The 57,149-nt window shown below is 70.5% G+C and carries 49 protein-coding genes and 4 pseudogenes (1 of these 53 running past the window's edge); 23 read left to right on the forward strand and 30 right to left on the reverse strand.

What is annotated here, in order from left to right; all coding sequences use genetic code 11:
• Positions 1–71 precede the first annotated feature (71 nt).
• Positions 72–689, forward strand: a complete 618-nt coding sequence (locus tag OG285_RS36345) for a TetR/AcrR family transcriptional regulator (RefSeq protein WP_331760127.1) — start codon at positions 72–74, stop codon at positions 687–689.
• A gap of 563 nt (positions 690–1,252) precedes the next feature.
• Here the strand turns inward: OG285_RS36345 and OG285_RS36350 are convergent.
• A complete protein-coding gene (locus OG285_RS36350; RefSeq protein WP_331760128.1) occupies positions 1,253–1,696 on the reverse strand; it encodes a MarR family transcriptional regulator in 444 nt (147 codons plus the stop codon).
• A 190-nt stretch (positions 1,697–1,886) separates the two neighbouring features.
• Here OG285_RS36350 and OG285_RS36355 point away from each other — a divergent pair, with 190 nt between their 5' ends.
• A complete protein-coding gene (locus OG285_RS36355; RefSeq protein WP_331760129.1) occupies positions 1,887–3,119 on the forward strand; it encodes an MFS transporter in 1,233 nt (410 codons plus the stop codon).
• A 636-nt stretch (positions 3,120–3,755) separates the two neighbouring features.
• Here OG285_RS36355 and OG285_RS36360 read toward each other — a convergent pair.
• From OG285_RS36360 to OG285_RS36380, 5 genes are all read right to left on the reverse strand, one after another.
• Entirely contained in the window at positions 3,756–4,844 is a 1,089-nt protein-coding gene (locus tag OG285_RS36360) for an alpha/beta hydrolase (protein ID WP_371793748.1), read from the reverse strand.
• On the reverse strand, positions 4,759–5,466 hold the full coding sequence (locus OG285_RS36365) for an epoxide hydrolase N-terminal domain-containing protein (RefSeq protein WP_371793749.1): 708 nt from the start codon (positions 5,464–5,466) through the stop codon (positions 4,759–4,761). The genes OG285_RS36360 and OG285_RS36365 overlap by 86 nt, the downstream gene beginning before the upstream one ends.
• Positions 5,467–5,680: 214 nt before the next feature.
• Positions 5,681–7,159: an MFS transporter gene (locus OG285_RS36370; RefSeq protein WP_331760131.1), complete on the reverse strand. Its 1,479-nt coding sequence runs from the start codon at positions 7,157–7,159 to the stop codon at positions 5,681–5,683.
• A gap of 445 nt (positions 7,160–7,604) precedes the next feature.
• Positions 7,605–8,231, reverse strand: a complete 627-nt coding sequence (locus OG285_RS36375) for a hypothetical protein (protein ID WP_331760132.1) — start codon at positions 8,229–8,231, stop codon at positions 7,605–7,607.
• A gap of 160 nt (positions 8,232–8,391) precedes the next feature.
• Positions 8,392–9,246, reverse strand: a complete 855-nt coding sequence (locus OG285_RS36380) for an alpha/beta fold hydrolase (protein ID WP_331760133.1) — start codon at positions 9,244–9,246, stop codon at positions 8,392–8,394.
• Between the two features lie 90 nt (positions 9,247–9,336).
• Between OG285_RS36380 and OG285_RS36385 the strand changes: the two genes are divergently transcribed.
• Positions 9,337–10,263: a LysR family transcriptional regulator gene (locus OG285_RS36385; protein ID WP_331760536.1), complete on the forward strand. Its 927-nt coding sequence runs from the start codon at positions 9,337–9,339 to the stop codon at positions 10,261–10,263.
• A gap of 220 nt (positions 10,264–10,483) precedes the next feature.
• On the opposite strand, the gene OG285_RS36390 is transcribed toward OG285_RS36385, so the two are convergent.
• A complete protein-coding gene (locus OG285_RS36390; protein WP_331760135.1) occupies positions 10,484–11,899 on the reverse strand; it encodes a hydrolase in 1,416 nt (471 codons plus the stop codon).
• A gap of 250 nt (positions 11,900–12,149) precedes the next feature.
• Between OG285_RS36390 and OG285_RS36395 the strand changes: the two genes are divergently transcribed.
• On the forward strand, positions 12,150–12,584 hold the full coding sequence (locus OG285_RS36395) for a carboxylesterase family protein (protein ID WP_331760136.1): 435 nt from the start codon (positions 12,150–12,152) through the stop codon (positions 12,582–12,584).
• A gap of 109 nt (positions 12,585–12,693) precedes the next feature.
• Here OG285_RS36395 and OG285_RS36400 read toward each other — a convergent pair whose 3' ends face one another.
• Positions 12,694–13,542, reverse strand: a complete 849-nt coding sequence (locus OG285_RS36400; RefSeq protein WP_331760137.1) for a helix-turn-helix transcriptional regulator — start codon at positions 13,540–13,542, stop codon at positions 12,694–12,696.
• A gap of 136 nt (positions 13,543–13,678) precedes the next feature.
• Here OG285_RS36400 and OG285_RS36405 point away from each other — a divergent pair, with 136 nt between their 5' ends.
• A complete protein-coding gene (locus OG285_RS36405) occupies positions 13,679–14,422 on the forward strand; it encodes an SDR family oxidoreductase (protein ID WP_331760138.1) in 744 nt (247 codons plus the stop codon).
• 199 nt (positions 14,423–14,621) lie between these two features.
• Here the strand turns inward: OG285_RS36405 and OG285_RS36410 are convergent.
• Positions 14,622–14,726 (reverse strand): annotated as a pseudogene (locus tag OG285_RS36410) (LD-carboxypeptidase); the annotation flags it as partial.
• Between the two features lie 480 nt (positions 14,727–15,206).
• Between OG285_RS36410 and OG285_RS36415 the strand changes: the two are divergent.
• The gene (locus OG285_RS36415; RefSeq protein ID WP_331760139.1) at positions 15,207–16,715 is read left to right on the forward strand and encodes a hypothetical protein; all 1,509 of its coding nucleotides are present in this window, start codon (positions 15,207–15,209) and stop codon (positions 16,713–16,715) included.
• A gap of 242 nt (positions 16,716–16,957) precedes the next feature.
• On the opposite strand, the gene OG285_RS36420 is transcribed toward OG285_RS36415, so the two are convergent.
• Entirely contained in the window at positions 16,958–17,209 is a 252-nt protein-coding gene (locus OG285_RS36420) for a hypothetical protein (protein WP_331760140.1), read from the reverse strand.
• A 453-nt stretch (positions 17,210–17,662) separates the two neighbouring features.
• On the opposite strand from OG285_RS36420, the pseudogene OG285_RS36425 reads away from it, so the two are divergent.
• Positions 17,663–17,821 (forward strand): annotated as a pseudogene (locus OG285_RS36425) (dehydrogenase); the annotation flags it as partial.
• Between the two features lie 71 nt (positions 17,822–17,892).
• Here OG285_RS36425 and OG285_RS36430 read toward each other — a convergent pair.
• The gene (locus OG285_RS36430) at positions 17,893–18,816 is read right to left on the reverse strand and encodes a hypothetical protein (protein ID WP_331760141.1); all 924 of its coding nucleotides are present in this window, start codon (positions 18,814–18,816) and stop codon (positions 17,893–17,895) included.
• On the opposite strand from OG285_RS36430, the gene OG285_RS36435 reads away from it, so the two are divergent.
• Both OG285_RS36435 and OG285_RS36440 read left to right on the forward strand, forming a co-directional pair.
• Complete coding sequence (locus OG285_RS36435) at positions 18,776–19,348, forward strand: hypothetical protein (RefSeq protein WP_331760142.1); 573 nt, start codon at positions 18,776–18,778, stop codon at positions 19,346–19,348. The two genes, OG285_RS36430 and OG285_RS36435, sit on opposite strands and share 41 nt — an antisense overlap.
• A gap of 7 nt (positions 19,349–19,355) precedes the next feature.
• Positions 19,356–19,733: pseudogene (locus tag OG285_RS36440) on the forward strand (LuxR C-terminal-related transcriptional regulator); the annotation flags it as partial.
• A 245-nt stretch (positions 19,734–19,978) separates the two neighbouring features.
• Here the strand turns inward: OG285_RS36440 and OG285_RS36445 are convergent.
• On the reverse strand, positions 19,979–20,263 hold the full coding sequence (locus OG285_RS36445; RefSeq protein WP_331760143.1) for an RDD family protein: 285 nt from the start codon (positions 20,261–20,263) through the stop codon (positions 19,979–19,981).
• A gap of 396 nt (positions 20,264–20,659) precedes the next feature.
• On the opposite strand from OG285_RS36445, the gene uppS reads away from it, so the two are divergent.
• The 6 genes and pseudogenes from uppS to OG285_RS36475 form a co-directional block, all read left to right on the forward strand.
• Positions 20,660–21,349: a polyprenyl diphosphate synthase gene (uppS, locus tag OG285_RS36450; RefSeq protein WP_331760144.1), complete on the forward strand. Its 690-nt coding sequence runs from the start codon at positions 20,660–20,662 to the stop codon at positions 21,347–21,349.
• Positions 21,350–21,492: 143 nt separating this feature from the next.
• On the forward strand, positions 21,493–22,908 hold the full coding sequence (locus tag OG285_RS36455; protein ID WP_331760538.1) for an oxygenase MpaB family protein: 1,416 nt from the start codon (positions 21,493–21,495) through the stop codon (positions 22,906–22,908).
• Positions 22,909–23,515: 607 nt separating this feature from the next.
• Positions 23,516–23,953, forward strand: a complete 438-nt coding sequence (locus OG285_RS36460; protein ID WP_331760145.1) for a cytidine deaminase — start codon at positions 23,516–23,518, stop codon at positions 23,951–23,953.
• A 917-nt stretch (positions 23,954–24,870) separates the two neighbouring features.
• Positions 24,871–27,339: an excinuclease ABC subunit UvrA gene (uvrA, locus tag OG285_RS36465; protein WP_331760146.1), complete on the forward strand. Its 2,469-nt coding sequence runs from the start codon at positions 24,871–24,873 to the stop codon at positions 27,337–27,339.
• Positions 27,340–27,843: 504 nt separating this feature from the next.
• The gene (locus OG285_RS36470; protein WP_331760148.1) at positions 27,844–28,464 is read left to right on the forward strand and encodes a hypothetical protein; all 621 of its coding nucleotides are present in this window, start codon (positions 27,844–27,846) and stop codon (positions 28,462–28,464) included.
• A gap of 258 nt (positions 28,465–28,722) precedes the next feature.
• Positions 28,723–28,943, forward strand: a pseudogene (locus OG285_RS36475) (TetR/AcrR family transcriptional regulator C-terminal domain-containing protein); the annotation flags it as partial.
• A 265-nt stretch (positions 28,944–29,208) separates the two neighbouring features.
• Here the strand turns inward: OG285_RS36475 and OG285_RS36480 are convergent.
• Positions 29,209–30,012 carry a glucose 1-dehydrogenase gene (locus tag OG285_RS36480; protein WP_331760149.1) on the reverse strand — a complete coding sequence of 268 codons (804 nt, stop codon included), beginning with the start codon at positions 30,010–30,012 and terminating at the stop codon, positions 29,209–29,211.
• 87 nt (positions 30,013–30,099) lie between these two features.
• On the opposite strand from OG285_RS36480, the gene OG285_RS36485 reads away from it, so the two are divergent.
• Positions 30,100–30,954, forward strand: a complete 855-nt coding sequence (locus OG285_RS36485; RefSeq protein ID WP_331760150.1) for a helix-turn-helix transcriptional regulator — start codon at positions 30,100–30,102, stop codon at positions 30,952–30,954.
• 167 nt (positions 30,955–31,121) lie between these two features.
• Positions 31,122–31,517 (forward strand): RidA family protein, encoded by a 396-nt coding sequence (locus OG285_RS36490; protein WP_331760151.1) that lies wholly within the window; start codon positions 31,122–31,124, stop codon positions 31,515–31,517.
• Positions 31,518–31,836: 319 nt separating this feature from the next.
• On the opposite strand, the gene OG285_RS36495 is transcribed toward OG285_RS36490, so the two are convergent.
• The 4 genes from OG285_RS36495 to OG285_RS36510 form a co-directional block, all read right to left on the reverse strand.
• Complete coding sequence (locus OG285_RS36495) at positions 31,837–32,628, reverse strand: class I SAM-dependent methyltransferase (protein ID WP_331760152.1); 792 nt, start codon at positions 32,626–32,628, stop codon at positions 31,837–31,839.
• 13 nt (positions 32,629–32,641) lie between these two features.
• Positions 32,642–32,848 carry a hypothetical protein gene (locus OG285_RS36500; protein ID WP_331760582.1) on the reverse strand — a complete coding sequence of 69 codons (207 nt, stop codon included), beginning with the start codon at positions 32,846–32,848 and terminating at the stop codon, positions 32,642–32,644.
• Between the two features lie 75 nt (positions 32,849–32,923).
• Positions 32,924–33,487, reverse strand: coding sequence for a dihydrofolate reductase family protein (locus tag OG285_RS36505; RefSeq protein ID WP_331760153.1), 564 nt, complete (start codon positions 33,485–33,487; stop codon positions 32,924–32,926).
• Positions 33,488–34,615: 1,128 nt separating this feature from the next.
• On the reverse strand, positions 34,616–35,050 hold the full coding sequence (locus OG285_RS36510; protein WP_331760154.1) for a helix-turn-helix domain-containing protein: 435 nt from the start codon (positions 35,048–35,050) through the stop codon (positions 34,616–34,618).
• A gap of 78 nt (positions 35,051–35,128) precedes the next feature.
• Between OG285_RS36510 and OG285_RS36515 the strand changes: the two genes are divergently transcribed.
• Positions 35,129–35,653, forward strand: a complete 525-nt coding sequence (locus OG285_RS36515) for a VOC family protein (RefSeq protein WP_331760155.1) — start codon at positions 35,129–35,131, stop codon at positions 35,651–35,653.
• Between the two features lie 736 nt (positions 35,654–36,389).
• Here OG285_RS36515 and OG285_RS36520 read toward each other — a convergent pair.
• Positions 36,390–37,211, reverse strand: coding sequence for a MerR family transcriptional regulator (locus OG285_RS36520; protein ID WP_331760156.1), 822 nt, complete (start codon positions 37,209–37,211; stop codon positions 36,390–36,392).
• A 138-nt stretch (positions 37,212–37,349) separates the two neighbouring features.
• Here OG285_RS36520 and OG285_RS36525 point away from each other — a divergent pair, with 138 nt between their 5' ends.
• A complete protein-coding gene (locus tag OG285_RS36525; RefSeq protein ID WP_331760157.1) occupies positions 37,350–37,709 on the forward strand; it encodes a nuclear transport factor 2 family protein in 360 nt (119 codons plus the stop codon).
• A 124-nt stretch (positions 37,710–37,833) separates the two neighbouring features.
• On the opposite strand, the gene OG285_RS36530 is transcribed toward OG285_RS36525, so the two are convergent.
• Positions 37,834–38,787: a winged helix-turn-helix transcriptional regulator gene (locus tag OG285_RS36530; protein ID WP_331760158.1), complete on the reverse strand. Its 954-nt coding sequence runs from the start codon at positions 38,785–38,787 to the stop codon at positions 37,834–37,836.
• A 108-nt stretch (positions 38,788–38,895) separates the two neighbouring features.
• Between OG285_RS36530 and OG285_RS36535 the strand changes: the two genes are divergently transcribed.
• A complete protein-coding gene (locus OG285_RS36535) occupies positions 38,896–39,684 on the forward strand; it encodes an inositol monophosphatase family protein (protein WP_331760159.1) in 789 nt (262 codons plus the stop codon).
• 249 nt (positions 39,685–39,933) lie between these two features.
• On the forward strand, positions 39,934–40,161 hold the full coding sequence (locus OG285_RS36540; protein WP_371793710.1) for a hypothetical protein: 228 nt from the start codon (positions 39,934–39,936) through the stop codon (positions 40,159–40,161).
• Between the two features lie 262 nt (positions 40,162–40,423).
• Here OG285_RS36540 and OG285_RS36545 read toward each other — a convergent pair whose 3' ends face one another.
• On the reverse strand, positions 40,424–41,362 hold the full coding sequence (locus OG285_RS36545; RefSeq protein ID WP_331760161.1) for an alpha/beta hydrolase: 939 nt from the start codon (positions 41,360–41,362) through the stop codon (positions 40,424–40,426).
• Positions 41,363–41,578: 216 nt separating this feature from the next.
• Here OG285_RS36545 and OG285_RS36550 point away from each other — a divergent pair, with 216 nt between their 5' ends.
• Entirely contained in the window at positions 41,579–42,163 is a 585-nt protein-coding gene (locus OG285_RS36550) for a TetR/AcrR family transcriptional regulator (protein WP_331760162.1), read from the forward strand.
• A gap of 288 nt (positions 42,164–42,451) precedes the next feature.
• On the opposite strand, the gene OG285_RS36555 is transcribed toward OG285_RS36550, so the two are convergent.
• Genes OG285_RS36555 through OG285_RS36590 form a run of 8 tightly spaced genes read right to left on the reverse strand, consistent with a single transcriptional unit; the run spans position 42,452 to position 54,425 of the window.
• Positions 42,452–44,431 (reverse strand): TOMM precursor leader peptide-binding protein, encoded by a 1,980-nt coding sequence (locus OG285_RS36555; protein WP_331760163.1) that lies wholly within the window; start codon positions 44,429–44,431, stop codon positions 42,452–42,454.
• Entirely contained in the window at positions 44,424–45,833 is a 1,410-nt protein-coding gene (locus OG285_RS36560) for a hypothetical protein (protein ID WP_331760165.1), read from the reverse strand. Before OG285_RS36560 ends, OG285_RS36555 begins: the two co-directional genes overlap by 8 nt.
• Before the next feature lie 49 nt (positions 45,834–45,882).
• A complete protein-coding gene (locus OG285_RS36565; RefSeq protein WP_331760167.1) occupies positions 45,883–47,184 on the reverse strand; it encodes a hypothetical protein in 1,302 nt (433 codons plus the stop codon).
• Complete coding sequence (locus OG285_RS36570; protein ID WP_331760169.1) at positions 47,181–48,386, reverse strand: thiopeptide maturation pyridine synthase; 1,206 nt, start codon at positions 48,384–48,386, stop codon at positions 47,181–47,183. The genes OG285_RS36565 and OG285_RS36570 overlap by 4 nt, the downstream gene beginning before the upstream one ends.
• Positions 48,387–48,443: 57 nt before the next feature.
• Positions 48,444–49,418: a lantibiotic dehydratase C-terminal domain-containing protein gene (locus OG285_RS36575; protein ID WP_331760170.1), complete on the reverse strand. Its 975-nt coding sequence runs from the start codon at positions 49,416–49,418 to the stop codon at positions 48,444–48,446.
• Positions 49,412–52,105, reverse strand: a complete 2,694-nt coding sequence (locus OG285_RS36580) for a lantibiotic dehydratase (RefSeq protein WP_331760171.1) — start codon at positions 52,103–52,105, stop codon at positions 49,412–49,414. Before OG285_RS36580 ends, OG285_RS36575 begins: the two co-directional genes overlap by 7 nt.
• Positions 52,105–53,409: a nitroreductase family protein gene (locus OG285_RS36585; RefSeq protein ID WP_331760172.1), complete on the reverse strand. Its 1,305-nt coding sequence runs from the start codon at positions 53,407–53,409 to the stop codon at positions 52,105–52,107. The genes OG285_RS36580 and OG285_RS36585 overlap by 1 nt, the downstream gene beginning before the upstream one ends.
• A complete protein-coding gene (locus OG285_RS36590) occupies positions 53,406–54,425 on the reverse strand; it encodes a hypothetical protein (RefSeq protein WP_331760174.1) in 1,020 nt (339 codons plus the stop codon). The genes OG285_RS36585 and OG285_RS36590 overlap by 4 nt, the downstream gene beginning before the upstream one ends.
• Before the next feature lie 233 nt (positions 54,426–54,658).
• On the opposite strand from OG285_RS36590, the gene OG285_RS36595 reads away from it, so the two are divergent.
• Complete coding sequence (locus OG285_RS36595) at positions 54,659–54,850, forward strand: thiomuracin/GE37468 family thiazolyl RiPP peptide (protein ID WP_266862289.1); 192 nt, start codon at positions 54,659–54,661, stop codon at positions 54,848–54,850.
• Positions 54,851–55,248: 398 nt separating this feature from the next.
• On the opposite strand, the gene OG285_RS36600 is transcribed toward OG285_RS36595, so the two are convergent.
• Together OG285_RS36600 and OG285_RS36605 are read right to left on the reverse strand one after the other, a co-directional pair.
• Positions 55,249–56,172, reverse strand: a complete 924-nt coding sequence (locus OG285_RS36600) for a CDP-diacylglycerol diphosphatase (protein ID WP_331760175.1) — start codon at positions 56,170–56,172, stop codon at positions 55,249–55,251.
• 459 nt (positions 56,173–56,631) lie between these two features.
• Positions 56,632–57,149: the 3' portion of a helix-turn-helix domain-containing protein gene (locus tag OG285_RS36605; protein WP_331760176.1), read on the reverse strand. Its footprint extends 463 nt past the window's final position; the window shows 518 of its 981 coding nt (coding positions 464–981); its start codon lies beyond the right edge, outside the window — the gene reads right to left on this strand; it ends in the stop codon at positions 56,632–56,634.

Consider the following 57,149-nt stretch of genomic DNA (forward strand, 5'->3'; position numbering starts at 1 on the left):
TCATGGCACTATTATGAGCAATTATTCAGTTCACGCGCTACTCGCTTTGGCGCCGCTTCGAAAGGGGTGTCATGACGTCGGAGAAACGACGACTTCAGCCACGTAAAGAGCCACGCCAGGTGCGCGCGGAGCTCACCCGGCAGCGCATCCTCACCGCGGCTGCTCACGTTTTCGCCGAGCACGGCTACGCCGCGGGCACCACCAACCGGATCGCCGAACAGGCCAGGGTCTCGATCGGTTCGCTGTACCAGTACTACCCGAACAAGGACGCCATCCTGGCCGAACTGGTGACCCGGCACCTCGACGCCGGCGCCGCGGCCATGAGCCGCCGCCGCAGCGGTGCGCTGCCGGAGTCGCTGGAAGCGATCATCCGCCTGTTCGTGCGGACGTCGATCGAGAACCACCTGGAGGATCCGCACCTGCTGCGCGTCATGATGGAACAGCCCCCGCTGTCGGCCGCCCTGCTGGAGAAGATCGCCCGGTTCCAGGAGGCGGACATCGAGTACGTCCGGGAGCTGTTCGAGCGCCATCCGGAGGTCCGGGTGGCCGACACCGCGATGGCGGCACGGCTCGCGGTGTCGGCGATCGAATTCATCGTGCACCCGCTCGTCGCCGAGCCCGACCCTGTCGACACCACCAGGCTGGAGAACGAACTCGTGGCGATGGTGACCCGCTATTTGCGGGGCTGAGCAGGACGACGGCGACCGGTGTCCCACCGTCAGATCCTCGCCTCGCCGAACACTGGCCGACAACCTGGACCCAATTGACCGGTGGCTGCCTCCGGGGGCCTCTCATCGAGCGCGTCGCCTCCCACGGCGAGGACTTCACGATGGCCCCGCACATGCCGCCAGTCTCACAGCGCCGGCGTGGTGACCATCTGAGGCTCCTGCCGGACGGCCCCCTCAAGACCGTTCCCGCACACAGCCGCCGTCCACGATCCGCACCGTTCACGGTCCAGAGTCAAGCAACTTGCCAACTCGCTGGCCATACCGTCTGGTCAGCGCTGGTGCGACCCTTCTGCTGCCAGCAAAGGACAAGTTCCCGACAGGCAGGGTTTAGAAGAACGGCAAGTCCGAGCTCCGCCTGACCACCTGCGGCGGCGAGTTCACCAAGACCGCCACTGGGACTCCGGCGTCATCGTCTTCGCCGACCTCAAGGGCAAGATCAGGGCATGGACACCGGGCGCTGCTCCGCCGTGATCTCTATCAACTCCTCGCGCGGCAGCCCGGCCCTGGGCCCCCGGGTATCTGGCTCAGGCCGGGTCTTCCAGGGCTTGAATGAGGAGATGAGACAGACGGCGGAACTCCTCGGCGTTGGCCCTGTCGAACTTCTCAAGTACCGGAGCCAGCCGGGCCTCAATTTGGATGAAGGCCTCATCCATCACCTTGTGTCCCTTGGCCGTGAGATGGTTGTCCACCACCCGGCCCCGGGCCTGGGAGCGCTCCACCAGCCCCTCCTCCTGCAGGGTCCGGACGAGACGGCTGACGGCCTGCGGCGTATGGACCGCGGCGCGCGCGAGCTCCGAGGCGGAGGCGCCGGGTGTCCGCTTCAGCTCCCGCAGCACCGTCCACTGCCCGAGGGTGAGCCCCAGAGGGTGGATGACCTGCTCGATCCGGTCGGCGAAGTGGTGCCGAATGATCCTGGACAGTGCACCGATTTCGATCCCCTGCGGTAGCGGGTCGCCCGAGTTCTTCATGTTTGACACTGTACTCGTCGCGTTCTATATTGAACCAAAGTTCAATATAGAATCCTGATTCCAACCCAGTCGGCAGCTCACTCGAGCGATCGAGGTGTCCGTATCAGTCCAGGGCACAGGTCCTGGGCCGGCCGCTCCGTGGAGTCGACTCGGCTTCCGCCCTCCCCACATCCGCATCCGGAGACAGACCATGCCCGTGCCCACAGCCGCCCGTGCCACACCGGAGTCAGACGCTCGGCAGAAGACCCTGCCCGGCTGGCTGGTCGTACTCCTGGCCACTTCCTGCGGGCTGACCGTGGCCAACCTCTACTACGCCCAGCCGCTCCTGGAGATGCTGCGCCGGACCTTCCAGCTACAGGACTCGACCGCCGGCCTGCTGATCACCCTGACCCAGCTCGGCTACGCCGCCGGTATGGCGTTCCTGGTCCCCCTCGGCGACCGCATCGAGAACTCCCGTCTGGTCTCCGTCCTGCTCACCGTCACGGCCCTGGCCATGGCCGCCGGCGGCCTCGCCCTCACCTTCGCCGTCCTGCTCGTCGCCGCGCTCGTCGCGGGAGCCACCTCCGTCGTCGCGCAGGTCCTCGTCCCCTACGCCGCCGACCTCGCCCCCGATCACCTGCGCGGCGCCGTGGTGGGCAAGGTCATGAGCGGACTGCTCGCCGGGATACTGCTCTCCCGCACCGTCGGCAGCCTGCTCGCGGACGTCGCAGGCTGGCGCGCCGTCTACCTGGTCTCCGCCGCCCTGATGGCGATCCTGGCCCTTGTCCTGCGCCGCGCGCTGCCCCACCGGGCCCCCACCAGCACCGATTCCTACACCGCGCTGCTGCGTTCCACGGCCCGCCTGATCCGCGTGCACCCGCAGCTGCGCCGCCGGTCCTTCTACCACGCCTGCATGTTCGCGGCCTTCAGTGCGTTCTGGACGACCATCTCCTACGTCCTGACCACCGCGCCGTACAACTACTCCCAGCTCCAGGTCGGCCTGTTCGCCATCGTCGGCGCCGCCGGCGCGCTCGTCGCCCCTCTCGCGGGCCGCCTCGCCGACCGAGGGCTCGCCCACCGACTCACCCCCGTGACCTGCCTGCTCGCCTCCGCCACCCTCATCTGGGCCGGCCTGGCCGCCCACCAGATCCTCGTCCTCGCCGCCGCCGCCGTCCTCCTGGACTGCGCCGTGCAGTGCTCCCTGATCTTCGGACAGCACACCATCTACCAACTCGACGCAGACGCCCGCGCCCGGATCACCAGCGTCTACATCGCCACCTTCTTCATCGGCGGCGCCATCGGCTCCCAACTTGGCACCCTCACCTACCACTTGGGTAGCTGGCATGCGGTCACCCTCACCGCGGCAGCCTTCCCCGTCATCGCCGCGCTCGCCTGGACCACCGACCGCACCAGCAGGAAGCGCCGGGCAGCGGGCACCACGTGAAGCCTGCTCCGCCTGCCCTTGCCCTCCCTGCCATCCACCAGGGAGAGTCCCCTTCCGGCACGACCGCCCGCAGAGGCAGACCCGACGTTGCCCACGTGACCTACGCATGACCAACAGCGGCCAGGAACAAGCAGAAACACCTGGATTCAGGCTGGCTCAGACAATAAGCGAAACCCCCAGCTCAGACTATAAAACACCTGGTCAGGTGCCTTTTGTGGTTCAGTCGGGCCAGGGGTGGCGGCCCCGGTCGTTTTCGCGCCGTCTCCCAGTCCGACCTGGGTCGTGGACACGGATCGTGCCCGGCTGCGAGCCGGCGGTTGTGGTGCGACCGCAGGTGTGGGTGGTGGACGACCCCGGCTTCCCGAAAAACAGAGCCCAGGCTGTGGACCGCCGGGCCCGCTTCCGGATCCCGATATGAAACAGCACCGGCCGAAGTGGCAGCTCGCGCTGGACATGCCCGGTGAACTGGCCGCTGTCGGTACGGCGTGCTCGGCGCTGGTCGACGAAGTCGGCTACGGCTCGAACGCCGCCTTCCGTCACCTTCCGCTACACCTTCTTCAGGGCGGTGGCGGCGACGAATTCGGTGAAGGCGATGATCCCGGCCGAGTTGGTCAACTCGGCCGATCCGGAAGGGAGTCAGTGCTGGCGCCTCGGGTGCCGCAGCGGCGGCACCGGGCTGCCCGTGGGCCGTACCGCCGCGGCGGCACCGTTCCCGCCGTCGTCCCGCAGCCCGCCCCGGATGTCCTGGACGCCGCTGAGCCGGCCGGACAGCCAGCGGAAGACCTCGGGCAGGAGCGGCTTCCACACCACGTTCAGATGGCCGCCGTAGGTCTGCTGCACCCACACCTTGGTGGGCGGCTTTGCGGCCTTGCGGAGCGCGAGCCCGTCCTCATAGCCGTCGCCGTGCTGCCCGGTGAGGAAGAGCGAGGTGCGCGGCGGGTGCTTGGCGTGGGTGAGGATCCACAGCGGGTTGGTCTCGCGGCGCAGCACCGGGTCATTCGCCGTGATCGAATCGGATTCGGCGGCCGGGTCGTTGTAGCCGGAGAGCGCGACCCCGGCGCGGTAGCGGTCGGTGTGCTCGATGGCGAGTTTGGCGGCACAGTGGGCGCCCGCCGATATCCCGGCGACGCCCCAGCCATGGGCGCCGGCCTCGGCCCGGAAGTTGTCGCTGACCATCTTGCGTACGTCCACGCTGAGCCAGGTGTCGGCGTCGACGACGCCGGGCACATTGGCGCAGCCGGTGTCCTCCCCGCCCAGCAGCGAGGTGCGCGGCGCCACCAGGATGAACGGCTTGACCTCGCCCTTCGCCATCAGCGGCTTGAGCTGGCGGTTCACATCGAGGTTGGTGAACCAGTCCTTGGCCGAGCCCGGGTAGCCGGGCAGTATCTCCACGACGGGGAAGTCCTTGGCCTTGAACGCCGGGTCGGAGTACTGCGGCGGCAACCAGACGTACACCTCGCCGTCCGCCCCGGACACCCGGCCCTTCAGATGCGTGACCCGTACGCCCGGCCCCATCCTGGAGTCGTCGACCGGCGTAAACGCCTGCTTGACCCGCGGCTCCCCGGACATGCTCCGCCCGCCGATACCGTCGGCGCCAAGGTCGGGGGCCGCGCCGACATGGCTGGCGGTACCGAGCAGGTCACCCCAATTGTCGTAGAGCCCGTTCGCGTTGTTGACGGCTACGAACACGACGACCACCGCCGCCGCCTGCGCGATGAGCACCATGCCGAACCTCACGGCCCCGCGCACCACGAGGGGCCCGTCGACCTTGTGCCAGAGAAACAGCGGCACCGTAACGGCGAGTGCAGCCGCCACGATCGCTGTCACGAAGAAGGGGGTACCGGTCAGGCTCATCACGGCGGGCAAGAGTGACACGAGAGTCTCTTGGTTGCCCCTTTTGCCATGGATTTACGCAGGTAAAGCGATGGCGGGCCGTCGACGGGAGCCGTTCGGTCGCTGCTCGATCCATCGGGGTGAACCGCTCGGCGGCCTCCCAGAGCTCCCCTTCGCGCTGCGGGTCGTATGGGTAGGGGGCGGGGCCTGTTCCGCGTTGGTGGCTGAAGTGGATTCCGACCCCGTCCAGTTCCGCGACGAACTGCGGAAAGGCATTCAGCCTGGCTTCCTGTGCCCGCCAGTCGAATTCGGTCCGCCAGTACTCCGTCAAGCGCCGGAGGAAGGTGAGGTCGGTTCCGTCTTCCCCGTACATGTCCGGCATGGCGTCGGGCCGGCGGGTGTGCCGCAACCGGCGGTCCAGGTCTTCCATCTGGTCGTCGTCGATGGAAATCGTAAATGGCTTCTTCTGCGGCCGTCGAAGGCGCCCGCAGATCGAGCGCGCGGAGAACCCCAGCGCAGGACATCGGGTCGGCCCTTCTCGCCATCCTTACCTCTGCGACGAAATAAGGGAGTTCAGCAGGAATGGCCGACTGGCGGCCCGGGCCTGGCACGCGCCTCTTCCTCAGCCTCTATGCCCCCGAGGACGGCGAGGACGGCGAGGACGGCGAGGACGAGGAAGGCTGAGGGCCCAGATCCCGGCCGACGTCGTGGCCGGGACCTGGGGGGGCTCAGTCGGCCTGGTTGTTCGCCTGTTCGGGCAGGCAGAACATCAGCGCCCACATCAGGGCGAGGAGGCTACCGACCCACCACAACACGGTGATGAACGCATCGCGGTTGAGTCCGGCGTCGGGTGAGCCGCCGGTGGTGGCGAAGAACACCAGGGCGGTCAGCGCGGTACCGAGGGCAATGCCCAGGTGCATGACGGTATTGAACAGGCCCGAGGCCGACCCGGCGTCCTCGTGCGGGACCCGGGCCAGCGACATGTCGGCGAGCGGGCCGCCGACCATGCCGAGGCCGAAGCCGATCAGTACCACCGGAGCGGTCGTCTCCAGCAGGGTCAGGTGCGCCTGACCTGCGTCGGCCTGAATCCCGTAAGCGGCCATCGAGGCGAGCGTGATGAGGGCTCCGGTCTGCGGCAACCGGCGTGCGAAGCGCCCGCCGCTCTTCGCCGTGACCGTCGCGCCGGCCAGCTCTCCGAGGGAGAGCAACACGAAGACCAGGGCCGCGTGGAAGGGGCTCATGCCCAGTCCGAGCTGGAGGTAGAGCGTCCAGGTCATGAAGAACAGCCCGCACAGAAGGCCGTGCATCAGCTGCGCGGCCATGCCGCCGGAGAACTGCCGGATCCGGAAGAGGGACAGGGGCACGAGCGGGGCGTTGTCCTGTTTGCGCCGCTGGTGGCCCAGGAATACGCCGAGCGCGAGCAGGCCGGCGGCGAGCAGGGCGAAGCACCACAGCGGCCAGTGACGGAGGTGTCCCTCGGTGAGCGGGAAGACGATCAGGACGATGGCCAGTGTGGACAGCAGCATGCCGGTGAGGTCGAGCCGGTGGGCCTTCTTCACGGCCGACTCGGGGATGAACCTGCGTCCCAGGAGGATCACGGCGACGCCGACGGGCACGTTGACCAGGAAGATCGGCCGCCACGACTGCCCGAACAGGTCGGACTCGGTCAGCAGACCGCCCATCACCGGGCCCAGGACATTGGCGAGCGACATGACGGCCCCGTACAGACCGAACACTTTGCTGCGGTTCTGCCCTTCGAAGGTGATGTGGAGGGTGGCCAGGATCTGCGGGATCATCAGGGCCGCTCCCACGCCCTGGACCCCGCGGGCACCGATCAGCACGCCCGGGCCGGTGGCGAATCCGCACAGCAGCGAGGCCGTGGTGAACACGACGGTGCCGATGAGCAGGATTCTGCGCCGGCCGTAGAGGTCGCCGAGGCGTCCGCCGGTGATCAGCCCGACGGCGATGGGCAGTGAATAGCCGGTGGTCAGCCACTGCACCGCGTCGGGTCCGGCGCCGGTCGACTCCTGGATCGCGGGCAGGGCGGTCAGGACGACCGACTGGTCAATCATGTCCATCAGTTCGGCGCCCAGCAGCACCAAGAGGGCGATCCAGGCAGTCAGGCCCATCTTCGACAGGCCAGGTGTGGGGTGGGTTGGGGGCTGGGTGGTGTGCTGTGGCTCGTTGTCGAGCGCGGAGGAAGACACGACGGGAAGCTCCTGATCCAAAGGAATCGGGGAGCCCTGCCGACAGCCGCACCCGGGCCGGAAAACACGAGACCCGGGGGCAGACGGCAGAGCTGCACCCGGGAAAGAACTGCGGGAAGGGGTGACGCAACTCAGGCCAGCGCGGCGTCCGCTCCCGGACACGTGCGACAACTCAGCACGCGGGGAACACGGACGACTACATGGCCTGGTTAATAGGACGTCACCTCAAGATCGACACAGAAGGAACAGGAAATCCGGTCACTGCCACCGGCAATTCGGCACAGCGGCCCGTTCACGGTACTCCACCCCGGGCCCCCGCCGCACACCGGATACCGGATACCGACGGATTCCCCCCGCCCCCCCGCCCCCCGCCAGGTCCGCATCCGGCGGGGGGATGACCCGTTCATCCCGACGCGAACTGAGGCAGGGGTTCAGAGGCAGGGGTTCAAGGGAGCCGTGACCGGGATTGCTCCGGACCCGGACCGGTCCGTCGCAGCCGCAGGGCGATCAACGCCGTGAGCACGAAGACCGTGGCCTCGTAGACCATGGCGTGGCCGAACGCCGCTCCCCCGGCTGCCAGTACAGGCAGGGCGGCCCGGCGCCCGGGCCCGGTGCCGACGAGCGGCGCGAGGGCCAGGGCGGTACCCGCCAGGACGAGCGCCGCGGCCGTCAGCACGGCCGGGCCCAGGAGACGGGAGAGGGCCGGGGCGGCACGGCTGCCCAGGACGGCCGCGGCGGCGAACGGGGCAGACATCAGCGCGGCGGACAGCGCCGGATATCCCAGGGCGGACTGCAGGTGCAGGAACAGCAGATACGTGAACGACGGCACTCCGGCTTTGAAGACGAACACCAGCAACACGCCCCACCGGGCGGTCTCATCCCGCAGGACCGACGGGTGGATCAGAGGGTCCGGCCGGCGTCGGAAGGTGAGGGTGAAGCCCGTGAGGGCCGCTGCGGCCAGCGCGAAGGAGGCCCACGTCCACCAGGGCCGGCCCGCGTCCCTGCCCAGCGCGCAGGGCAGGACCAGCGCACCGAAGCCGATCCCAGCCGGGCGGCGGTGACGAGCAGGCACGCGTACGCCAGGGTGTACCCGGCCAGCATGAGCTGCACCGCGCCGGGGCCCGCGCCCAGGCCGGACTGGATGGCCGGAGCGGCGATCTGCGCGATCGTGACATTGAGCAGCTGCACGAAGGTCGCACTCAGCACCACCGGCAGCAGGAACCGACCGCCGGTCACCGGACCAGGGCCTCGGCGAGTTCCCGCGGCCGGGCGGCGAACGGGCTGTGGCTGCTCGGCAGGGTGTGGACGGTGAACGGCTCGCCCGGCATGGCCCGGTCGGCCTCCGCGATCATCAGGTCCTGTGCGGCCGGCGCCAGCGCCCGGTCCTGCGCGCAGCGCAGGAAGGTGCGTGGAATGCGGCCCCACCGCCCCGCGGTCAGGGTGACCGGGGTTGTCGGGATGGCCAGTGGCAGGTCGGGGCTGAGCGCGGAGCGCCAGCGGTCGAAGCGGTCGACGGGCGTGTCGTGGTAGTGGGTCTGCCGTAGCTCCTCGACGTAAGCGGGGTCCGGCGAGAGCGGGTTGATGCGTACGGCGCCCAGTGCCCCGGGATCACCGAGGTTGAGGCTCTGTCCCCGTGCGGTGGCGTTCTCGGGGGCGCTGAGGTAGTCGAAGAACCGGGGGCGGCCGGCGGGGACGAACGCGGAGAGGTAGACGATGCGGTCGACCAGCTCGGGGGCGCGCTCCGCGGCCAGCGACGCGGGTCCGCCGCCCGCGCTGTGGGAGACGAGCACGACACGGCCGTAGCGGCGGACCCGGCGCAGCGCGTCCAGGACGGCATCGGCGCAGTCGTCCATCGTCACGGCGGCGAGCTGCGACTTCTCGGTCAGCAGATCGGGCTGACCAGGCAGCAGGTACCCGCTGGGCAGGGGGACATCGAAGCCGTGCCCGGGCATGTCGACAGCCAGGCTCGCGGCGCCGAGACCGGTGAGTGCGCGCTGCGTCGCCGCCCACTGCCACGAGCCCTGCCAGGCGCCGTGGACCAGGACGAGGACGGTGTCGTTCACATCGGTGTTCGGGGAGATCGTCATGGCTGCCATCCCAGTCGGCGACGGCCGCGTCATCCAGCAGAAGATATGGCACGCTGGGTAGCGATACTTTTTGGGTATGAAGGGGTGGTCATGGAGGCGCGGCATCTGCGGTACGCGCTCACCCTCGCCGAGCACGGACACTTCGGCCGGGCGGCCCACGCGCTGGGCATCGCGCAGCCCCCGCTCTCGAAACAGATCGCCGACCTGGAGCGCGAAATGGGAGCCCGGCTGTTCGACCGCACGCGCCAGGGTGTGTTCCCGACTGCAGCCGGCCAGGCGTTCCTCGCCCGGGCGCGGCGGGCGCTGGAGGAAATGACGGCGGCCACAGTGGACGCCGGCCGGGCGGCACGCGGCGAAACGGGGCGGCTGCGCCTGGGGTTCATCGCCTCCGCGTTGCTCAACCCGCTGCCGGACGTCCTGAGCCGGTTCGGCCGCGAACGTCCCGATGTAAGGCTGGAGTTGCACGAGATGTCGTCCAGCCGCAGCGCGGCCACCCTCATCTCGGGCGAACTGGATGTGGCCGTCACCCTCGGACCGCCACGGGGCGCCGGGGCCGAGCACCTGGTGTCCGTCCCGGTCGGGCACGACCACCTGATCGCCGTCGTCAGCAGCACGCACCCCTACGCAGGTCAGACGTCGGTGAGCGTGGACCAGGTGCGGCGGCAACCGCTGATCGTGGCCGCCGGGGAGGACGAGCCCGCGGTGACCGCCGGGCTGCGCACCCTGCTGGGCGACGACGCGGTGGACGGTGCGTCCGTCGCCAGGGACGTGCACACGATCATCGGCCTGGCCGCCTGCGGGGTCGGCGTGGGCCTCGGGCCCTCCCGCATGCTGTCGGCCCCGCGCCCGGGCACCCGGTTCTGCGAGGTGACCCCGCGCACGGCACTGCCCGAACTGATCCTGTCCTTCCACGGCCAGGACCGCTCCCCCGTGCTGGGCGCCTTCCTCGACACCGTCCGCCGGAACTGCCCAGACGTCGGTGCCGCGCTCGACCGGCGGTTGGGCCGCGCATGGTGATCGGGTTCGGTTCCGTCAGCCGCCCCGCCCCCTGACGGTTCGTAGTCATACAGACCGACGCATCATGGCTTCCACGGGTCCGGCGGTGGTTGGCCCATCGTCGTCCACGGACCGGATCGGCCGGCATCAACGGCTCGATCCGGTCCCACATCGCATCGGTGATCACTCACCGCACGCACCGGACGCCGCTCCTTGACGGGCAACGGTGCCTGCCGCAGCACTAGTTGTCCACGCCGTCCATGTTGTCCATCTTGAGCTGGAAGGCTTCGAGGTGGAGTGTCTTACCCGTGACCCCGACACTGATCCAATTACCCGGGCCACCCGGGTCGTCACACTGCTTTCCCAGCCACTGGTCCCTCTCGATGAAGGCGTTGCCGCAGATGACGCCGTCACTGAGGCTCATGGTGAACTGGTCCATCTGAAGGGCCTTGCCGGGGGTTCCTACCGTCAGGTCCTTCTTCTCCGCGGCGGAGCTCCATGAAGGCGGGAAACCGACCGTCTCCATGAACGCGTTGCCCGATGTGGCTCTGCTGCCGGACACGGCGATGTTGACGGCCTCGATGGAGCGGCCCTCGTTCTGCGTGCCGGCTATGCCGCCGTCGCACACCGAGTGCTGCCAGCCGATGTCGGCCACGTAGGCCCGGTAACAGACGTGCCGGCCTGGGTCCCTCTCGTTCAGCTTGGTGACAGCGACCGACGCGGTGTCCGGCTTGGGCTTCGCCTTCGGCTTGGGCTTTGCCTTCGGCTCGGCCGGCGCTCCACCACCGCCTCCGGCCTCGGCCTGCGTCTCGGTCGGTGACGGGGACGGCGTATCGCTGGGTGTCGGGGGCGCTGAGGTGGGCGGCGGAGGGAGGGCGGTGACGGCGGGCTGCGAGGCCTGCGGGGTGGCCCGGCTGGTGACCGCGGCTGCCTTGGTGAACCAGAGGACAAGGAAGATGACGGCGAGAGTGATCAGCAGGGTGAGAAGCGTGGCGAGCCAGCGGGGGAGGAATCCGCGCTGGATGTACGTGCCGTCGATGTCGAGGGGCGTGGTGCCGGAACGGCGTACGGCCAGGCGGTAGGGCCGCTGCTGTTTGTGGCCGAACCAGATGAGCCGGCGGGGTCTGAGCGTCGCGTTGACGAAGGCGGCGCGCCCCGGCTCGATCTGGACGTTGGCGGGGTGGACGTCGTACGAGAGTTCGTCGCCGTTGTCGTTCCCCGTGATGGAGGCGGTGAGCGTGGTGTTGCCGACGTTGTCGATGGCGAGCTTGGGCCGTCCCCGGAAACGTCCTTTGACGGTGTGCGGGACGAGTTCGGCCCGTATCTCGGTGAACGGCGTGATGGTGAGGTTGCCCTCGGGGACCGTGGTCGCCTCGGGGTGCTCCGTCGGAATGATCTGCACGGCGTACGGGTTGGGCCCGGCGGTGGCGTCCGGGGTACGCGGCGGCGCGAAGGTGAGTTGGACGGTTCCGGTGGTGCCCGGGTAGAGCCGGAGGATCGGCGGCTCCACAGTGACGTAGGGCGCGATCTCGCCGACGGGGACGAAGCGGTATTCGTCAACCACGTCGCCGGTGTTGCGAAGCCGTAGTTGTACGGTGGCTGCACTGCCCGCGTCTACGGTGGTTGACGCCGGCTCAAGGGAAGTCCATAGGCTCACTGTACGAGACTACCGGCAGAGCAGGTGTCCGGTCAGCCGGCCAGGGGACACGGTCCGAGTCCCGGCAGACCTGCCCGGCTGTCCTCAAGGCGCGGCAGCACTGCCCTTCTCCCTTCCGGCAGGCCCGTTGATCAGAACATCGCTGCCTTCGGGGGCGACCCGACCCACGTGACCGTCTTCGGCCAGTCGGCCCGCGCGGTCGCCGCTCGAACGCCCCGGCCCGGCATACACCCCCGAGACCCTCGCCGTCGTGGCGGCAGTCCTTGCCCCCACCCGCGGCGACGACGTCCTGGACCACTTCCGCGGCCGGAGCCACACCCCCTACGAGGCGCTCGCAGACCTGACCACCGCCGCCGTGTTCCACGAACCGGCCCTCGCGACCTACCGGAGCCTCGCCGCACCGGACAGCACCGCCTACGCCTACAGCTTCGCCCGCGTCTCCCCCGGAAACCAGCGCTCGGGCATGCTCGCCCACCACATGGCCGAACTGCCCTACCTGTTCGGCCCGATCACGCCCGGCGACGAATACGACCCCACCTACGCCACCATCAGCGACGCCATCCAGCACGCGTGGACCGAGTTCGCCCGCACCGGCACCCCACGCACCCCCGACGGCACACCCTGGCCGCCGTGCCAACACACCGACCATGCCACCGAAGGGAGGCGCCCCGCGGAGCTCCCCTGACAACCAACTCGGTGGCAGCAGGTCAGCGCGCAGCGACCGGCTGACTTCGCTGTCAACGGACAACTGTCCTCCGACGTCCGATCGAGGCGTTTGACAGCGGACCACGTGGCTACTGGCGAAGGCCTGGGGTGTGCCGGTCATCCAGGGGCGGTGGGAGGCAGAGCAGCGCGAGGCGGGCGGCGTCCGTGCTGCCGGGCTCCGCGGTGCCGACGAGCAGGCTCTGGCCCGGTGCGTCCTGCACCTCGAACGTCTGGTACGAGAGCGTCATCCGGCCCGCCGCGGGATGCTGGAAGGTCTTGAACCGGCTGCCCAGCCGACCGACCTCCTGGCGCGCCCACAGTTCCGTGAACTCTTCGCTCCCGATGAGGAGTTCGTCGATCAGAGCCGCGGTCCGCGGATCGTGACGCTCATGGCCGTAGGCGAGCCGCAGCCCGGCGACGGTGTCGCGTGCCACGTCGTCCCAGTCCACGAACAGAGTGCGTGCGGCAGGGTCGCAGAAGAGGGAGCGGACCATGTGTCGCGGGTCCGCCAGCGGTGACAACAGCGCGGCGGCCGGCGCGTTCGACGCGAGAACGTCCAGGCGGCGGTTGACGACATAGGCGACCGCTGCGGGGAACGCGTCCATCAGCCGCCGCAGCTGGGGAGCCACCTGCTCCCCGACGATGTCGAGGACTTCGTTCCTCGGCACCAGGCCGGCCAGGCGGTAGGCGTGCCAGCAGGCGTCGGAGTCCAGGCTCAGGGCCCGTGCCAGTGCGTCGATGACCTGGCCGGAGGGGTGCCGTTCGCGGCCCTGTTCCAGACGGGCGTAGTAGTCGGCGCTGACCCCGGCCAGCACGGCGACCTCCTCGCGCCGCAGCCCGCTGACGCGGCGGCCCGTGGAGTGGGGAAGTCCCACATCATGCGGACTGACCCGGGAACGGCGTGCCAGCAGGAATTCGCCCAGTTCGTTGCCGCTCATACCGAAAGCCTACGCGGCACTTCCCAGGAGTACGGCACCCAGGAAGCCACCTCCTGCCACCCGCACAGGGTCGGGTCCATGCTGGCGGAACCGGAAGGTCCGCCGTAGAGGCCGCCGGACTGACGAAGGAACGAACATGACGCGCACGCCCACCACGGCCGCCCCGAAAGTTGTCCTGATCACCGGGGCCAGCAGTGGCATCGGCGAGGCCACCGCCCGACGACTCGCCGCAGCCGGCCATCACGTGGTTCTGGGCGCCCGCCGCGCTGAGCGCTTGGCCGCCCTCGCCAAGGAAATCGAAGCCGGTGGCGGCAACGCCCTGGCGCACACGCTGGACGTGACCGACCCGCTCAGCACGCGGTCCTTCGTCGACGCCGCCCACAACCGGTACGGCCGCGTCGACGTCCTGGTCAACAACGCCGGAGTCATGCCCCTCTCGCGCCTGGACGCGCTGCGGACCGAGGAATGGGACCGCATGATCGACGTCAACCTGCGCGGAGTCCTGCACGGCATCGCCGCCGTCCTGCCGATCATGACTGCCCAGGGCGCAGGCCACATCGTGAACATCGCCTCCGTGTCAGGGCTGCGGGTCGACCCGACCGCCGCCGTCTACAGCGCCACCAAACACGCGGTCCGCGCCCTGTCGGAGGGACTGCGCCAGGAAAGCCAGGACCTGCGGGTCACCGTGATCAGCCCCGGCCTGACCCGAAGCGAACTGACCGACACCATCGGCCACCAGGACACCAAGGACGCTGTCACGGGCCAGATGTCCATCGCGATCCCCGCCGCCGCGATCGGCGAAGCGATCCACTACGCCATCACCCAGCCCGCGGAAGTGGACGTGAACGAACTCGTCATCCGCCCCACGGCCCAAGGATGAGCAGGCTTCCAGGTACAGAAAGGCTGCCCTCATGGTGTACGAGGACCAGGTGCACACCTGGGTCGAGGGGTATCCGCGGGCGTGGACCGGCAACAGCAAGAAGGCCCACGACTGGATCGGATGGCGGAGGACAACCGACCCGGGAGGCCGGAGGTCCTCACGGCCGCTATCAACACTTCGTGATCGAGACCTTGGGGCATCACTCCAGTGTCTGAGTCAATTCGCTGCGAGTTGAGGTGTGTACGACCCGGCCGCGTGCTCCGTTGACGAGGGGTGGGTACGGCGGGGCGTGGCCGCACTCGACATGTGAGCGCTCTGCGTCTTTGGCGGTGAAGCCGGGCCACCCTAACGGGGTAATGCCCGACAGATCACGGGACAGTACATTAGGAATGGCAACGAAGAAGACAAGTGACTGAGCTTCAGGTATTCCGATGTCCGAGCGCCCGACGCGGTTTGTCCAGTACCAGTAACAGAATCGCGAAGAGGGGCCGACACGGCCGCTTCTGTTTCCCGACATGCCCGGCTGCGGAAACACGTAGCTGGATGACGATCGGCGTCGTGTCGGCCACGACCCGGCGAGCGGTCCGCCAGACGTTCTTCTTCCGCTCCCCACGTGCGCGGCCGACTTCAGGTCCGCCGGTATCCCTCGACGCGCCCGCTCTCTCGACTTTCATCCGTTTCGGCCGACGAGCCGGCGCACCACCCCCTCGTGCCCCAACCGCGCCAAAGCGGCACGGGGCACACCGCCACTGCCACCACTCCACCTCACCAAAGGAGTTGACCCATGAGTGCATGCGGCTGCGGGCAGTCCCCCATCACCATCGGCGGCTGTCAGCCCTCCAAGCCGGCCTGTCCCCCGGTTGCTTGTCCCGGCTCCAAGCCGTGCGAGCACTGCGAGACGACCCCACTGCGCGACTCCGCGCCGTACCGGGTCGCAGCGACCGCGAGCAGCACCGACCCGGCGCCGTACTACACCATCGCCAACACCCACGCCGCACTCGACCCTGTCGTCGCCCAGACCATCCTGAACAGCGGCACGGGCACGTTCCCGGCCGACGACGGGACGCACAACGGCCAGCACACCTGGCTCGCCGGCGTCGTGCACATCGACCCCACGTCACTGCGCGGCAACCCCACCAGTGTCACGATCAGCGCCTCGGTCCATGTCCACAACGACGGCAGGAACACGGCCTGCCGGCTCTACGGCCGCTTCGCCCTGTGGAACGGCACGACCCCGATCCGCACCGATCTCCTGGGCCCACCCGATCTGCCGGCGGGTGGTGACGACAACGGCGTCATCCCACCGACCACCGTGGCCCTCGCGGACGTCCTCGCGGGAAAGATCGTCGTCGAGCTCAACCTGGAAACAGGCAACGACGACACCTGCCGAGTCGGCCCCAAGCAGTGGACCGTCGACAGCTTCGTCCTCACCGTCCAGGCGTCCGCACCGGGCTGCGGCAGGCCGTTCCTCCGTACGACCTGCCGCAACTGCGACGGCGCGGTCACCTGCACGACCGACACCCTCGACGGCTCGACCCCCTACGCCGCGGTCCCGCCGGTCATCCCTGTCTCCTCCTGCCAGGATGAATGCGGCACCGCCCGCCCGCCGTGCATCTCCACGGACCGGGGCAACGCCATCACTCGGGGCAGCGACGGGTGTCTGTACGCGCCCGACACGCCTGCTCTGGATCCGTCCCCGTGCAATGCCGCACGGAACACGACCGGTGGGCTGCTCGTGCCGCGGATCGACCTGACGGGTATCGCTCCTGGCGGCAACAGCAGCACCGAACGGTCGGTGGACATCGACGTCACCGGGACGCCCGGCTGCCCCGAAAGGTGGGAGATCGGCGCCCGCCTCACGCCGGTGAGCTCGTTCCTCAACGCCGAGGGGCAGCACGCCAACCTCCTGGCCCAGACAGGTACCGACGTGCCGATCCCCGAGTCCGACATCGTGCTCCCGGAAGCCGGGGTGTACCACATCGACAGCGATGTACGGTACGCGCTCGGTTCCGCCACCGGCGGCAGCGGCTACATCATCGGCTGGCTCAGGGACGAGACCACGGACACCCTCCTGACGAGCTTCACCCAGATCGCGGCGATCAACGCAGCGAGGCAGGAGCAGCAAGGCGGAACCACACACATCATGACCGAGTACGCGGTCACCTCCGGCCCCCGGACGGTCCGCCTGCACCTGATGTTCGTCCTCACCGGCGGCAAGATCTCCGACGCCGAGGCCGGCGGCACCGACAGCAATGGCGCAACCCGGATGCGCTTCCTCAAGGTCAGGGATTAGACGTCGCTTCGTTCGGTGAGTGGCCGTCAGAAGGGTGCTTCCAGCTCATCCCCCTCAGTCTCGCCGAGATCAGACGCCTGATCAGCCGCTCACCCAACGCCGGGCTCCATCGATCGACCACGTCGTGCACTGTTCGGTCCGGCGGCGCAGACGACAACGACAAGCCCGCCTCAGCCACCACGAACGACGCGGACACAGCCCATGACACCTGGCCACCAGTCACGCCGAACAGCGTTGCAGTACTAGTCGCGTTCGCGGCGCCGGGCCAGGAGTGTCGTGCCGGCAATGACGCACCCGATGGCCACGACCTTGCCAGCCCCGTAATACAGCGCCCAGTCATCAGCGGCATTACTCCCGGCCCAAACCAGCAACAGCAGGAGCCCCACCCCGCTCACGACAAGGATCACTCCACCCATCAGGCCGAGACCGGCCCACCAGGGACCGCCTCCGGTCGGCCGGATCCCGGTGTTCCGGCCGGGTTCGCGCTTCTTCACCTTGTCTTCTCTCCTTCGATCATGATCTTCTGCGGAAAGACGCAGCTCACCACTGAAGAGTTCCAGATGCGGCGGAACGGTTCACCTGGCTTGGCGGTTCTGCATCCGCCGAGCCGGGTCTTCACAGGGTGGTGACCCGAGCAAGGTCCTGTCCGGTGGTGCGGCAGGCCGGCTTCCAGTCTTCTTCACGTTCAGGCCACTTGGCTGCCCCTCATTCGGCTCCCCTGCTCAGTGGCTTCCTCCGTGAACGCCAGTGAGGCGGCAGGTAGCTCCAGGTTCCTGGCAGCGGGCTGCTGTCGGGGCATACGTGATGGTTCTCGGGCTGTCTCACGCCGGGGCCGGGCGCTCCTTTCGCAGGACGGCGTACCGCTGGATGTGACCGCCGATGCGAGCGCGACCGCCGCCGCACGGCTGACCGAGGAGCAGGCCGGGCGCCTCGACGTGCTCGTCAACAACGCCGACTGCCCCGGCTACGTCGCGACCGACCTCAACGGCTTCCGCGGTGTGCGTACCCCCGACCAGGGTGCCGCGATCGCCGTCAAACTCGCGACCCTGCCCAATGACGGCCCGACCGGCAAGTTCTTCGAGGACGCCGGCGAAGTGCCCTGGTGATGTGAAAGGCGACCATCAGCCACCGGATGAGACGGCTCCGCCCGCGCGTATCGGACAGGTCTACTGCCTCTTCAGCGACTTGGATGTGACGGCAACCCCCGCGACCAGCGCCGCCACCAGGGTGACGATGATCGCGGCAGCGACGACACCCGAGTTTCAGGTGCAGGCCCACGTCCGACGAGGTGGCTTCGGAGAGACCGGCCGCCATGCCGGCCAGCGGGGGCAGGGTCACCAGCACACCGAGGGCGGCGCCGATGACGACGACCAGAGCGGTCTCGCCGGCCGAAGTGAACAGGAGCTGGCGGACGGTGGCGCCGGCCGTGGGCGGCCATGGCCATGGAGTTGGCGACGGCGATCACGCTGTAGCCGACGGCGATGACGATCAGCATCATGGCGAGCGACTCGGTGAGCTTGGCGTCGGTGGTGTAGTCGGCCAGGGCATACCCGGCGGCGTCGTGCAGCGCGACTCCGGGGGCCACGGCCGAGGCCCTGGCGTCGCCCGGGACGAAGATGTCGTCGGTGAGCGCTGCCGGGTCGTGGGCGCGGACCAGGCCACGGGCGACCACAAAGTCACCGCGGGCCGGGTCGTCGGGCAGCACCTGGGAGACGCGGAGAGTGACGGTGGCGCCGTCCGCGAAACGGACCGGGACCTCCTGGCCCCGCTTCAGCCCCAGGGCGCCGGCCGTCTTCTCGCCGAGGACCGCCTCGCCCTGCTTGTCCCACCTCGCGTCTCGGCTGCCCAGGACGTCCAGAACGGTGGACGCCGTGGGCTGCTCGCTGTTGTTGCCGCTCTTCGTCTCCACGAAGGCCCGGGTTGGCAGCGCCGCCTTGCCCACGGGGTTGTCGGCGACGACCTCATCGGTGTTGCCGGGCGTGCCGTCCGGCGTGACGATCGTCTGGCCCGCGACCTTCAACGCCTCACCGGCCGGGTAGGCGACCCGCATGGTCGACACCATGCCGCTGAGCAGTACCGCGAAGCCGACAGCGGCGATCACCGGGGCCACCAGCGAAGCGGCACGGCGCGGGTGGGCGACCAACTCGGCGCGGATGAGGAGCGGGGCCGAGCCGCTCGTCTCCGGCCTGGCGAAGATCCCCGGCGCCACGGTCCATCAGGCGTTGCGGGCTCTGATCCGGGGTCTGAACCCACCGGTGCTCGCCGACCACGGGCTCGTCGCGGCGATCGAGGACTACGCGGGCCGGTTCCTGATCCCCGTGACGGTGGATCTGAAACTGCCCGAGCGGCTGCCCAGGAAGCTCGAAACGACGATGTACTACCTGATAAACGAGGCCATGACGAACATCGCCAAACACAGCGGTGCCGAGACCGCCGCGGTGCACGGTCGTTACCATTCCGATCTGTTGGTCCTCGACATCAAGGACGACGGCCGGGGCGGGCTGGATCCCGCGGGCAGCGGCGTGACAGGGCTCGCGGACCGGGTCACCGCTCTCGACGGCCGGATGCGGGTGTCGAGTCCGTCCGGTGGTCCCACCCTGTTGCACGTGGAGGTTCCGTGTCGCTTCGCCTGATCGTGGCCGAGGGTACGCCCTGCGCCTGCTGGACTCGGGCGGCGGTGCCGGGGTGGGCTATCTGCTCAAGGAGCGGGTGAGCGCGGTGGCGGACTTCACGGCCGCGATCGAGCGGGTCGCCGTCGGAACGGTGGTGGACCCCGAGGTCATCCACCAGCTGGTCCGGCTGCGCCAGGACCCGTTGGAGCGGCTCAGCCCCCGGGAGCGCGAGGTCCTCTCGCTGATCGCGGAGGGACGCACCAACGCGAGCCTGGCCAAGCAGCTGTTCATCAGCGAGGCGGCCGTGAACAAGCACATCGGCAACATCTTCGCCAAGCTGGACCTTCCGGTGGCCACGGAGGGCCACCGCCGGGTGCTCGCGGTGCTGGCGTACCTGCGGGCCTGACACCGCGCCGCGGGCCCGGCCCGGGGCTCACGAGCGCAAACCCCGAGCGGCCTCTCGCCGGAGGCGTGCGGGTTTCGCGTACGGGGACGGCCCGCTGGGTTTCTGAGGGGGCCATGCCTTTGATGGGCGGGGAATGTGGTGACGCCGACGGTGAGTTCGCGGCGACGAACACCGCGCAGGGTGCGGATGCCCGCTGCGGGGCCGGCGGTCCGCGCCCCGGCGGTCTCGCCGGTGGGCGACCGTCCTCAGCGGGTCTTGATGACCACGGTGCTGACGATGGAGTCCGCCCAGGTCTGGTGCGCCGGGTTCCACAGTGGCCGGAGGAAGCCGATGCAGACGATGGTGTCGAGCACGTGCAGCACCCGCCGGCCGAGGGACAGCCCGAAACCGATGGGCTGCGGTGACTGCGTGCGGACCAGCCGGATGCCGACGGCGCGCTTCCCGACGGTCTGGCCGGAGCGCCCCTCCATCACGCACATGGTCACGGCGCCGGCCACCATGAGCAGGAGACCGAACAGCAAGAGGGCCACGCCGGCCCCGCCTCCTCCGCCTCCGCTGACTGCGGAGTTGGGGGGCCATGGCCACCGGCAACCGCAGGGAGAAGCCCACCCAGTACAGGACGGTGCCGAGGAGTGCGAGCCCGGTATGCCGGTTGCCGTCCCTGATTCGTACCGACTTGCCAGGGGTGAATGTGCGCGGATCGGGACGTGCCCCAATCCCGGGGCGGGCAGCCTGTCAGAGGCTCCACCGTCGGGGTGCGGCCGTCGGACAAGCGGCCGCCGCGGCAGGGAATGGCGGGACGGCAGTGGGGGCGCGTGACGGTGGAAGCGAATGGATGTTCCGTGCCGGTGCCTGCTGGCCCGCATCCTTCTCCCGGACCCGGCGGGGATCGCCGGTGCGCGGTGCCGCACCATGTCGCGTGCGTGATGGACGGGAACGGCCGGTGGGCGGCACACCGTTCCCTGCCGCGTACGTCGGGGCACCTGGCGGCGGAGACCACCGTGATCGACATCATCGAGGCGGCGCGGACGACAGGGGTGGGCTGGCTGAGCCTGTACGCGTTCTCCACCGAGAACTGGCAACGCCCGGGCGACGAGGTGGACTTCCTCATGCGGCTGGTGCGGCGCGTCGTACGCAAACACGCGCTGTTCCTGCACGCACGCGGCATCCGCTGCCGGTTCCTCGGTGTGACGGATCCCCGGATCCCCGCCCCGCTGGCCCGGGACTTCGCCGATCTGATGACACTGACGGAGGGCAACCGGGGGATGACGCTGACCGTGGCCTTCGACCACGGCGGCCGCCGCGACATCGTCGAGGCGGCCCGTTCCCTCATACACAGCGGAGTACCGGCCGAAGCTGTCGACGAGCAGCACTTCGCCGCCCATCTGCCCTTTCCCGACACGCCCGACGTGGACCTGGTCATCCGGACCTCCGGCGAACAGCGCATCTCCAACTTCATGCTCTGGCAGGTGGCCTACGCCGAGTGGATCTTCCCGCCGGTGCTCTGGCCCGACTTCCGCGCCCCGCACTTCGTGGAGTGCCTGCACACCTACCAGCGACGCGACCGCCGCTTCGGCGGCGTGAAGCCCCACGCGATCGGAGAGACCCACCTGTGACGGATCCAGCCGGCAGCCGCTCCTGGCGCACGCGTGACACCACCCCCGGTCATGTCGGTACCCCGGCATCCGGCCCCGATCCCGGTTCAGGCCCAGGCAGCGACCGCGCTCCGGGGCCGGCCACCGGGGACCGGGACGAGTCCCTGTTCGGTCGCGGTTCGCAGTTCCACCGGTTCTTCAACGATCCGCGCTGGGCGCTGGCCATGGTCAGGGCCACGGTCCTGGAAGCCGCCCACCCGCAGGTCGGCGCCGCTCTGCTGGACAACTCCACCTTCGTGGCGCACCCGTGGCGCCGGCTGCACAACACCCTCGTGAGCCTGCAGCGCATGTTCGGGGACGACGACGACACGCGGCAGCGGGAAGCGGCGCGGCTCAACCGGCTGCACGCCCGGCTGAACGGTACCGACGCGCGGAACCGGCCGTACGACGCGATGGATCCCCAGGTCCGCGCCTGGGTTGTGGCCACGCTGTTCGAGAGCTCTGTCACCATGTGCCGGCTGAGCGGGCAGCCACTCGACCAGGCCACGATGGAGCGCCTGTACTCCGAATTCCGCGCCTTCTACGCGGTGCTGGGCGACGACGCCGACCATCTGCCGCCCACCGTGCGCGAGTTCTGGCCGTACTACGACCGCACTGTCGAGGAGGAGCTGGAGAACACCGAGGCGCTGCGCATCATCCTCTACAGGCTTTTCGATCATCTGCCGGCGCCGCCTCTGCTGGACAAGCTGCCCACGACGTGGGCGGCGGGCCGCGCGCTCGCCGGGCCGGTCATCGGAATGATCACCGTGGCGTCCCTGCCCGAGCCGTTCCGCCGGCGGGCAGGCCTGCCCGAGATCCCCGGCGCGCAGACCGTGATGCAGGGTGCCTACACGACCGCGGGCCTGGCCCGCTTCCTTCCCGACGGCTGGTTCAGTACCGAAGGCGTCGTCGGCCTGCTCTTCCAGACCCCGGACCGTTCCGGCTCCGACGACCCGCGAGCCGCGGCACTCACTGCGCTTCAAGGCCGGGTGAAACAGGCGGGCGCCCTGATCCGGCTGCTCGCACCCTGGCCCCATCAGGGCGACGGCGAGGAAACCGCGCCGGAGCGCAGCGCCGACGAGTTCTTCACCGCGGTGCTGGACCAGACCGGCGACGGCTACCTGGACTGGCCCGATCTCGCCGCCATGGCACGAGAGCTGTCCTCCCGCCTCGACCTGGACGAACCGGAGGAGACCCGGCTCTACAACGCGTACGCCGCATGGTGGCGGGAACTCCAGGCGGCTCTTGACATCGACGGAGACGGCCGTATCAGCAGGGACGAGTACGCAGGCGCTGTCCCCTCCCTCGCCGGGCCTGCGCTGATCCGCGTGGCCGAGGTCCTCTTCGACGCCACCGACACCGATGGCGACCAGTTCATCGACGCGAGGGAGTACCGGGCACTGTTCCGCGAAGGGTTCAAACGCACCATGGCCGGCGCCGACACGCGATACTCCCGCAGCGCCTTCGTAGCGGACTTCCTCTCGTTCATGTCAGGGCGCCGCCGCTCGACCGCCTACGACCCGCTGCTCGCCCAGGCGTGACTCCCGGCCGCCTCCCGGTCCCTGGCTCCTGGACCTGGAGGCGGCGGCGAAGTCGCCGGGTCGTTCATCGGCTGGGAATTCCCGGACCCGAAACGGCGGTACCCGCCATCGGAGGGCGCCCCGTGGCGGTGATGACCTCTTCTTCGAGCTGGCGGCTGCTGAACGGCTCGGAGCGGATCGAGGAGAGCGCAGTGTGCGGCGAAGGCCTGGCTGGCCAGGCCACGGTGCTCGCCGAACGGGCGTTCCCGGTCGGTCCAGCTTGTTCCACGCAACGGTACGGCGGGCATCAGTGTGACGGCGACGTCCAGCGACCGCGCGGCCAGGTCGTACTGACCGCAGGCGTTGGCGAGGGTCCCCAGGTTCCGTCCGGGCAGCGCCCGTGCGCTCGGCGAGGTGCCGCGCGCCGACCCCATGCCTGCCGCAGATCCTTGATCGCGCGGTGGAGTTCGCCGCTTCCCCGATCGGTCAGGTAGCGGCGTAACCGGGCGCCGCCGCGAATGGACAGCCGGATCGGCAGGGCCGGCGGAACAAGCACCAAGCCGATATTCGCTTGTGCGCCATCGTCACGCGGGTCAGCATCGCCTGACACCTCACGAAGGCCGAGAAGATGACCACGCAGACCCATCACGTCGACCACGAACTCATCCAGGCCGCGGGCCACGTCGCACGCACTGGCTGCCGGGGCGATAACCACACCATGGCGGCCGCGGCCCGTGCCAAGGACGGCCGGATCCTCACCGCAGTGAACGTCTACCACTTCACCGGCGGGCCCTGCGCCGAGCTGGTTCTCCTCGGCACGGCGGCCGCCCAGGGCGCCTACGAGTTGGACACGATCGTCGCCGTGGGCGACCGTGATCGGGGGATCGTTCCCCCGTGCGGACGGTGCCGCCAGGTCCTCCTCGACTACTTCCCGGCCCTGCAAGTCATCGTCGGGGCAGGCGAGCGGCTCCGGACGGTCTCCATCACCGATCTGCTTCCCGAAAGCTACGTATGGGCCGACCACCAGCTCGAAACCGACGAGGCCGAGCCACTCGGCACGAGCTGACACCGCCAGACATCAACAGGGCGGACGTTGCCCGATGCGGCATTGGTCTGCCAGAGAAGGCCGACCAAGCGGCCAACCGGAACAAGAACGGCGCGGAGGGCGGGCGTCCGGTCTCGCACGACGGCGAGTTGTACGAGGAGCGCAAAACCAACGCCAACGACTGCACTCATTTCGAGCAAGTGAGGGGCTCGATCAGCGTGCCCAGAGTCGGGCCCGGGCGACCGCGGACCCGACCCGGCCAGGTCGTTGCCGACAAGGGCTGCAGTTCTCGAAAGATCCGCGCCTAGCTGCGACGACACGGTATCCCGCACACGATCCCCACTCTCCGACCAGATCCTCGGTCGATTGAACCGAGGTACGCGCCGCGGCAGAGCGCCCGGCTTCGACCGATGCATCTACCGCCGCCGCAATGTCGTCGAGCGCTGCTTCAGTCGTCTCAAGCAATGGCGCGGGACGGCCACTCGCTACGACAAGACCCGTGAGTCCTACCAAGCCACCGTCACCATCGCCTCGATCCTGCTCTGGATCTGCCCCTTGAAGACGGTCTCTGGGCCGCCAGCCGGGGCGGAAGTGCGCGTCGGAGACGGTGTAGGGGCTCACGCGGCGGCCTCGCGGGTGCAGGTCTGCCACCCGTGCAGCACCCGTGTGCCGCCCGGCCCATGCACATGCTGCGCTGCACCCGCGACACCTCCGTCGTCCGCACCGTCCGCACCGCCCCGCCTCCGCCGATCCGCCGATCCGCCGACGGCCTGGCGGACTGTCGCGCGCACCGGGGGTCATAGGGGCCTGGAGGCCGTTGTGGGCGAGCGAGGCGAGGTGAGATGGATCCGGGACACTCCTGACGCTCGCTCGTATGAGCGAGGACCGGTGACGGCCTCTGTCGCGCGGTTCCCAGCGCGATCAGGTAATCAGGAACGGTGGACAAGGACGCGACCGACCCCTTCGTGCATGTCCGGGGCGCCAGTGAGAACAACCTGCGGAACATCGATGTCGATGTTCCGCGGGACGTGATGGTCGCCTTCACCGGCGTCTCCGGTTCGGGCAAGTCCTCACTCGCGTTCGGCACGCTCTACGCCGAGGCCCAGCGGCGCTACTTCGAGTCCGTAGCACCGTACGCCCGAAGGCTGTTGCAACAGGTCGGCGCACCGCACGTGCAGGAGATCACCGGACTGCCACCGGCCGTGGCCCTGCAGCAGCGACGCGGGTCGCCCAGCTCGCGTTCGACGGTCGGCACCATCACCACGCTGTCCAATCTGCTGCGCATGCTGTACTCCCGCGCCGGCACCTATCCGCCCCGGGCCGCACGGCTGGAAGCCGAGTCGTTCTCACCCAATACCGCGGCCGGCGCATGCCCGGAGTGCCACGGGCTGGGCGTCGTGCACGACGTCGCCGAGGACCTGCTCGTCCCGGACCCCTCGCTGAGTATCCGCGAGGGAGCGATCGCCGCCTGGCCGGGTGCCTGGCAGGGCGCCAACCTGCGCAGTGTCGTGAGCGGACTGGGGATCGACATCGACCGACCGTGGCGCAGGCTCAGGAAGAAGGACCGGGACTGGCTGCTGTACACGGACGAGCAGCCCTCCGTGTACATCGAGCCGGAGGAGGACCGCGTCGACTACGGCTACCAGGGCAAGTTCTGGAGCGCCCGCAAGCACGTCATGCACGTCCTCGCCGACTCCAGGAGCGAGAAGATGCGCGAACGGGCGCTGCGGTTCGTCAGGAGTGTGCCCTGCCCGGAGTGTCACGGCAGCGGACTGCGGCCCGAGGCGCTCGCCGTGACCTTCGTCGGACGTTCCATCGCCGAAATCAACGCGATGCCGCTCACCGAGGTCGCGGCGCTGCTGCGGCCCGTCGCGGGGCGGTCGGGGGCCGACGCCACCACGTCGACCGCCCGATCCGGGGAGACGACCGAGGTCGCGGTCCGGATCTGCGGCGATCTGGTCGCGCGGGTCGAGGTACTGCTCGACCTGGGCCTCGGATATCTCAGCCTCGGGCGCCGCTCGACGACCCTGTCGCCGGGCGAGGCGCAGCGCCTGCGGGTCGCCACCCAGTTGCGCTCGGGACTGTTCGGCGTCGTCTACGTCCTCGACGAACCCTCCGCGGGCCTGCACCCGGCTGACGCGGAACCACTGCTGGACGTGCTGGACCGCCTCAAGGCGGCGGGCAACTCACTGTTCGTCGTGGAGCACGACATGGACGTCGTACGGCGGGCGGACTGGGTGGTCGACATCGGCCCCGGCGCGGGCGAGGGCGGCGGGCGCGTGCTGTACAGCGGCCCGGTCGCCGGTCTTGAGCGGGTGAGGGAGTCGGCCACGAGCCAGTACCTGTTCGGGCGCGCCAGGCCGCTCGATCACCGCCCGCGCACACCGCACGGCTGGCTGCACCTGAGCGGCGTCTCCCGCCACAATCTGCACGACGTGTCCGTCGACGTACCCCTCTGCGTACTGACGGCGGTGACGGGCGTGTCCGGTTCCGGAAAGTCGACGCTGGTGACGCAGGTGCTCGCCGAGGTCGTCCGCGGCCACCTCGGACTCGTACCCGGGGAGCCCGACGAGGCGCAGCTGGAGGTCGACGTCCGGGACGCGTCGGGGGTCGAGTCGTTCGACCGGCTGGTCCGGGTCGACCAACGGCCCATCGGCCGAACTCCCCGGTCCAACCTGGCCACGTACACGGGAATGTTCGACGCGGTGCGCAAGCTGTACGCGGCGACGGACGAGGCCAGGGCGCGCGGCTACTCGGCCGGGCGGTTCTCCTTCAACGTGCCCGAAGGGCGGTGCGAGACCTGCCAGGGCGAAGGATTCGTCGCGGTGGAACTGCTCTTCCTGCCTGGCACCTACGCGCCGTGCCCGACCTGCCAGGGCGCCCGGTACAACGCCGAAACGCTGGAAGTCACCTACCGCGGCAAGAACATCGCGGACGTGCTGGGGCTGTCCGTCGACGCCGCCGCCGAGTTCCTGTCCGCCGTCCCGGCCGCCTCCCGCAGTCTGGAGACGTTGCGCGAGGTGGGACTGGGGTACCTGCGGCTGGGGCAGCCCGCGACGGAGCTCAGCGGTGGTGAGGCGCAACGCATCAAACTGGCCACCGAACTGCAGCGGGCCCGCCGCGGCCACGCGCTCTACCTGCTCGACGAGCCGACGGCGGGGCTGCACCCCTCGGACGTCGCGCTGCTGCTGCGACAGCTGCACCGACTCGTCGACGCCGGCAACACGGTCGTCCTCGTCGAGCACGACCTGGACACGATCGCCACCGCCGACTGGGTCATCGACCTCGGGCCGGGCGGCGGTGACGCGGGCGGGCGGGTGGTCGCGGCGGGCCCGCCGGCCAAGGTGGCGAGGGCCCGCCGCAGCGCCACCGCGCCCTATCTCGCGGCCCGGCTCGCGCGCTCCTGACGACGGCGCGAGAGGCTGAGCACCGGTCAGCCGGGCTCGGGGCGCAGGGTCGCGCGCGTTGCCCTGCTGCGTTCCAGATTGTGGCGGACATCCATGGCCACCAACGAGGGCTCTCATGGCGGCTCCGGCGGTCGGCTGCACGCCAATTCGGCTCAACGTTGAGGAACACCGGTCATCGGAGTCCGTATCGCCCGCAAGGGCATCGCCTCCAGCGAACGGTCGGAACGTAGGAGGTGGGTCATCGAACGCACCATGGCGGCCACAGCGTTGCGCGGTTGCGCCGTTCATCCGCCTGGCGTTGCCGGCCCGGGGCGCGCTCGGCAGCCGCTGCTTGAGGATGCAGCAGCACCAGAGAAAAATATACTTAAAGCCATTCTTTGGGCATCTAGTCCATTTAAGGCCATTGGATCATTTCATGGAGCGCTGCGCGGCCCGTTCCGGCCTACGTTGACTGTGTGCCGGCCGGAGAACATCTCCGGCCGCACAAATCGAGAGGTCGCCCTCATGCGCTCCACGCGTACTCCTGCTGTCCCCCGGATCCTCCTGGTTGCCGCGATCGCCGTCCTCAGCCTCACGGCACCCACCCTCGCGTCCGCGGCCCCCCGTGCCGACGCGCACAGTATCCGGACCCAGACCAGCTTCGGCATCCTCGGCTTCCCCGGCGCGAACGGCATCAACGGAGCAGGGACCAACGGCGGCACCGGCGGCCTGGGCGGCACCGGCGGCGCTGCCGGAGCCAACGGCAACGGCGGCACCGGGGGCAACGGGGGCAACGCCACCCTCGGTAGCACCGGCGGCAAGGGCGGCACTGGCGGTGCCGGGGGCGCCAATGGCAACGGCGGCGCGGGGGGCACGGGCGGTAACGCCACCCTCGGCGGCACCGGCGGCAAGGGCGGCGTGGGCGGTGTAGGCAACGCCGGGCTCGGCATCGCCGGCGGTAAGGGCGGCAACGGCGGCGCCTCCACGGCCGGCGGCAGCCACACGGGTGGCACCGGCGGCGCCGGCGGCGCCGCCAGCCCGGTATGCCCCGGCAAGCCCGGCGGTGACGGCACCAACGCCACATCCACCGCAGACGGCATCGCCGGCGCCACCGGCGCTGCCGGCAAGACCACCCTCCCCTGCTGAACGGAATACGGCTCTCTGCCCGGGGGCGCACATTCGACCAACCGGACCCTGAGCGGCCGGCGAGACCGCTGGACGGCACCGCAGCACCCCGGGCAGAAAGCCGTACGACGTCACGCACCGAAGCGACCCCCGGAACCTTCCCGGCCGGGGGTCGCTTCGGTGTCCATGGCGACTGTTGCCGGGCGAATCCGGCCGGGTCGATCGCGGCACAGCCAGCACATCCAGAGCAAGGCCCATACCCGGCACGCCCAGAGGCCGACGGACGAAGTCCAGACCGCGATTCTCCCGAGGAACAGCCCGGTGACTGGCGGGAGGCGCTGCGTGTCCTCGCCCATCGCACCAGGCAGGCCGCTCTCCGTCACGAATGGCTGGCCGACCTGCTCGGCGGCCGCCCGACCCTGGGTCCGAACGGCCTCGCCGTGACCGAGGCCACGCTGGCCGCCCTCGACGGGCTCGCCGACGTCGACACCGTCATGCGCATCAACATGCTCGAACGCCAGATGTCCGGCCGCGCCGGTTTCCAACTCCTGCGTAAGCGAGTACTCCTCGCTTCATGACAGCAGCGGCGGTCGCGGCGGCCAGAGTGCTCGACGGTGCCCACGGGTGCCGCTGATTCCCCGAGCGCCGGAGTACCACCGATCACTTGTGGTGGCCGTGTCCCACAACCTGAGCCAGAGCCCGGGAACGGGAGGCGGTCGTGGGGGTTGAGGAGCATCAACACGAGGATCTGTGCCCGGCCCTGGCTCATGCCGCCTGCATGCCGCCGTCGACAGGGAGGACCGTTCCGGTCACGTAGGAGGCTCGGTCGCTGAGGAGCCAGGCGGCGGCCTGGGCGATCTCGTCGGGCTCGGCCGCGCGACGCAGCGGTGTGTGCGCGTTGAGCTGGTCGATGATGCCGGGTGAGCGATCGTTCCATGTGCGCACCATTTCGGTCAGTGTGGTGCCGGGAGCGATGGCGTTGACGCGGATGCCTTCCGGGCCGTAAGTGACGGCCGCCGACTCGGTGAGGCTGTTGACCGCTCGCTTCATCGCACCGTAGGCGGACAGTTCGGGGTTGCCCCTCAGGCTGCCGACGGAGGAGTTGTTGACGATGGCTCCCGTGCCGACGGTGGCCCGGATGGCGGCGACCTCGGCGGACATGGCCAGCCACGGACCCTTGAGGTTCACGGCGTAGACGCGGTCGAAATCCGTCTCAGGCACGTGGTCCATCGGGGCCGGTGGCATGCTCGTCGCTGCGTTGTTGAAGGCGATGTCGAGCTGGCCGTACAGGCCCACGGCGCGGTCGACGGCGGCACGGACGCTAGCCCCGTCGGCCAGGTCACACACCGTGTACTCGGCGGTGCCGCCGGCTGCCCGGATCTCCTCGGTCACCGCCTTGAGCTGGTCCTCCGTGCGGGCTGCGAGCAGCACCCGGGCGCCCTCCCGGGCGAACAGCCGCGCTGCGGCGGCGCCGATGCCGCGCCCGGCACCGGTGATGAAGGCGACCTTGCCGGCCAGCAGGCCCACGGCGGCGGGGATGGAGGTGTCGGTGATCTGTGCATTGTTCATGGCAGCAAGCGTGTGTCCGGGCGTGGAGCCGATCCAGGCACCAGCGGTACCTGGATCGGCTCCTTGGCAGCCACGCACACTGGAGGTATGGATAGACGAGAGCTGGCCGGCTTCCTGCGCAGCAGGCGCGAGGGCATAACCCCTGCCGACGTGGGGCTGCCCGCCGGGCCGCGCCGCCGCACCCCGGGGCTGCGCCGCGAGGAGGTGGCACAGCTGGCGTACATCTCCACCGAGTACTACACGCGGCTGGAGCAGGCCCGCGGCCCGCGCCCCTCGCGCGAGGTACTCGCCGGCCTGGCCCGGGCCCTGCGCCTGTCGGACCCCGAGCGCGACCACCTGCACCACCTCGCCGGCGCCCCGCCCGGCTCGCCGAGCGGGCCCTCACGTGAAGTGCCGCGGAGCATCCTCGACCTACTGCGGCGGCTGCCGCACACCGCGGCGATCGTGCTCTCCGCGACCTACGAGGTGATCGCCTGGAACGACCTGGCAGCCGCCCTCCTGGAGGACTTCTCCCCGCTTTCCCGGCCCGAGCGCAACCTCGTGCGCCGTGCCTACCTCGCACCACAATCGCGGGAGCGGCGGCTGCTGTACGACCCGTTCGACGCGGAGGCGTTCGCCCGTACCGCGGCCCGGCGCCTGCGCGCCGCTGCCGCCCGCTACCCGGACGACCCCGAGGTGGCCACGCTGGTGAGTGAACTTCTCGCCGGCAGCGCGGAATTCGCCCGGCTGTGGGCTGCCCACGACGTACGCGCCGAGCCCGCCCTGCGCAAGACCATCAACCACCCGCTCATCGGCCGCATCACCGTCAACTGCGACGTCCTGGACGTCACCGACCGGGACCAACAGGTCGTGATCTACACGGCCGAGCCCGGCTCCCCGGCAGAAGAGGCACTGCGGCTGCTGTCGGTGATCGGTACGCAGCGCATGGACGTGCCCGGCTGATTGAAGCCCTCCAACACCGGCGCCCCACCGGCCCGCTCAGCAGAACCGGCGGTTCCTCGGCACCGGTCTTCGTTGCGATGTTCCCCACCGCACAGTCCCACCGCGGACAGTCCCACCGCTAGTGAGGTACCCGGCACCAACGTGACCGACCGTGGCATGATCGTGTCATGGAGCACTTCATACGTCCCCAAGGTTCACCGCCTGTCAACGGATACAGCCATGCGGTCGCCTTCACCGGAGCGATGGTCGCCGTCTCGGGTCAAGTTCCCGTGGACGGCAACGGTGATCCGGTCGGCAAAGGGGACCCTGAGGCGCAGGTCCGGCGGGTCTATGCGAATCTGATCGCTGCTCTGGAGGCAGCGGGTTCCGACCTGGAACACGTGGTCAAGCTAACGGTCTATCTGACTGATCTGAACGATCTGGGCGTGTTCCGCAAGGTACGAGACGAGTACCAGGACGCAACGAGCCCTCCCGCTTGTTCCTTGGTGAGGGTCGCCGGGCTGGTTCACCCGGACTTCCGGGTCGAGATCGACGCATTGGCTGTGGTGCCCAGTGCCGGGTAACGACAAGGCACTGTCCGGCGGGTCACGGTCGGAGCCATAAGCGGATTGCTGCTGCGGTGACCGAAACCCCCGCCAAGGGGGCGGGCCGGGAGAGCCCCGGTTCCGGAGGTCCGGCCCGAGCGTGGCTCACGGCCGGTGACGCCGACTGGGGCCTGTGCCTGTACGTCCCGGTGCACCGGGACCCGGGTGACCGGCGTCGTCCCTCCGCTTCCCGGTGTAGTCAGTCAGGATCGGCCCGGGTTCCAGCAGCTCATCTGCCAGGCCGACGACGAACTGGGCTGGCTGGTCCTGGGGTCAGCGGGTCGGCGCCGCGGCTGGGTCAGCCTGGCTTGACCGCCAGCGTCGCAAAATAGTTCGACATATATGGGGCGGATGCGTTGGATTGGTCCGGTGCTTCTGCGAAGCCGGTGAGGACGAACCCCGCGGCGAGTTGCCCGCCGATCTGGCCGGTGAGGGTGTGGCTGTATTCAAGAGGGGCATCCGCGCCGAACTTCGCGGCGCGTTCCTCGGCGGAGTACTGCGTGACATCGCTGTAGGGCAGCTTGTGCACGACGACCAGCTCGCCGCGCTCGTCGAGGGCCTCGTGGTCGAACAAGTACGCATCAGGGTTGAGGAAGCCCGCGAGCAGAGTTCCGCCCGGTCGCAGGACACGGAAGCACTCACGCCACACCGGTGCCAAGTCGGGTACAAACAGGTTCGAGACCGGGTGGAACACAACATCGAAAGCTGCGTCGCCCAAGGCGCTGAGGTCGCGCATGTCACCCAGGACGGTGCGCAGTTCAAGTCCGTCACGCGCCGCCACCATCTGGTCCTGGCCGAGCTGGCGGGGCGAGTTGTCGAACACGGTGACCCGCGCCCCTGCGGCGGCGAGGATCGGACCCTGCTGGCCACCGCCGGAGGCCAGGCACAACACGTCCTTGCCGGCCAGGTCCGTCGGCAGCCAGGAGCGGTCGACCGGCTCACGCCCGATGAGAACAATCGACCAGTCGCCCCTGCGGGCGCGCTCGACATCCTCAGCACTCACCGGCCTCGACCACTCGTTGCCCTCCTGGACATACTTGTCCCAGGCTGCCCGGTTATGGGCACCGGGGTCGACGACAAAATCCTGCACGTTTAACTCCCTGCTACAGCCAAGCGGACACCGGCGGTACCGACAGTTCGGCGCCGCCAGCCAACACGATCACAGGTGCGGGCTCAACGAAATGAGCGCGGTTGGTGCCTTCGGAGCCGGCACTGGTGATCCCGGTGTGCAGGAACGCCAGGATCTCTGGCCACCACGTCTCGACGGTTGTGGCCAGGCGCTGCAGTCGCACCAGGTGGAAGTGGTCCACAACCAGGGCCGCCTGCGGCAGGACCCGGCGGATCTCGTCGATACCGAGCAGGTCCCGTGACCCCCGGACGGGCGCTCAGCGCCTCGTCTCGTACCTGGTCAGGATCACGCCACCGGGAAGCGTCCGCGTCTCCACCAGGTTCAGGTTCACCCAGCTGTCCAGCGCGGTGAAGAACGGCGTGCCGCCGCCCACCAGGACCGGCGCGGTGGCCAGCACGTACTCGTCAATCAGCCCGGCCCGCATGGCCGCCCCGGCGAGCGTCGCGCCGCCGATGTCCATCGGACCGCCGTCCTCGGCCTTGAGCCGGGTGATCTCGGCGACCGCGTCGCCGGTGACCAGGCGGGTGTTCCAGTCGACCTCGTCGGTCGTCGAGGAGAACACCACCTTCGACATGTCCCGCCAGCGGCGCGCGAACTCGATCTCCGCCGGGGTGGCGTTGGGCTGCTGGTCGCCGGTCGGCCAGTAGGAACTCATCGTCTGCCACAGCTTGCGCCCGTACAGCGACAGGTCGGTCGCCTGCAACTGGTCGGACCAGAACTGGAACAGCTCGTCGCTCGGCCCGCTCCAGCCGATGTCGTCGCCGGGCGCGGCGATGTAGCCGTCCAGGGTCAGGTTCATGCCGTAGATCAATTTCCGCATGGCGCCAGCCTTCCGTGAGTCGGTCTCACGCGTACAGACCGGCCCGTCGCGGGAAACTCATCGGCGGCGAGTCCCTGCACCAGCGTACGAACGATCGCGGGAGCAGGCATCCGGGCGCTCCCGCGTGACCTGGGGCGTCCGTTTGGCCGCTTTCCGTCACAGCGGGCGCGGACCGGGGCCGGTGCGGGGCCTGTGAGCGGGTGGGGGCGAGTTCTTCCCTGGCGGTGCTGACCAGGGTGGAGCGAACCCATCCGGTGATTTCGCTCTTCTCCATGGTGATACGGGCCCAGCGCACGGCACGGTCGTCCCGCACGAGGGTCTCTCCCGGCGAATCCAGCTGCCGTGGTCTTCGGAGCGGGCGGGCGGTAGCCACTGCGACCTGCGGAGCACGGCGTTGATCCATGCGAAGGACAGGTAGCACTGCTGCTGGCGGCTCGGACACAGGCAACGGCAGGTGGCCCATTCCGTCCTGGACCTTACGACCCGTACGCACTGCGACACAGGGCCGCTACCTCGGGAGACGTGGCCTGGGACGCCTTCCTGCACAACGGGCGCATGGTGTAGCTGGGATGGGATCGCGGCCTGGGCTTCCGCGCTCGGTGCGGTGAGCTGGGATGGCGGAGGTGTTTCCTCGCCGGGGCGGGCGGTGTCTGGGCCCGGTGGATGCGAGGCACCGCAGCCGGTGCGTACGCCGTTGTCCGGGGGCGGCGAGTTGGGGCGGGCGCCCGGTGGGCCCGTCGGTGGATGCGTCGCTGGACCGTCTTCGCCTTGCGCTTCCCGCCTCTTGCCTGTTTCCCGTCATCCTCGATGCGTTCCAGGGCCGAACGGCCGCGTGGCTGCTGAACATTGGGCAGAACCCGCGCGGACATCAGTGCGTCTGCGGCAGGGGATCGAGTGGCCGGATCTGGACCCGGAACACCGGCCGGGACCGAGACACAGCCTGATGTTGCGAGCAGCACGGCCAGGACGAGGAGCAAGGGGCGGCGAGGCATCATCTGCCCACCGTGGCGTACTCGCCGCCAGCGCGGCAGGTGACGCGCGCGGCCGCCACCGTCCCGGGTGATGTTCGGGTCCCGGAGCTGGAGCGGCTGCGTACCCCGCCGGTGAAGGCGAGCTGGGGCACGAGTGTCATCCAGCGTCGTAGCGGTGGCGCGCGCTATCGATCTCTTCATGGTGGTCCGTGACCCACTGGGCGAGCGCGTGGACGATGGTGCGCAGACTCTCGCCCAGAGGCGTCAGTTGGTACTCGACGCGCGGGGGCACCTCGGCGTAGACGGTGCGGGAGACGACCCCGTCGCGTTCCAGGTGGCGCAGGGTGAGGGTGAGCATGCGCTGGGAGACGCCTGGAACCTGCTGGTGCAGGGCGCCGAACCGCAGGGTACCGCGGCTGAGGATGCCGATGACCAGGACCGACCACTTGTCGCCGATCCGGTCGAGGGTCTCCCGGAACCTTCGGCCGTTGTCCGGCCAGCTCTCGCACGGGTGGGGGACATCGGCAGGCCAGGCGTCGCCCGGGTGCGGGGCGGCGGCACGATCAGGGTCAGTGGTGTGCTCTGCGTACATCAATGTGCCTTTTGTGAGGTCCTCGTTGCATCCCTATGGTGGGGCTACGTACTCATCGTAACCAAGCGAAGGAGCGACATGCCGGTCCAGCGTCTCAACCACGCCGTGCTCTACGTCCGCGACGTCGAACGCAGCGTCGCCTTCTACACCGACTTACTGAACTTCCGCACCGTCTTCCGCGTCCACGCCGACGGCGACAAGGTGCTTGAGGGCGCGTTCCTGCAGGCCGAGGAGTCGACCAACGACCACGACTTGGCCTTCCTCCAGGTCGAGGACCCGGCTTCCCCGCAGGGCCCGGGCCGACGCCCCGGGCTCGCGCACCTGGCGTGGGAGGTGGACACCCTGGCCGAGTTCCAGCAGATCCGCGGCAAGCTGGTGCAGGCAGGTGCGCTGGCCTACGAGACCGACCACGGCACGACCAAGTCGCTGTACGCCAGCGACCCGGACGGCCTGGAGTTCGAAGTGTGCTGGCTGGTGCCCGCCGACAGGATCAACGAGGTGGAGCCCGTAGCCTTCGCACCGCTCGACCTGGACGCGGTCATCGCACAATTCGGCGCCGACCTGCCGGGCGGGACCGGCATCTCCGCTCCGGCCCGCAACTGAACCAGCAAACGCCGTCGTTCCCCGGCGGGCCGTCATGCCCGGCCCGCCGGGGCCCCTCTCCGGGCCCACCCGGCCCGCTGAAGGCCAGTCACCATGCAGTCCACAGAGCATCCGCCAACTTGAAGACGCAGGTCGAGGGGGTGTGTGACGGTCATCCGGGGTGCTTACGCTGGTCATGGGCGGCAGTCCACGGAGTAGATCGTCCGTCAGCGGCTGACTCGCGGGGTGCTGCCCGAAGTGACCGGGTGACCCCAGCCGGTCACAGACTGGGCTGCCGACTTCACAGTCAAGTCGCCGCCCCTCGTCGACAGATCCAGGCGGTACTTCCGGACGGATCATTCTTGAACGCCACGCTCTTGTCGCCGTTGGAGTCGTTCGCCGAGGTCTGGTACTTGGCAGGCGGTGTCGTGACCGTGAGATCGCCGCTGGTCGTGCGGGCCTTGATGTGCTGCGGGGTGTCCGTCTGGATCGTCGCCCGGTACCGGCGTCCGCGACCAGCACCGTGGGCCGACCGTGGCCAGTCCGTCGAGGATGTCCAGCGTGAGCTGCCACTTCGGCCGGTGCCGTTCCGTGTCAGGGATCCGGCAGCGGTGCAGCGGGCCCGGCGGTCGGCAACCTGTTCCCCGTCCCAGCTGTTCGGCAGGAACGACGAATAGGTCAGTTCGCCGCCTCGGCGGAGACGGCGAACTGACCTACCCGGGGGGGCTTTGCCAGAGGGCACGGTCACGTAGCGCGTTCACTGGTCGTGTTCTGCCCGGAAGATGGGCCAGCCGATCTCGGTGGTCCACTGGGAGGGGTCGGGGCTGTGGCGTGCGTCGCGCAGGTAGTACTCACGCAGCGGGCCGGCGACGCTGATCTCGTGCCGTGTCGTGTAGGCGCCCAGTTCGCCGTAGGTGAGATCGACGTCGGCCAGCGGGCCGTGGTGGGTGATGACCGCCAGCTCGGCGGCCGGGACGAGGAACGGCTCGACCCGGCCGATGGGGCGCACGCTTCCCTGCACCGGGACGAAGACCGTGGCCCGGCCGTGTTCGTCCTGGAAGATCTCGCTTGCGTACAGGCCGCCACTGGGCCCGGTCGGGTCCAGACCCTGGGCCTGGACGGCGGCGTGCAGTTCTCCCAGGGCGCCCTGCCACCACACCAGCAGGTCGGCGCGGTCCACGGCTGCGGTGATGCCCATAGCCGGGAGGGGCGGCACCGTGATGTGCTCGATCTGGGCCGCCGCTGGGCGCCGCAGCAGGTTGCGCAGGGATTCGATCGCTGAGCGAGTCTGGGCCAGCTCGGTTTCCAGACGGTCCAGATGGGTGGCGATCACCTCGCCTCGCGCTGTCGCGTCCGAGGCGGCCAGGACCGCTTTGACGTCGGCGATGGGCATGTCCAGGTCTCGCAGCCGGCGGATCACCTGCGCGGTGGGGACCTGGTCGGGCGTGTAGTAGCGGTAGCCGGTGTCGGGATCGACCTGGTCGGGGTCCAGCAGGCCGATCTGGTGGTAGTGCCGCAGTGTCTTGACGCTCAGGTGCGTCACGCGGGAGAAGTCCCCGACCGTCAGTGCCTGCTTCATGGGCCCAGTATCAGCCCTCCCCCTGCTGGAGGGTCGACGCGCGGAACCGGTGTTGACCCTCCAACCACCGGAGCGTCGAACGTAGTGAGCAGGCCGCCGAAGCGGCGGCCTTACACCTGTATCGGGGAGGTCCTTCTCATGTCTGACACCGTACTGATTCCGGTGCTGGCCGAACATGTCCGCGCCGTGAACGCCTTCGACGAGGACGCCGTCGTGGCCACCTTCGCGAGGGATGCCTTCGTCAATGATGTGCGCCGCGAGTTCCGGGGTGCTGCGGCCATCCGCCGCTGGGTGGCCAAGGAGATCGTCGGCGACAAGGTCACCCTGGAGGTGACCGAGGTCGTGGACCACTACGGCGACCAGATCGTGCGCGCCCGCTACGACGGCCAGTACGACAAGACCAACCTGCACGGAGACCTGATCATGACCAACTACTTCACCGTCTGCGACGGCAAGATCACCTCGCTGATCATCGTCCGTAACGAACCCGCTTACTGAGCGCGGACGCCTCTGCCCGTAGCCGTACCTGTGCGCGGATGCGGACGAACGGCCGGCACGCCGCACCGACGGTCCTGGCCCTGCTTCCCCGGGCCCCGCAGCGGGGCGCGGCGGAATCGTGTGGTCAGTTGCCGACCGGGATACGGCCCGGTCGTTTCACAGCGTGGCCCACCAGCACGGTGTCGACGCTTGTGATGGACAGGGACGCGAGGTCCCGGGTGATGAAGCTGTGGAGGTCTTCGAGGTCGCGCAGCCATACGGCGGCGCTCAGGTTGGCCGGCCCGGTCAGAGCGAGGACGCCGTGCACAGCCGGGTGGGCCGCCAGGGCGCGTCCGGCCGCGTCCAGGTGCGCGGGCGGGACCTGGAGGTAGAGGTTGGCGTCGACGTGCAGTCCGAGCCGGCGCGGGTCCACGATCACTTGGGTGACCAGAGCACGGTCGCGCAGCAGCGAGCCCAGGTGCCGTCTGACGGTGGACTCCGGGTGCCCGGTACGCGCGGCCAGGGCGGCGGCGGTGACCCGTGCGTCGTCAAGGAGGGCGTCCGCCAAATCCCGGTCCAGTGGGCCCAGTTCGGCCGGCGGTCCGCTCGTCGGCGGTGCCGGGGTGAGCCCGGTGCGCTCGGCCTCGGTCAGGGCGTCCAGGCGCCAGTCGGTGGCGTCCGCGTAGACGTGCAGGACGGTCTGGGCGCTGACGGAGGTGATGGCCTTGGTGGCGGGCAGTTGCCGGAACACCAGTCGGCTGCGCGGTCCGTCGGCCAGCAGGACGGCGGTGATCTCGTCCCCGCCCGCGGACATGTCGATGAACGGGATGTCGGGCCGGGCCGCCAGCGCAGCGGTGATGGTGTCGAGCTTGCCGCGCAGCACCCTGATGCGCAGCAGCATCGCGGTGGACCCGCTGCCGTGCGGCGGCACGGCGATGACCCGGACCGTTCCGCTGCCCAGCAGCGCCGCCAAGCGCCGATGGACCACGCGGGCGTTCAGTCCCAGGACGCGTGCCGCGCGCTCCGTGGTCAGCCGACCGTCGCACTGCAGGGCGGCGATCAGCCGTAGGTCGGACTGATCCAGGGGCTGTTGCGCCATTGTCGGCTTCATATCTGCAAGTTTCGCTCATCAGAGTGCCTGGATCAGCCGATCGTGCGCCCGCATTCGCCATGGTGGGGACATCAGCACTCGCGTTCGGAGAACCCCATGACCCATGCCGCACTTCTGCCCCCGATGATCCAGGCCGCCCGCGCAGTCGGGAGCTGGCTGGCCGACCGGGAACGCCCGCAGCCGGCCCGCAACATGGCCCGGTTCAAAGCCGTCTTCGACGCCGTCGACACCCCGGCGGCAGCCCTGCTTCACGAGCACCTCGACCCGCTGCGGCCCGGCGTCGCCTGGGCGGAGAGCCTGTACTCCCATCCGCTGCCCGCCGGCGAAGTGTGGGTGGTGGACGTCATGGACGGAGCGGTGCAGTACCTGCAGGGACTGCCGCACTGGTGCGTCAGCCTCACTTTGGTGCAAGAGCGGGAACCGGTGGCCGCCGTGCTGCACAACCCCGGACTGGACGAGACCTACACGGCAGCACGCGGCAACGGCGCGCACCGCAACGGGGCACCGATCTCCCCCTCGGGCAAGCAGGACCTGGCCCTGACCCTGCTTGCCACCAGCCAGCCGCCGTTCGCCGCCACCCAGCCCCAGGCGGCCAAGGCCGCCGGACGCTCCCTGAGCGCGCTCCTGCCGCTGGTCGGCGCGGTCCGCAATCTGGGCCCCACCTCGTGGCAGATCGCCGATTCGGCAGCCGGGCGCATCGACGCGTTCTGGCAGTACGGCCGCGACGACGAGAATCTGCTCGGCGCCGCGCTGATCGCCTCCGAAGCCGGCGCCCAGGTCACCGACGCCGCCGGCCGGCCGTGGCAGGCCGGGTCGGACAGTTTCCTGGCCGGCCCGGCGGTCCTGCACCAGCAGCTACTCGCCCTGCTCGCCGAGCACCGCTGAGTCCCGGTCAGCCCATACCGCCCAGTCCGACGGCTCTCTCCGTCGTCCGGGCTCACCTGGTACGAGCCGCCTTCGTCCACCGCCGTTCCCGGGGCGGTCGACGCACTCGGCCTGCAGCTGACGGACGAGGAAGTGGCCGCTCTCGAAGAGCCCTGCACCAACGCCGGGCCATCCTGGTTCTGAATCCTGTGGACTCCGTCGAAGACGGCGGCCAGGGCGAGGCTCTCGATGGCGCGGAGGCGATCAGCCATGCTGGGTGCGCTCCTCATCCCGGTGTTCGGGGTGGGGAAGGGCGGCTCGTCCCATGCCGGGACGGGCAGGAGCCGGATGCGGAGCTCGCGCCGGTCGGACCAGCAGCCGCATGCCTCCATCTCGGGGAAGGCGCCGCCGATCCACCAGCCGCTCTCGCCGTGGCAGCGCGGGCAGCCCGTGCGGGGCAGGGCGGTGATCTCGCTGCGGTGCCGGTCGGCAGCTTGAGGTGGCCGGCCTTGAGCACGGCGGCCGGCGGCGGCGTGGTCGTTGGCCTTCGGCCGGATAGGGACTGACGTGACAACCTCGTTGAAGGCCGGCCCTTGTCAGTGGCCACCTGTTTTCTTGGGGCACATGAACGACAAGATGAGTCACAGCAATTGCCCGGCGGCGTCTCCAGCCAGAGACGCTCCGCCGACCACAACCTCTGCTCCGGCCTCTCCTTCGGGTAGCCCTCTCGCGGGGGCAGTGCGGGTAGGTTCGACGGCTGTCAGTCGGCGTCGGCGATGAAGTCCGCTATCGCGGCAGCGACAGCTTCGGGCTGCTCGTCCGGGATGAAGTGTCCAGCGTCGGGCACGACGATTCCGGTGGTGTTGTCGGCCCATGGGCTGATGGAGGCGGCCATGTCCGGAACGGAGCCGTGGCTGCTGGAGATTCCGAGGACCGGCACAGTCAGGTGCCGCCCCTTGAGCGCCTCGCGGTTCTTACGCGCTGACTCCGCGGCGTCTCGGTAGTACGCGAGGGAAGCGCGCAGGCCGCCGTCGGCGGCGACGGCCGCCGCGTAGTGGTCGAGCTCGGCGTCGTCGAACGTGTCGGGAGACAGTGCCTTCACCTTCAGGAACCAGCCCACGTAGTCGCGTTCGCGGCCGGCAAGCAGCGTCTCGGGCAGGTCGGGCACGATGTGGAACGCGAAATGCCAGGTTTTCCACGCTCGATCCGGGTCGGTGGGAATCGCCTCCGGGAGAGTGATACCGGGAATTCCCGCGTCGAGCAGAGCGACCCCGCGCAGGTGGCTCTCGAAGTTGAGGGCGAGGGAGAAAGCGACCCAGGCGCCGATGTCGTGGGCGACCAGGGAGTACGTCGACACTCCGAGTGCCTTCACGGCGGCGTGGACGTGCGCGGCGACCGCGTGCGTGTCGTAGCCGCGCTCCGGACGCTCGGAGTGGCCCTGACCCGGCAGGTCGATCGCGATGACGTGGAACCGCTGGGTGAGGCGGGGCATCACCTTGCGCCAGGCCCACCAGGTTTGCGGGAATCCGGCGAGCAGGACGACGGTCGGGCCGCTCGGCCGTCCGCCGTCGACGGCATGGAGGCGGACGCCGTCCGCGTCGACCCAGCGGTGAGTGAATCCGGCCAGATGCTGCAGGGACAGCTCACGGACGGGGTTGCTTTCGGAGACCTGCGGAGTGCTGGTTGCCGGGCCGGTCACGGGGATCCCCTATCGGTTTCAAGCGTGCGGTTGGGACGGTGCAGCTGACGGCGGTGGCTGGGACCACGTGGTGTGTTTCTCGCGCGGTCGCGGAGTGCGCGGTATGCCCGGCCATGACCACGCTCGAAAGCTAACACATCTTGAACTACTTAGTTCAAGATTAGAATGGCGCGCACCACAGTCCGGACCATCGACGCATCGGCGAGGAAGTGCCGCGTGGCAGGCAAGAAGCAGTTCGACATGGACACGGCGCTCGACGCCGCGATGATCCAGTTCTGGCGCGACGGCTACGCCGACACCTCATTGGACGATTTGTCCCGGGCAACCGGCCTGAACCGCAGTTCCATCTACTCCTCCCTCGGCGACAAGGACACCCTCTTCCTGCGCTGCCTGGATCTCTACGCCGCGCGCTATGGCAAGAAGTACGACGCCGCCCTGTCGTGTGCAGCCTCGGAACCCGTTGCCGCTGTTCGTGCGTTCTTCGACGTCACCCTTGAGCGCATCGCCGATCCCGAACTGCCTGATGGATGCCTGATTGCCCAGTCAGCCATGGCAATCCCAGTGCTGAGTCAGAGCGTCGCAGCGCACGCCAGGCAGGCGCTCGGCTTCCAGCGGCTTCGCCTGCGCGGCGCGCTGAAGGCCGGCCGAATGACCGACCAGGGCGCCGAGGCCTTCGCTGTACACGCGGCGGCTGTGAACCAGTCGCTCGCCGTCATGAGCAGGGCCGGGGCGAGCCCCGTGCAGCTCCTGGCCATCGTGGGCGTGACCGTTGACGCGTTGTCGCAGGCGTTGCGCGCGTAACGAATCCGATACGGCCGTCGGACTCGCTGCCTGGTTCGCACAGTCATTTCATGGGTTCGCGAAGGCGGCATCGCCTCGCCCATCACGACCAACCGCGGGCTCGCCGCCCGCCTGCGGCGTCGACCGTGTCGTTCCAGACGGAACACGCACGGAACGCTCACTGACGTTCGGGCCGGCGGTACCTGCTGTGACAGAACCTGGGCCGGCGGTCGCCGAGCGCACTCGGGATATACACGTCTGAGGGGTGTCCCGTAACGGTGAGCCCTCTCCACTGTCCCGGGGCCCCGGTCAGGGAAACGGGTGCGGGTACGGGTTGACCTCCTCCGGGCGGAGCGGCCGGGCGGAGCGGCCGAGGTGGTGCGAGACGGTCAGCACCCGGTCGAGTCCGGTGATGCGGCGCAGATGGTGTCCGAAGGTCATCGGGAGCAGGCCGGGGACGAGGACCTTGACGCAGGAGAGACCGGATGCGGTGTGGACCGGGGTGGTCTGGTCGACGACGATCGCTTCGAGGCCGGTCGCGGCGAAACGGCCCACCAACTCGTCGAGATCCGCACGCAGGTCGGTGTGGCGCGGCCAGGCGTAACGCTCCGCGAGTTCGCGCAGGTTCCGGCGTTCTTGTGGCGGTCGGCCGCCGGGGGCGAGCAGGAAGTCGAGGCGCCGGGCGGCGACCGGGTCGCAGTACAGCAGCGCGTGGTCGTCCATCAGGCGGACGTGCCCGGGGTCCTCGCGCATCCGGGCGGCGTCCTCCGCGCGCTGCGGGTAGATCAGCCGGTACGCCTCGATGGCGGTGACCAGTTCATGCAGTGCGCCGAAGACGCCCCGTTCCGGGTCGAGCCCGGAGCCGCCGGCGCACAGCACGCCGGGGCGGGGCGCCGCGGGCTCCGTGCCGGGAGCGGAGCGCGGCTGTACGTCCACGGCGGCGGCCCAGAAACAGGGGATGCCCTCGGCGCCGGTCACGTCGAAGACTTCGACGCGGTAGCCGGTGCGCTCCTGGATCCGGTCGGCGAGCAGGCCGATCCGCCGGTCGCGCGCGGTGTGCAGGTCGAGCGCGGGCGCCGGCATCCTGGCGTACCAGGTGAGCAGGAACGCGTCGCGCTCCGCGAGTTCCAGCAGGCCGTACAGGGCGGCCTCCTCGACACAGCCGCCGAGCGCGCAGCCGTTGGAGATCTCGGAGACGAACGGCCGGGCGGCCCGCGGTTGGTGACGGCCGAGCCGGTAGTACGCCAGGCTCTCCGGAACCAGGACCGGCTGTTCGCGGGTGAGGGAGTAGCCCCAGACCCACGGCAGGACGAGGCCGGGGTGGTAGGGCTGGAAGGGGAAGCCGGCTTCCTGGTAGCGGTGGGGTTCGTGGCTGCCGGTGGTCGCCGGGTCCAGTACACCGCCGGGGTACCGGGCGGCGAGTTCGCGGTGACTGCCGCGCACCACGGTGCGCCGCCCTCCTGGGCGGCCTCCGCCGAGCCGCTCCAGCGCCTCCGCTATCGCGGTGACCCTCGCGGTACGGAAGTCGAGCGCGCGGCCGTAACCGCCGTCGACCGACTCGGGCGGGCCGGCCTTGGCCTCCGCGAACGGCAGGGTGTGCAGTCCGCGGGTCCGCAGTCCCTTGAGCACGCCGGTCTCGTCGTCGGCGTAGCGGGCTTCCAGCGCGGCCCGCTCGGTGCGCAGGTCCCGGACCCGCAGGACCTCGGGGTCCGGCTTGGGCCGGGGGACGCGTGGGATCGCCGCGCGGGCCGGGGAGTCGTCGGGCAGGCTGCCGCAGTCGCGGCAGTGGGGGTCGGGCAGAAAGAGGTGCCGGGTGATCTCCAGGTCGGCGAGGCGGACCATGGTGACGGCCTGTCCGGTGGCCGCCGCCGCGCCGAGCCGGCTCAGCGCGAGGTGCGCGGCGAGGTCGGCTGCGATCGGGGTGAGCAGCGGCGAGACCGTGCCGGTGAGGCGGCTGCCGTAGGCGGTGCGCAGGGCCGCCTCCTCCGCCGCGTCCGCGCGTGCTCCGGCGCGGCGCGCGGCGAGGCAGCGGTGACAGCCCGGGGCGCCGGGGCGGACCAGCGGGCCGATGACCACGCGATCCAGTTCCGCGGCGACGAGCAGGAACGAGTGCCCGCCGGCCACCAGCTCACGCGCACCTTCTGACGCCGCGTCGGGTGTGTCGGCCGCCAGGATCCTGATCCCGGTCCGCGGCGGTGGCAGGGCGCCGGAACGGCGGACGAGGGCCTGGCCGAGCAAGCCGCCGTCGTGGTGCACCCGGGCGGCGGCCGGCAGGAGGTCATCAGTCATCGCAGCGCACCGCTCTCAACAGGTGGGGCAGGATCCCGGTGGCGGCCGGATCATGGTCGAGCGGCACGATCAGTGTGCCGTGCGAGGGGCCGCGCCGGTCGCGGAGCGCCGCCGTCACCGCCTCTTCGAAGGTGGCGCCCGAGCCGAGACCCCGGGGCGCGTGCGGGCCCCGCGCGGTGACGGAGGCCGCCGGAACCAGGTGGGCCGTGCCGTGCTCCGGAGACCAGGCCCACAGCGAGGGCCCGCCGGGGGCCGGGACGAACCGCCGGGGGTCGACGGCGAGCAGTGCGTAGAGCGCCAGAGCGCGTCGCGCGGTGCGAAGGCGCGCCGTGGTGAAGTCGCGGCCGGTGGCGTGGACCCGGTGCGCTGCCCGGCCGGTGCGCGGGTCACGGACCAGGGCCCTGGAGGCGTGCCGGGGGAACTGCGGCAGAGCTCCCTCCTCCAGTTCGGCGAGCAGCCCGGCGCGCGGGTCGATGCAGCCCGCGGCGCGCCGGGAGAATTCCCCGGGGCCGACGGTCCGCCCGTCGCGCAGGGCGGCGATCCCGGCGAGGAACCGCGCCGCGGACTCCGGCGCCGCGGGCAGTGCGGCCGGGTGCGGCCGGTAGGGGTGGCGGGTGGTGGTCAGGGTCGCGGTGTCCAGCCGGACCAGCGGTTCCGGCTCACTCGCCGCGCCGGCGGCGGGACCGAGAAAGGCCTGCTGGAAACGGTGCGCCAGCAGGGTGGCGGCGAACTCGGCTGCTTCGTAGGGGTATTGAGGTGTACGAGGGGCGGCCTGCGTGCCGTGCACGCGCAGCCAGCCACCGAGCCAGCCGCCCTCGGTGCGTTCCGGGCCGGGGCCCAGCCACCAGGACTCCGCGTCACGGACAGCCGCGGCGAACCGCAGGCCGTGTGCGCGGCACTCCTCGTCGAGCCGGGCGACGGACTGCGGATCGTCGCCCGCCGCGAGCAGCAGCAGTGCGTCGTGGCCGCCGGCCGCCACCGCGGTCCGGGCCGCCGCGTGGTCGGTCACCGGCGTGATGGCGGAGAGCCCGGTCAGCCGCAGCGCGTCCGTCAGTGCGCCCACCGTGGGAGGAGCGCAGAGGACCAGCACCCGCAGCCGCGGGTAGGAGGCGGTGTGCCGGTCCGGGCCGGGAGCGGCCCGGTCCGCCAGCAGGCCGTGGCGGTCGATGAGCTGGAGGATCCGCAGCACCACGGTGCGGCGGTCTCCGTCGAGGCCGTCGAGCAGCTGGTCCACGGTGCGGGTGCCGTCCAGGAACGGGGCGAGCCGGTCCAGCCAGCCGGCGATACCGGGCGCGGCGATCAGGTCGGTGCCGCGGCTGGACCGCACATAGACGGTGCCGCTGCCGCTCGGCGTCAGGAAGACGTCGGGGCGCAGGAGAGGTGCGGAGTCGGAGGTGATCACTGTGTCCTCGGCCGGGAAGGGGGCGGTGCGGCCGGGAGGTCCGGGACGATCACAACGGGCCTTCCTGGCCGAGCAGATGACAGGCCGGTGTCCCGCTGCCGCGTTCCCGGCCCAGCAGCACGGCGAGCAGCGTGGTGCGGTCGGGGTGGGTGCGCAGGACGGCGTCGGCGGCCGCGGTGTCCACGTCGCAGCGGAGTCCGGCGCCGAGCCCGGCGCGCGCGGCGGCCAGGCCGATCCGCTGACCGATGACGCCCGCCCGCAGGTTGAGCATCCGGTACCAGCGGTCTCCGTGGGCGGGATAGCCCGCCTCGTAGTCGCCGGTCACGAGTACGGCGCAGGCAGCCTCGAAACCCGCCAGCTCCCCCGGTCCGCCGGGCGGGAACAGGTCCCGTGGCGTGACCTCCCCGGTGACCGGTACGAGCCGGCCTGTGCTCGGGTCGTGCCGGTGGCAGCCCGCTTCCAGCCCGGTGACGCGCTGGGCGACCACGTACAGGTCGCAGTCGGCCGGGGCGGCGTGGTCCAGGGGGACCGGGCAGGCGGCCTCCGCCAGGACCTCGCCCAGGGCGGCCGACGGAACAGGGACCGGCTCGAAGCCGGAGCGGGCCGTACGGCGGCGCAGCAGAGGCGCGTCGGGCGTGATCGCGCCCGGAGTCCGGGCGGTGACGACCGCGTGGACGCGCTCCGCCGCGGGGTCGAGGCCGAGCAGGCGGCCCAGTTCCTCCTCCGCGAAGCGCGCGTGCGCCGTCGGCGCGGCACCGGCCGACTCCAGCAGGGTGAGAGCCTGCCCGGTCAGCACGCCGGTGTCGAGTGCTTGCAGACGGTGGCCGAAGAGCCCGTAGCGGGCCAGATTCGCGTCCAGCCGACTGGTGATCAGCAGGACTGATCCCGGTTGTTCGTGCGGCGGCCGGTCCAGCGCGCGGGCGAGGTCGTCACGCAGGTCGGCGGAGGAGAGGAGTTCGAGTGCGTGAGCCGCCGGCAGATAGTGGCAGAGCCCGGCGGCGGTGGCCGCGTACACCTCAGCCGGGTAGGTGCCGCCGCCGGACGGCACCGGCCGGCCCGCACCCACACCCGCGGCGGTCCAGTCGACCCGGGTGACGCCGTTGAGCAGCGCGAGGAGTGCGCCCAGACTCTCCAGGAAGGCGGCCCGACCGTGGGCGGCGGAGGGTGAAGGGAACGCCGGCGGGAACGGCAGGGGGAGGACGGGCACGCCCGGGTGGTGCTTGGGCGCGGTGCTGCCCGCCGCCGGGTCGATGGTGGGCAGCACACGGCCGTGCCGTGCGTGGTAGCGGCGCGCCGCCGCCCCTCCGTTCTCCGCGGGCGGAGGGCAGGCACCGGGCGGGGCGGTCCTCATCCGTGTGTCCGTTCCGGTGCGGTCGCGTTCTGCGGCATACCGGGAGCGCTCGCGGCGGTGGCCAGGACCAGTTCGAGCGCGCTGACCCCGTAGACCTCCTCCACCGCGTCGGCCGCGAGGTGGCAGAGCAGATAGCGCGTCAGGCCGGGCAGCCCGAGCCGGGAGAGATGGAGGTAGGTGTAGTTGAGCATCAGGCGGTAGCGCAGGAAGCGCGGATCCCGGTACATCATCTGCTTGTACGTGGCGCTGCCGCTGATCGCCCGGTGCAGCGGGCTGGTCGTGAGCAGTTCGCCGATGCCGTTCTCCTCGTCGGTCGGGATCTCCGTCTCCGGGATCTCGCCGGCCTCGTACAGAGCGGTCCAGCGAGTGCCCAGCGGATCGATCGCGGCCACCCAGCGGTGCAGTTCCGCCGCCCCGCCCGGCCCTGCCGCGGCCCCGGCGTCCGGCGCCCCGGGCTCTGCCGCGCCGGAATCGAAGGCCGCGACCACGGCGCGCACCTGCGCGGTGAGTACCGCGCTGTTGGCCGCGTACCGCTGCTCGAAGGCGTCCCGCACCTGGGGGCCGACCGTGCTCAGGTAGCCCTCGGCGTGCGAACGGAAGGAGACGAACCCGCGGCGGATCGAAGGGTCCTGCGGGTGCCGGCAGAGTGTGTGCGCGGTGGCGAGCATCAGGCGCAGGGCCAGCGTCTCGCGCGGCAGCCCCGCGGCGACGGACTCCAGGTGCTCGAACAGCAGGCCGTTGGTCCGCTGGTAGAAGAGGGCCAGCTCGTCGGCGCCGACCGGACAGCCCAGCACGTCGACCCGGCGGTCGTGCTCCTCCCAGGTGATCGAGTTGTCCCGGTAGAAGGGCGTCAGCGGGCCGGGTTCCCGTTCGGCCGCGGCGAGGCGGCGGTGCAGGGGCAGCAGACCGTCCTCGTCGAGGGGAGCCGCGGTGGACGGCCGTGCCCGCAGATGTCCGCCGACCAGTTCGGAGACGGCGGGCTCCACTAGTCCGGCGAAGACGGCGGGCGTGGCCCGGACCACCAGGCGCAGATGGGGGCCGCGGCGCCAGTGCCGCAGCACATAGGCCGATTCGACGTGACCGGCGCAGCGCTCGATCACCGGCCGTACGGCGTGCAGGATCAGCTGGTCGGTGTCGTCACCGAAGTACGCGATGTGGGCCGCGCGCCACTGTGGCTCTTCCGGCTGCGGGACGGCTGTCACGGGAGTCCTCCTCTGCGGTTCTCTGCTGTCCGTGCTTCTCGGTGCGGGGGCCGGGCCTCACGGTGGGGCGGCGCCGTCGTGCCGGACGTGGCCGTGGCCGTCCCGGTGACGCCGGGAGCTGTGCTGACGCGACTGGTGACTGTCCGTCAGTTCTGCCACGGCCAGCAGGGCCAGGGCCCGCAGGGTGGCCTCCTGGCCGATCCGTACGTCGAGACGGTTGCAGGCCAGGTGGGTGAGATGACCGGCCAGCAGGGCAGGGACGGCGGCCTGTCGCTGGGCACTGCGGCAGGCCGCGAGCCACCGGCTCACCGGGTCGGCGCCGGCCGGGTCCGCCACGTCCGCCGGTGCCGCCGCGCGGGCCGCGCGGGCCGCGCGGGCCGCGCGGGCGACGGTGAGCAGGGCGGCCCGCCCGTTCCTGTACTGGGCCAGCACCTCCGGCGCCGGCCGCCCCGGCGGGGCGCCCGCGTCCAGGGTGCCGGCCAGCAGGGCGAAACAGTGCGCCGTCCGCTGTGCCGGGCTCCAGCCGGCCAGCACGGCGGTGACGGCCAGCTCGCTGCAGGTGGCGAACGCGTCCTCCGCGGCCCGCAGCGCGGCGCCACGGCCGTACTTGCCGTGCTCCGGCCGGTAGGGGTGGAAGGCGAGACTGTCGTTGGGGGCCAGGGTCCCGGGCTCGCTCTCCGGCTCCAGGGCGGCCAACTGCCCAGCCAGTGACTGGTATTGGTGCGCCGACATGGGCTGAGAGGGCGGCAGCGTACGGAAGAGCTCCATGGCGTGTGCGTCCAGCACGGCGCATACAGCGGGCCCGGCCGCCGGTGCGGTGAGCCGGACCCGCAGACGCAGGTGCGGGCCGCCGTGCCAGTGGCGGAGGAAGAAGAAGCGGTCGGCCAGCCCGCGTTCCCGCAGCTCCGCGACGGCCGCGGGGATCAGCGTGCTCACCACCAGGTCGAGCGGGTGCCCGGTGAACACATGGGCGCTGACCCAGCGGTCCTCCGGCTCCGGGCCCGGCACGCCTGCGGACGCACGGGTCAGCATGACCGCTCCCGCCGGTCCGCCGCCGGGAGCGGGACGGTGGGCAGCTCGATCAGGAACTCGGCCGCGTAGCGGTGGCCGTCCCGGTGGGCCGGTGCGTCGTGGAGGTCGGGCAGGGTCTCCGTGAGCAGCAGCGGCCGGCCGGTGGCCGCCGCCCGCTCGAAGACCCGCAGCAGATGGGCGTGGGCGAAATCGACGTACACCGGCTTGCGGTCCTTGTCGTGCAGCGCGGGGCCGGTGAAGCCGCCGGCGGGGCGCGGGGTGAGGACGCGCAGGAAGCAGCGCTGCGGCAGGCCGAGCGCCGCGCGCCACGTGTGCACGCGGACCAGGTGGGCGGCGTCCGTCTCCCCGGCGGCGCGGGCGGGTGCCCGGCCGGGGTCGATGAACCAGGTCGCACGGCGCAGCACCACGGCCCCGAGGGCGAGACGGGGCATCTTCGTCCAGCCCGCGCCGGACGCCGCCTCCGGGCCACGCAGGTCCGGTCCGGTCCGCCCCGGCGGGAGAAGCCGCCACAGCTGCGGCCAGTCCGACCAGAAGGCGTAGGAGGTCTGGCCGAAGGCCTCCACCAGCAGCCGGGCCGGCAGCGGCAGCAGCGGTGTGGCGAGCAGGCCCAGATGGAGCGGCCGTACGACACGGCCGGTCGTGCGGTGGGCCAGGTGGAGGCGACGGGTGTGCCGGTCGTGCACGACGTCAAGGTCGGCGGGGCGGATCAGCTGCCCGGGCGGCCGGTGCGAGGTGGCGCCGTCCAGGTCGATCGCGTAACGGGTGGCAGGTGCCCGCTGGTTGAGAGCGCTGCTGAAGACGGCGTCGAACTCGGCGTAGAGGGGGGTGTCCGCGGGGCCGTCGCCGGGAGGCTCCTCGTGGGCTTCCCCGGGACGGGCCGGTGCGTCGAGCAGCCGGGCGATCCGGGTCAGACCGGTGCCATGGCCGCAGGTCACCGTGTTGAGTACCAGTCCGAGTCCGGTGGCGGGGCGGGGCAGTGTCTGGACGTAGCAGGCGTGGCGGTCGCCGGAGGTGTCCGGGCCGGGCCAGGTGCCGCAGAGGTCACGGACGGCCTGTGGGCCGAGACGGACGGTGCCGTCGGAGGCGGGCGGAGTGCGGGCGATCAGGCGGCCCAGTTCGTCCTGCCGCCGGGCGTCGCGCTCGGTGGGAGCGTGCGGCGCGGCTGCGGCCCACCAGGCGCCGAAGTCCTGGAGGAAACGGGTGAACGGCTGCCTGAATCCCGGGCCGTAGGCGGCCACTGCGTGCTCCCGCAGTGCCTCGCGCGGCGGTGCGAGGGTGTCGAACGGGGCGAGCAGCGCGGGGACGAGAGCGAGGTCGGCGAGAGCCGGCCGCCAGGCAGCCGGGTCGAGTACGGCGGCCGTGCCGACGGCGACCGTGTGGTGGAAGTACAGCGGGCCGCGGTCCAACTGCTCGCTCCCGCCGAGCAGTCCGAGCCGTCGGGCGGCGGCCGTGGTGTGCTGCCGCAGGGCGGCGGCGATGCCCCGGTGGGAGCCGGGCCCGGCGGTCCTGGCGGCGTCGATCCGGTCGCGGATGGCACGCAGGTCGGCGAGCAGCGGGGTGAGGCGGTCGCCGCCGTGCGGCTCCGGCAGGTGCCGTCCGAGCCAGTCGCAGAGCGTGGCGGCGTCGAGCTCCTGGTCGGGCGGGCCGAGGCGGATCTCCAGCAGGCCGGTCCGGACGAGCCGGGCGACGACGGCGTCCGCGTCGGCGGTGGTGGTGCTCCCCGGTCCGGGCGCGCGGAGCAGGGCACGCAGCCGCTCGGGGCTGCCCGCCTCGTGGACCGCCGCCAGGATCGCGGCCAGCGCCGGGGTCGCGGGCAGGGTACGCACCTCGCCGGACGGCCCCGGCACAGTGAACAGCCACCGCTCTCCCCCGGGCGAAGCCACCGGTGTGGCCGACGGGTTGACGCGCAGCCGGACGGCCCCGTCCAGCTCGGGTACGTGGGCGAGAGCGGCGGCGATACGGGACAGCGGCAGCAGACCTGCCTCTGCCACGGGGGCCCGGACGGAACTCTCCAGCCGTACGCCCGAGCCGGCGTCCGCCGACCACTGGCCGAAGCCGCTGGCGGCGAAGGTGGTCAACGGGCTGGGCTTGGCCATCGCCCGGCCCGCGTATTTGGCGAGCCGGACGGCTGCCCCGTCCAGCGGCCGCCGTCCGGCCGCATCGCGCGCCCCCCGGCGTTGCAGGTCCTCGTACAGATCGGGACTGGCGTAGTCGAGACCGGTGGCGAACGCCGGATCCTGGAAGAGCGTGTCGAGGGCCGCTGCCGCCGTCCGGGTCTCCGCGGGCAGAACGTCGTGCAGTTCCGCGAAGAGTCCGGCCCGGGTACGGCGGAGAGCGGCGTGGTCGTGGAGACGCCCGGTGAGCGCGCCGCCGAGCACCTCCGGCGGGGCCGCCGCGTCCAGCAGGGGGCTGATGCGGGCGCCCTGGTGCACGGCTCGGCGCAGGCCCACCAGCCTGGCCTTGAAGGGGCGTGCGGGTGCTGTGCCGATCAGGGCGTACAGCGTGTCGCAGAGCTGCGCCGCGTCGTCGGCCAGCCGCTGGTCCAAGGACGTGACACGCAGGGCGAGTTCGGTGCTGCGCGGGATGCGGGAGGCGTCGAGTGCGGTGGTGGGCAGCCCGGCGATCCGTACGCCCACGGGGGCGGTGACGGCGGGGGGCGCGGTCGGGGGCGGTGTGTTCCGGCTCATCAGAACACCACCGGGACGCGGAAGGCGGCGCCCGGCCGCGCCGCGCCGATGGCCACCTGGAAGAGCACTGTCTCCTCACCCGGGGCCAGCCCGAGCAGGCGTTCCGCGGCGGCGGCGTCGTAGCCGTTGTGGACCCGCGCGGACAGACCCTGACGGGCCGCGGCCACGCAGAGCAGATGTGCCGCCGCCCCCGCGGTCAGGTGCAGTCTGCGGAAGGCGTCGGCGCCGTAGCGCGCGACGGCGGCGCCGCGCCGGACGGCGATGTAGGCGGTACAGGCGGTCGAGCGGAAGTTCAACGACACCCGGCCCTCCGTCTGTCCGATCTGTTCGAGCGACGCGAGCGGGTCGCCGTCGCCGACCTGCCGCAGGCGGCCGCCGCTGTGGACGTAGTGGCCCGGGGAGAAGCCGGTCACCCGCCGCACCAGCAGGTGGCAGGAGAAGTCGGTGAACGGCGCCGCGGCGAGGGCGGCGCCGAGGTCGGTGAGCAGCGCCTGCGGGGAGAGCACCGGTTCCGGGTCGAACAGCGCGGCGCCGGAGTGGCGGGCACGGAGCACGGAGGCCAGGTCGGGCGGGGGCCAGGACCGGCCGGCCGGATGCTTCACGGGTCGCAGGATCTCCAGATAGCCCATCGGTTGTTCCGTCGCGGCGGGCGGCAGGTTCGCGCAGAGGCCGTGCAGTGTCTCCTGGTCCTGTCCTGGCCGGGTACGCAGTCCGAGTGCGGCGGCGACCAGGTGCACCGCGCCCAGCAGCATTCCTGCCTCCTGGGCGCAGAGCCGCGGAGCGTAGTCGCCGTAGAGCCGCGCGGTCCGGGCGAACCGGCTGGTGATCACGGCGGTCAGGGAGGCCCCGGGATCGGCGGCCTGACGGCTGCTCACTGGTGCGTTCAGCATGATCAGTTGATGGTGGAGAGGGTCGAACCGGAACGCCGCGGTGGGGGAAACCAGGGTGAGTTCGCTCGGGTAGCGGCACCGCGCGGAGGCCACCGCGCGGTGAAGCGGCCAGCCACCCGGGGTCAGGTCGTGCTGGAGCAGGCCGTAGGAGTAGTGCAGCAGCGCGGAGAGGACGGCCGGGTCGGCGAGGGTGGCCGGGGAGCCGGGGGCGGGCGCCAGATGGAGCGGTGGCGGCGCCAGCGGAAGGCGCGGCCCGTGGGGAAGCTGGTCGGGCTCCCCGCTGCCCGTTCCCGGGACAGGGGATCCCGTGGCGAGGGTGGCCGGGATGGCCCTGCGGGAGTAGACCGCCTCCGCCCAGAGCGCCGGGGGGAACGGGTTCTCGCCAGCGGGGCTCCGGGGTATCCCGCCGGTCATCCCGGCTCCGCGCCGAGAAAGCGGCCGGTGGTCAGGTCCAGCACCGCGGCGTCGGTCACCGGTGACGGTTCCGCGCCCCCGCCCGAGTTGTCCAGGCCGGCCGTCCGGCGCAGCAGGTGCAAGCAGAGCTGGTTGGCGGCGATGGCCGCGGCCGGGCCACCGAGGTACGGACTCGGCTCACGCACGCGAGCCGGATCCCCCGCACACGCGGCGCCCACTGCGGGGTGATCGGGCCCACCGCCGGGCGGTACGGAGGGGGCCGGTGGCTCTGGCGCGGCGCCGGGGTCAGCCACTGCGCTGATCACGATGTGTTCGCCCCGTCCCACCGCCTGTCCGTACGGAACCCCGGCACGTATCGCGAGCGCGCGGGCCCGGTCCGCCGGCTCCGTCTCGTACACGTCAGAGCCGAGAAGCACCACGCCGGTGTCCGCGGGCGGGCCGGACAGGGTTCCGCTCAGCTGCTCGTAGCGGAAGCACCCGCCCTCCTGCTGGAGCAACGCGACACATTCGCGCAGCCGTGCCACATCTGTCGGGTCCCCGGAACCCTCCTCCGCCGGGCGGAGCCGGAGGCGTACATGTGCCACACCCGACGCGAGCAGGGCGAGGACCAGCGCGCCTGCCATCCGTCCGGTGCCGACCACCAGGGGAGCGCAATCGCGATACCGCTCGAAGCGGTGCTCGGGCGAGTCCGCGCGCGCCGCGATGAAGTCGATCAGTGCGGCGTGGCGCGCACGGACCTGCGGGCTCAGCCCGTGTGGCAGATCCGCCGCGGCATCGCGTACGAACCCTTCCCGGGCCAGCAGTTCCACCAGTGAGCGGACATGCCGCGCGGCCTGTGGCGGGAGGTCGGCGGTGAGCTGTTCCAGGCTGTTGCGACCGTCCAGGAAAGGCCGCAGCCGCTCCAGCCACGGGTGGATTCCCGGCAGTGCGAAGGTCGCCGTGCGCTGGGGTCCGCTGATCACCACGCCCCGGTCGGAGGGCAGCAGACGGGTGTCGGGAAGCAGTCTCGGCTTCATCGCCACCTCCATCGGGATTCCTCAGCGGGAACGCGGTCCCGCAGGCGTGAACAGGCGTGAACAGGCGTGAGAACGCCGGACGAAGCTGTGCTCGCGGCCTCCGGGCGGCCGACATTAGCCGAGACGAATGGTCTAGTCCATCCCCTTCACAGTTCCCAACTGTCACGCTAGTGTCCGAACTGGGCGCCCAAACATGTCTGTTGATGCTCCATTAGTTCGAAAGGAGGGCTTTGATGAACGAGAACAGCAACGGTTCACCGTCGCTCGCTGCCGCGGTCGCCGACCTCGCACTGGACCTCGACCTGGGCTCGCTGGCCGGGGACGAGCACAGCCAGTCGCTGACGGCGGGTCACGGCATGACGGAAGCGAGTGCGTCCTTCTGCTGCGCTCCGCCGCCGAACTGCTGCAACTGCAGCTGTTCCTGAGTCGGTAGCGCGTGCCGGGCGGGCAGTCGGCCCGGCACGCGCGTCCGCCCCGATGGCCCCCTGATCACCTGCCGCAGCCGCGGCACATCGGCCTTCCCGCCGTTCAACACGGCACCGGGACCCGTCGGCCAGTCACCGGTCACCGCTGACCGTCACGGGAGCGTGCGTGCCACGGTCAGCGGCTCCGGCCTGCCTCACACTCACCCTGGCCATGGGGACGAACGCCTGCGAGCGGGAGTTCCGCTGGATGGGCCGGAGCGCCAAGGTCGAACCAACCGCCCTGCTCGCGAAGCACGTTGGCGACGACTCACTGCCCCCCCTGGAAAAGCACGGGCGGCGCCACAGAACTCATCGCCCGCTCCCCTGTCGGGGGAACACACATTTCTCATTCAGAGGACTCAGCTGTACACGAGAAGGTGGTCACACGTATTCGTCCCGTCGTGGAGCGAAGAGTCACTGTTGAGGACGTAGAAAGCCCCGGCGAATCCCGTAGCCGTCATCTTCGGCACCACGATCAGCGTCTGGTCCGCCATGGTCAGCCCGTTCGGCTTCACCACGTACTGCTGCACCTGCGCGAAGAGATTCATCCCGAGACTGGGCAGCCTGAGGGCTCGGTACGTACGGTCCCCCGTCCCGTCCGAGCCCGTGACCGGTACCCGGTACTGCGCGGCGTCCCAGTGCGCGGGGTTGGTGGCCACGCGTCCCATCATCTCCAGTTCCTGCAACCTCCGTTGCGTGCTCGCCCGGACGCCGGCCATGTGAATGTGCAACTGGTTGAGGAACCGGGCGTTCTGCGAGTTGATCCCCAGACCGATGTTGGGGTACTGCACGGGGACGCTCCCTCCGCTCCGGGCGTTCTCCCATGCGTCGTTCCAGTAATTTGGCGCGCCGGAGGTCTCGATGAACGGGCATTCGATACCGGTGATCCGGCAACTGGGGGTCAGGAGAAAGTTGTGCTGGCTCGACGGCCTGCCGTGCAGTACGACGTAGTCCGAGGTCACCTTCAGGCAGGCGGGAGGGTTCTGCCCGGGGGGCAGTGGTTTCCCGTGCGTGCAGTACTGGACGTCCCGCCACAGCGGATCGTTGTCGGAAGGGCTGCCGCAGAGGGGCTGGAGCTGAGCAGGGGGACAGGTCGGGGTTCCACCAGGAGGCGGAGTGGGGCACGTGCCGGGGGCGGGGTCCGCGTGCGTCGGGGCGGCTGCCGAAGCGGTACGTCCGGCCGCCGCTTCCACTCCGGTCAGGAGCGTCGCCGCACCGATGGCGCCGGAGAACGCCACGAACCGACGCCGAGGCAGCTCGTTCGAAGTCTTGTCCTCATTCATGCGTGCTCTCCGATGGTGATGTCCACTGCATGGACTTCCCGGCCGCGAGTCAGAAAGGTCGGCCCGCCCGATTCTGGCCTCGCCGATTCGCTCACAGGGTAGGGAGCGACGAGCGGGTTGCCTATCGACTGACCCGGTCGGTGTCACGTGTTACGCCATTCAGCGGCCATCCCGTCGAGTCTCCTCCTGCTCGCTGGATTGCCGCAGGTGACATGGTCAAACGGTCGATGCCGGCGGAACGCAAGAAACCTGATCCGCCCCCCACGACGCTCGACTTCTTCCGCGTCAGGTGGGCCGGCTCTCAGCACCCGCCGGGGCCGTCCCGGCGGGTGGGCAGCACCGCGGAGCGTGCCGCTACGCAGCCCACCCGGGCCGCCGACTGTCACGGCGCGTTGATCGGCAGCTTCATGAACGGCCACGGCCCCGATGATCTGCCGACCGAGCAGACGGCACGCCGGTTCATTGTGTCCGCACCGGATCCGGTGCGCGGTGGGCGCGGCGGTAGGCCAGCGGGGACAGGCCGATGTGGATGTGGAAGTGCTTGCGCAGCGCGACCGGGTCTCCGAAGCCGCAGGCGGTGGCGATCCGCGCGACCGTCAGATCGCTGGACTCCAGCAGGTGGCGCGCCTGGGTCAGCCGGCTCTGCACCAGCCACTGGAGGGGGCTCGTGCCCGCCTCCGCGCGGAACCGCCGGGTGAATGTGCGCTCGCTCATATGGGCGTGGCGGGCCATGTCCTGCAGCGTGACCGGTTCGGCCAGCCTGCTCAGCGTCCACTGGCGGGTGGCCGATGTGGAGCGATCGGCGTCCTTCGGCACCGGGTGCTCGATGAACTGCGCCTGACCGCCCTCGCGCCACGGCGCCACCACGCACCGCCGTGCCGCAGAACCAGCCACCGTCGCGCCGTGGTCCCGGCGGACCAGGTGGAGGAACAGGTCGATACCGGCCGCACCGCCGGCAGCGGTCAGGATGCGGCCGT

The organism is Streptomyces sp. NBC_01471 (assembly GCF_041438865.1).
Lineage (GTDB): Bacteria > Actinomycetota > Actinomycetes > Streptomycetales > Streptomycetaceae > Streptomyces.

Bases quoted from the DNA above. Each gene is read 5' to 3' on its own strand.
- OG285_RS36555 (WP_331760163.1), bottom strand. From the start codon at position 44,431: ATGACTGATGACCTCCTGCCGGCCGCCGCCCGGGTGCACCACGACGGC.
- OG285_RS36470 (WP_331760148.1), top strand. From the start codon at position 27,844: ATGCGCTCCACGCGTACTCCTGCTGTCCCCCGGATCCTCCTGGTTGCC.
- OG285_RS36400 (WP_331760137.1), bottom strand. From the start codon at position 13,542: ATGAGCGGCAACGAACTGGGCGAATTCCTGCTGGCACGCCGTTCCCGG.
- OG285_RS36515 (WP_331760155.1), top strand. From the start codon at position 35,129: ATGCCGGTCCAGCGTCTCAACCACGCCGTGCTCTACGTCCGCGACGTC.
- uppS (WP_331760144.1), top strand. From the start codon at position 20,660: ATGGACGGGAACGGCCGGTGGGCGGCACACCGTTCCCTGCCGCGTACG.
- OG285_RS36535 (WP_331760159.1), top strand. From the start codon at position 38,896: ATGACCCATGCCGCACTTCTGCCCCCGATGATCCAGGCCGCCCGCGCA.
- OG285_RS36540 (WP_371793710.1), top strand. From the start codon at position 39,934: ATGCTGGGTGCGCTCCTCATCCCGGTGTTCGGGGTGGGGAAGGGCGGC.
- OG285_RS36380 (WP_331760133.1), bottom strand. From the start codon at position 9,246: ATGACGATCTCCCCGAACACCGATGTGAACGACACCGTCCTCGTCCTG.
- OG285_RS36360 (WP_371793748.1), bottom strand. From the start codon at position 4,844: ATGGTGCTCATCGCGCAGGCGGCGGCGGTGGTCGTCGTGTTCGTAGCC.
- OG285_RS36525 (WP_331760157.1), top strand. From the start codon at position 37,350: ATGTCTGACACCGTACTGATTCCGGTGCTGGCCGAACATGTCCGCGCC.
- OG285_RS36345 (WP_331760127.1), top strand. From the start codon at position 72: ATGACGTCGGAGAAACGACGACTTCAGCCACGTAAAGAGCCACGCCAG.
- OG285_RS36565 (WP_331760167.1), bottom strand. From the start codon at position 47,184: ATGAGGACCGCCCCGCCCGGTGCCTGCCCTCCGCCCGCGGAGAACGGA.
- OG285_RS36480 (WP_331760149.1), bottom strand. From the start codon at position 30,012: ATGAACAATGCACAGATCACCGACACCTCCATCCCCGCCGCCGTGGGC.
- OG285_RS36460 (WP_331760145.1), top strand. From the start codon at position 23,516: ATGACCACGCAGACCCATCACGTCGACCACGAACTCATCCAGGCCGCG.
- OG285_RS36530 (WP_331760158.1), bottom strand. From the start codon at position 38,787: ATGGCGCAACAGCCCCTGGATCAGTCCGACCTACGGCTGATCGCCGCC.
- OG285_RS36505 (WP_331760153.1), bottom strand. From the start codon at position 33,487: ATGCGGAAATTGATCTACGGCATGAACCTGACCCTGGACGGCTACATC.
- OG285_RS36405 (WP_331760138.1), top strand. From the start codon at position 13,679: ATGACGCGCACGCCCACCACGGCCGCCCCGAAAGTTGTCCTGATCACC.
- OG285_RS36595 (WP_266862289.1), top strand. From the start codon at position 54,659: ATGAACGAGAACAGCAACGGTTCACCGTCGCTCGCTGCCGCGGTCGCC.
- OG285_RS36510 (WP_331760154.1), bottom strand. From the start codon at position 35,050: ATGTACGCAGAGCACACCACTGACCCTGATCGTGCCGCCGCCCCGCAC.
- OG285_RS36490 (WP_331760151.1), top strand. From the start codon at position 31,122: ATGGAGCACTTCATACGTCCCCAAGGTTCACCGCCTGTCAACGGATAC.
- OG285_RS36435 (WP_331760142.1), top strand. From the start codon at position 18,776: ATGCCGCTGAGCAGTACCGCGAAGCCGACAGCGGCGATCACCGGGGCC.
- OG285_RS36600 (WP_331760175.1), bottom strand. From the start codon at position 56,172: ATGAATGAGGACAAGACTTCGAACGAGCTGCCTCGGCGTCGGTTCGTG.
- OG285_RS36520 (WP_331760156.1), bottom strand. From the start codon at position 37,211: ATGAAGCAGGCACTGACGGTCGGGGACTTCTCCCGCGTGACGCACCTG.
- OG285_RS36485 (WP_331760150.1), top strand. From the start codon at position 30,100: ATGGATAGACGAGAGCTGGCCGGCTTCCTGCGCAGCAGGCGCGAGGGC.
- OG285_RS36350 (WP_331760128.1), bottom strand. From the start codon at position 1,696: ATGAAGAACTCGGGCGACCCGCTACCGCAGGGGATCGAAATCGGTGCA.
- OG285_RS36385 (WP_331760536.1), top strand. From the start codon at position 9,337: ATGGAGGCGCGGCATCTGCGGTACGCGCTCACCCTCGCCGAGCACGGA.
- OG285_RS36575 (WP_331760170.1), bottom strand. From the start codon at position 49,418: ATGCTGACCCGTGCGTCCGCAGGCGTGCCGGGCCCGGAGCCGGAGGAC.
- OG285_RS36590 (WP_331760174.1), bottom strand. From the start codon at position 54,425: ATGAAGCCGAGACTGCTTCCCGACACCCGTCTGCTGCCCTCCGACCGG.
- OG285_RS36415 (WP_331760139.1), top strand. From the start codon at position 15,207: ATGAGTGCATGCGGCTGCGGGCAGTCCCCCATCACCATCGGCGGCTGT.
- OG285_RS36585 (WP_331760172.1), bottom strand. From the start codon at position 53,409: ATGACCGGCGGGATACCCCGGAGCCCCGCTGGCGAGAACCCGTTCCCC.
- OG285_RS36355 (WP_331760129.1), top strand. From the start codon at position 1,887: ATGCCCGTGCCCACAGCCGCCCGTGCCACACCGGAGTCAGACGCTCGG.
- OG285_RS36580 (WP_331760171.1), bottom strand. From the start codon at position 52,105: ATGAGCCGGAACACACCGCCCCCGACCGCGCCCCCCGCCGTCACCGCC.